This window comes from Streptomyces sp. NPDC001480 (assembly GCF_042894725.1).
GTDB lineage: Bacteria > Actinomycetota > Actinomycetes > Streptomycetales > Streptomycetaceae > Streptomyces.
In genome coordinates this window covers 57,672-114,917 of record NZ_JBIAVX010000007.1, presented here as the reverse complement: position 1 = coordinate 114,917, position 57,246 = coordinate 57,672, and the positions used below count along the sequence as shown (strand labels likewise).

The window sequence follows — 57,246 nt, the reverse complement described above, 5'->3', positions numbered from 1 at the left end:
GACACGGCCTACCGTGGCCTGGTGGACCCCGCGGGCTTCGCCTCGCGCAGCCGCAACACCCCGTACGAGGGACGCGAGCTGCCGGGCCGTGTCACCCACACGTGGCTGCGGGGCAAGGCCACGCTCGTCGACGGGAAGCTCACGTGACACCTGCAACTTGGCTCGCGGCCGGACTCGCGACCGGACTGGCGGCCGACAAGAAGTCGGCCGAGGTGACCGACTGGACCGCCCGCATCGGCTGGCTCGTCGGACTCGCCCTCTTCGTCGCGCTCGTCTACTGGCTGATGCGCGAGGGCTGGAAGTGGCGCAGCACGCTCCAGGGCGACCTCCCGGAGCTGCCCGCCCGCCCGTCTCCCACCACCACCCTCAACGGAGGCGGCAAGCCGCCGCAGCCTGGAATGCCGAGTGACCCCGGCCCGGCGAAACTGAGCATGACCGGCCGCTACCACGGCTCCACCACGGCCGGACAGTGGCTGGACCGCATCGTGGCGCACGGCCTGGGCACCCGCAGCCGGGCCGAGCTCACCCTGACGGACGCGGGCCTGGACGTCGTACGCCCCGGGGCGGCCGACTTCTTCGTCCCCGCCGCCGCGCTGCGCGAGGCCCGGCTCGACAAGGGCATCGCCGGCAAGGTCCTCACCGAGGGCGGGCTGCTGATCGTCACCTGGCAGCACGGCGACCGGCTGATCGACTCGGGGTTCCGCTCCGACCGGGCCGCCGAGCACCACGAATGGGTCACCGCCCTCAATTCCATGATCAAGACAACCAGCACGGAAGGCGCCGAACGATGACGACCTCCACCAGGGGAGCTGGCAAGACTCCCGCCGTACTCGTCCTGGAGGACGGCCGGATCTTCCGCGGCCGCGCCTACGGGGCCGTGGGGTCGACCTTCGGCGAGGCCGTGTTCTCCACCGGCATGACCGGCTACCAGGAGACCCTCACCGACCCCTCCTACCACCGCCAGGTCGTGGTGATGACCGCCCCGCACGTCGGCAACACAGGCGTCAACGACGAGGACCCCGAGTCCAAGCGCATCTGGGTGGCCGGTTACGTCGTGCGCGACCCCGCGCGCGTGCCGTCCAACTGGCGTTCCAGGCGCTCCCTGGACGAGGAGCTCGCCGCGCAGGGCGTCGTCGGCATCTCCGGCATCGACACCCGCGCCCTCACCCGCCACCTGCGCGAGCGCGGCGCCATGCGCGTCGGCATCTTCTCCGGCAACGCCCTGCCCGACGAGGGCACCATGCTCGCCGAGGTCCGCCAGGCCCCCGAGATGAAGGGCGCCGACCTCTCCGCCGAGGTAGCGACCCAGGAGGCGTACGTCGTCCCCGCGGTCGGAGAGAAGAAGTTCACCGTCGCCGCCGTCGACCTCGGCATCAAGGGCATGACCCCGCACCGTATGGCCGAGCGCGGCATCGAGGTGCACGTGCTGCCGGCGACCGCGACCGTCGAGGACGTCTACGCCGTGAACCCGGACGGCGTGTTCTTCTCCAACGGCCCCGGCGACCCGGCCACCGCCGACCGCCCGGTCTCCGTCATGCAGGGTGTCCTGGAGCGCGGCACCCCGCTGTTCGGCATCTGCTTCGGCAACCAGATCCTCGGCCGCGCCCTGGGCTTCGGCACCTACAAGCTGAAGTACGGCCACCGCGGCATCAACCAGCCCGTGCAGGACCGTACGACCGGCAAGGTCGAGGTCACCGCGCACAACCACGGCTTCGCCGTCGACGCCCCGCTCGACGAGGCGACCGTGACCCCCTACGGCCGCGTCGAGGTCTCCCACGTGTGCCTGAATGACAACGTGGTGGAGGGCCTCCAGCTCCTGGACCGCCCGGCCTTCAGCGTCCAGTACCACCCGGAAGCGGCAGCGGGCCCGCACGACGCCGCCTACCTGTTCGACCGCTTCGTATCCCTGATGGAGGGCCAGCGTGCCTAAGCGCACCGATATCCAGTCCGTCCTGGTCATCGGCTCCGGCCCGATCGTCATCGGCCAGGCCGCCGAGTTCGACTACTCCGGCACCCAGGCGTGCCGGGTCCTGAAGGCCGAAGGGTTGAGAGTCGTACTCGTCAACTCCAACCCGGCGACGATCATGACGGACCCGGAGATCGCCGACGCCACCTACGTCGAGCCGATCACCCCGGAGTTCGTCGAGAAGATCATCGCCAAGGAGCGGCCCGACGCGCTGCTGCCCACCCTCGGCGGCCAGACGGCCCTGAACACCGCGATCTCGCTGGACGAGAACGGCGTCCTGGACAAGTACGGCGTCGAGCTGATCGGCGCCAACGTCGAGGCCATCCACAAGGGCGAGGACCGCGACCAGTTCAAGGAGGTCGTGGAGGAGGTCCGCAGGAAGATCGGGCACGGTGAGTCCGCCCGGTCCGTGATCTGCCACACCATGGACGAGGTGCTCGCCGGTGTCGAGGAGCTCGGCGGCTACCCGGTCGTCGTCCGCCCCTCCTTCACCATGGGCGGCGCCGGCTCCGGCTTCGCCCACGACGAGGACGAGCTGCGCCGCATCGCCGGCCAGGGCCTCACGCTCTCCCCGACCACCGAGGTGCTCCTGGAGGAGTCCATCCTCGGCTGGAAGGAGTACGAGCTGGAGCTGATGCGCGACAAGCACGACAACGTCGTGGTCGTCTGCTCCATCGAGAACTTCGACCCGATGGGCGTGCACACCGGCGACTCGATCACCGTCGCCCCGGCGATGACGCTGACCGACCGCGAGTACCAGATCCTGCGCGACATCGGCATCGCCGTCATCCGCGAGGTCGGCGTCGACACCGGCGGCTGCAACATCCAGTTCGCGGTGAACCCCGAGGACGGCCGCGTGATCGTCATCGAGATGAACCCGCGCGTGTCCCGCTCCTCGGCCCTGGCCTCCAAGGCGACCGGCTTCCCGATCGCCAAGATCGCCGCCAAGCTCGCCGTGGGCTACACCCTCGACGAGATCCCGAACGACATCACGCAGGAGACCCCGGCCTCCTTCGAGCCCACCCTCGACTACGTGGTCGTCAAGGCCCCGCGGTTCGCCTTCGAGAAGTTCCCGCAGGCCGACTCCACGCTGACCACCACCATGAAGTCGGTCGGCGAGGCCATGGCCATCGGCCGCAACTTCACCGAGGCCTTCCAGAAGGCGCTGCGCTCGCTGGAGAAGAAGGGCAGCCAGTTCACGTTCGTCGGCGAGACCGGCGACAAGGCCGCCCTGCTCGCTCAGGCCGTGCGCCCCACCGACGGCCGCATCAACACCGTCATGCAGGCCATCCGCGCGGGCGCCACGCCCGAGGAGGTCTTCGAGTACACGAAGATCGACCCGTGGTTCGTCGACCAGCTCTTCCTGCTCAAGGAGGTCGCGGACGAGCTGGCCGAGGCGCCCGAGCTCACCGCCGACCTGCTCGCCGAGGCCAAGCGGCACGGCTTCTCCGACCAGCAGATCGGCGAGATCCGCGGGCTGCGCGAGGACGTCGTGCGCGAGGTCCGGCACGCGCTGGGCATCCGCCCGGTCTACAAGACCGTCGACACCTGCGCCGCCGAGTTCGCCGCGAAGACGCCGTACTTCTACTCCTCCTACGACGAGGAGACCGAGGTCGCGCCCCGGGAGAAGGCCGCCGTCATCATCCTGGGCTCCGGCCCGAACCGCATCGGCCAGGGCATCGAGTTCGACTACTCCTGCGTGCACGCCTCCTTCGCGCTGCACGACGCCGGGTACGAGACCGTGATGGTCAACTGCAACCCGGAGACCGTCTCCACGGACTACGACACCTCCGACCGCCTGTACTTCGAGCCGCTGACGCTCGAGGACGTGCTGGAGATCGTGCACGCCGAGCAGCAGGCCGGTCCGGTCGCGGGCGTCGTCGTGCAGTTGGGCGGCCAGACCCCGCTCGGGCTGTCGCAGGCCCTGAAGGACAACGGCGTGCCGATCGTGGGCACCTCCCCGGAGGCCATCCACGCCGCCGAGGACCGCGGCGCCTTCGGCCGGGTCCTCGCCGAGGCCGGCCTGCCCGCCCCCAAGCACGGCACGGCCACCACCTTCGAAGAGGCCAAGGCCATCGCCGACGAGATCGGCTACCCGGTCCTGGTCCGGCCCTCGTACGTGCTCGGCGGGCGCGGCATGGAGATCGTCTACGACGAGACCCGGCTGGCCACCTACATCGCCGAGTCGACCGAGATCAGCCCCTCCCGGCCGGTGCTGGTCGACCGGTTCCTCGACGACGCCATCGAGATCGACGTCGACGCCCTGTACGACGGCGAGGAGCTGTACCTCGGCGGCGTCATGGAGCACATCGAGGAGGCCGGCATCCACTCCGGCGACTCGGCGTGCGCCCTGCCCCCGATCACGCTGGGCGGCTTCGACATCAAGCGGCTGCGCGCCTCGACCGAGGCCATCGCGCGCGGGGTGGGCGTCCGCGGCCTGATCAACATCCAGTTCGCGATGGCGGGCGACATCCTCTACGTCCTGGAGGCCAACCCGCGCGCGTCCCGCACGGTCCCCTTCACCTCGAAGGCGACCGCGGTGCCGCTGGCCAAGGCCGCCGCCCGGATCTCGCTGGGCGCGACCATCGCCGAACTGCGCGAGGAGGGCCTGCTGCCGAGGCACAGCGACGGCGGCGAGCTGCCCCTGGACGCGCCGATCTCCGTCAAGGAGGCGGTCATGCCGTGGTCCCGCTTCCGCGACATCCAGGGCCGGGGCGTCGACACGGTCCTCGGCCCGGAGATGCGCTCCACCGGCGAGGTCATGGGCATCGACTCCGTCTTCGGCACCGCGTACGCCAAGTCGCAGGCCGGGGCGTACGGCCCGCTGCCCACCAAGGGCCGCGCCTTCATCTCGGTCGCCAACCGCGACAAGCGCTCGATGATCTTCCCGGCGCGCGAGCTGGTCGCCCACGGCTTCGAACTGCTCGCCACCTCCGGTACGGCCGAGGTCCTCAAGCGCAACGGCATCAACGCCACGATCGTGCGCAAGCAGTCCGAGGGCACCGGCCCGAACGGCGAGCGGACCATCGTCCAGCTCATCCACGACGGCGAGGTCGACCTCATCGTCAACACCCCGTACGGCACCGGTGGCCGCCTCGACGGCTACGAGATCCGCACGGCGGCCGTGGCCCGGTCCGTGCCCTGCCTGACGACGGTCCAGGCGCTCGCCGCGGCGGTCCAGGGCATCGACGCCCTGAACCGCGGTGACGTGGGCGTCCGTTCGCTCCAGGAACACGCGGAACATCTGACCGCGGCCCGCGACTAGCAGCCGAAGAGGGGGACACCGGGAACGGTGTCCCCCTCTTCATGAGGCCTCACGAGGACATCTGGACATGTACAAGCAATTCTTCCGTCTGGTTTTCAAACGGATGGATCCCGAGAAGGCCCACCACCTCGCCTTCCGGTGGATCCGGCTCGCCGCCCGCATCCCGGTGCTGCGCACCTTCGTCGCCGCGGCCCTCGCGCCCCGCTACAAGGAACTGCGCACCGAGGCCTTCGGGCTGCGCATGCACGGCCCCTTCGGTCTCGCCGCCGGCTTCGACAAGAACGCGGTCGCCATCGACGGCATGTCGATGCTGGGCTTCGACCACGTCGAGATCGGGACCGTCACCGGCGAGCCGCAGCCCGGCAACCCCAGGAAGCGGCTGTTCCGGCTCGTCGCGGACCGCGCGCTGATCAACCGCATGGGCTTCAACAACGACGGCTCGCTGGCCGTCGCGGCCCGCCTGGCCACGCGCGAGCCCGTCTTCAGGACGGTCGTGGGCGTGAACATCGGCAAGACCAAGGTGGTCCCCGAGGCCGAGGCGGTCGGCGACTACGTGAAGTCGGCCGAGCGACTGGCCCCGTACGCGGACTACCTGGTTGTCAACGTCTCCTCCCCGAACACGCCCGGGCTGCGCAACCTCCAGGCCACCGAGGCGCTGCGGCCGCTGCTGAGCGCCGTGCGCGAGGCCGCCGACCGGGTCGTGCCGGGACGCCGCGTGCCGCTGCTGGTGAAGATCGCGCCGGACCTCGCCGACGAGGACGTCGACGCGGTCGCCGACCTGGCCGTCGACCTCGGCCTGGACGGGATCATCGCCACGAACACCACCATCGCGCGCGAGGGGCTCGGTCTGACATCCGAACCCTCTCTGGTGAAGGAGGCCGGCGGGCTGTCGGGCGCGCCGCTGAAGGCGCGCTCCCTGGAGGTGCTGCGCCGCCTGTACGCACGCGTGGGCGACCGCATCACCCTGGTGGGCGTCGGCGGCGTCGAGAACGCCGAGGACGCCTGGCAGCGCATCCTGGCGGGCGCCACGCTGGTCCAGGGCTACAGCGCCTTCATCTACGAGGGGCCCCTCTGGGGCCGCGCCATCCACAAGGGGCTGGCGGCCCGCCTGCGCACCAGCCCGTACGCCACCCTCGCCGACGCGGTCGGCGCCGACGTGAGGAAGCCCGCATGACGTCCCACGAGCCCTTCGGCGCACGCCTGCGCCGCGCGATGGACGAGCGCGGCCCGCTGTGTGTCGGGATCGACCCGCACGCCTCCCTGCTCGCCGAGTGGGGCCTGAACGACGACGTCGCCGGGCTCGAGCGGTTCAGCCGCACGGTCGTCGAGGCGGTGGCCGGCCGGGTCGCCGTCCTGAAGCCGCAGAGTGCCTTCTTCGAGCGCTTCGGCTCGCGGGGCATCGCCGTCCTGGAGGCGACCGTGCGGGAGGCGCGCGAGGCCGGTGCCCTGGTGGTGATGGACGCCAAGCGCGGCGACATCGGCTCGACCATGGCCGGGTACGCCGAGGCGTTCCTGCACAAGGACGCCCCGCTGTTCTCGGACGCCCTGACCGTCTCGCCCTACCTCGGCTACGGCTCCCTGAGCCCGGCCGTGGCGCTGGCCCGGGAGAGCGGCACGGGCCTGTTCGTGCTGGCGCTCACCTCCAACCCCGAGGGCCACGAGGTGCAGCACGCGGTCCGCGCGGACGGACGCGACGTCGGCGCGACGGTGCTGGGCCACCTGGCGGCGGAGAACGCGGGGGAGGAGCCGCTGGGGTCCTTCGGCGCGGTCGTGGGCGCCACGCTGGGCGACCTGTCGTCGTACGACCTCGCCATCAACGGCCCGCTGCTCGCCCCCGGCGTCGGGGCCCAGGGGGCGACACCGGCCGATCTTCCCCGGGTGTTCGGACCGGCGGTGCGCAATGTCGTGCCGAACGTCAGCCGGGGTGTTCTGCGTCACGGTCCCGAGGTCGGCGCGCTGCGCGCGGCCGCGGAGCGGTTCGCGGACGAGGTCCGGGCCGCCGTGACGGGTGCCTGAGCCCGTGCCGGGTGCACACCGAGTCCCTGCCGAGTCCTCCGATGAGTGCCCCGGCGGGGGGCTCGGGGGCGACTTGAGTGTGAATACATCCTCAAATCGAGGGCATTATGTCTGAAATGTCCGGCCTGGCGGAGGCTGACCAGGACTTTTCCGCTGTTCTCGCTGACTCTGGCGCACTTGACCGCTAGTCTCCGAGCAGAGAACGGGCAAGCGTGTTGCTCGTGGCTCCCCAGGTGTGGGGCGACTAGGTTCCTCACCGGTCCGTATCCGACAGTTCGACATCCGAGGTGACGTAGGCGTGGCTCTTCCGCCCCTTACCCCTGAACAGCGCGCAGCCGCGCTCGAAAAGGCCGCCGCGGCTCGCCGGGAGCGGGCCGAGGTCAAGAATCGACTCAAGCACTCCGGCGCCTCTCTTCACGAGGTCATCAAGCAGGGCCAGGAGAACGACGTCATCGGCAAGATGAAGGTCTCCGCCCTGCTCGAGTCCCTCCCGGGCGTGGGCAAGGTCCGCGCCAAGCAGATCATGGAGCGACTCGGGATCTCCGAGAGCCGCCGCGTGCGTGGCCTCGGTTCCAACCAGATCGCCTCCCTGGAGCGCGAGTTCGGGAGCACCGGCTCCTGAGTACCGGGCAGTCCGGGACCGGCGTCCCGGGCAACCCGGGATTGCTGGAATAATCGCTGCATGGCTGCAACATTCCGGGGGACGACCCCCGAGCCCCCGGACGTACGTCCGCGGCTGACCGTGCTCTCCGGCCCCTCCGGGGTCGGCAAGAGCACGGTCGTCGCCCATATGCGCAAGGAACACCCCGAGGTCTGGCTCTCGGTGTCGGCGACCACCCGCAAGCCGCGCCCCGGCGAGAAGCACGGTGTCCACTACTTCTTCGTCACGGACGACGAGATGGACAAGCTGATCGCCAACGGCGAGCTGCTGGAGTGGGCCGAATTCGCCGGCAACCGCTACGGCACCCCCCGCCAGGCCGTGCTGGAGCACCTGGAGGACGGTGTGCCGGTCCTCCTGGAGATCGATCTCCAGGGTGCCCGGCAGGTCCGGGAGTCCATGCCCGAGGCGCAGCTGGTGTTCCTGGCTCCCCCCTCCTGGGAGGAGCTCGTGCGCAGGCTCACCGGCCGGGGCACCGAGCCGCCCGAGGTGATCGAGCGTCGCCTGGAGGCGGCCAAGGTCGAATTGGCGGCCGAGCCGGAGTTCGACGAGACCCTGGTCAACACCTCCGTCGAGGACGTGGCGCGCGAGCTGCTAGCCTTGATGGACGTTGTGTGATCGTGAAGATCACCCTCAACTGATTCTTTCCCATCCATCGGAAGGTAGAGCGTGTCCTCTTCCATCACCGCGCCCGAGGGCATCATCAACCCGCCGATCGACGAGCTCCTCGAGGCCACCGACTCGAAGTACAGCCTCGTGATCTACGCGGCCAAGCGGGCCCGCCAGATCAACGCGTACTACTCGCAGCTCGGCGAGGGCCTCCTGGAGTACGTCGGTCCGCTCGTGGACACCCACGTCCACGAGAAGCCGCTCTCCATCGCCCTGCGCGAGATCAACGCGGGTCTGCTGACCTCCGAGGCCATCGAGGGCCCGGCGCAGTAGTACCTTCACATTGCAGGTGACTTTTCCACAGGCCCGGCAGGTCGACTGCCGGGCCTGTGGTGTGTCATTGAGTCGTACGTGACTCGTACGTTTCCGAGGTCCGGGGAGAAACGGTGGACAAGCCGAAGGTCGTTCTGGGGGTCAGTGGCGGCATCGCCGCGTACAAGGCGTGCGAGCTGCTGCGCAGGCTGACCGAGTCCGGGCATGACGTCCGCGTGGTTCCCACGGCCTCCGCGCTGCACTTCGTCGGCGCAGCCACCTGGTCCGCCCTCTCCGGCAACCCCGTCTCGACCGAGGTCTGGGACGACGTCCACGAGGTGCCGCACGTCCGCATCGGCCAGCAGGCCGACCTGGTGGTCGTCGCCCCCGCCACGGCCGACATGCTCGCCAAGGCCGCCCACGGCCTCGCCGACGACCTGCTGACGAACACGTTGCTCACCGCCCGCTGTCCGGTCGTCTTCGCCCCCGCCATGCACACCGAGATGTGGGAGCACCCGGCGACCCAGGAGAACGTGGCGACGCTGCGCCGCCGGGGCGCCGTCGTCATCGAACCGGCGGTCGGCCGCCTGACCGGCGTCGACACGGGCAAGGGACGGCTGCCCGACCCGGCCGAGATGTTCGAGGTCTGCCGCCGGGTCCTCGCCCGGGGGGTGAGGGAGCCGGATCTCGCCGGCCGGCACGTCGTCGTCAGCGCCGGCGGCACCCGTGAGCCCCTCGACCCGGTCCGCTTCCTCGGCAACCGCTCCTCCGGCAAGCAGGGCTACGCCCTGGCCCGCACGGCCGCCGCGCGGGGCGCCCGGGTGACGCTGGTCGCGGCGAACACCGGTCTGCCGGACCCGGCCGGCGTGGACGTCGTCCCCGTCGGCACGGCCGTCCAGCTGCGTGAGGCGGTACTGAAGGCGGCCTCCGACGCCGATGCCGTGGTCATGGCCGCCGCCGTGGCCGATTTCCGTCCCGCGGCCTACGCGGCCGGGAAGATCAAGAAGAAGGACGACCAGGACCCCGAGCCGATCACCCTCGTGCGGAATCCGGACATCCTCGCGGAGATCTCGGCCGAACGGCCCCGGCCCGGACAGGTGGTCGTCGGCTTCGCCGCCGAGACGGACGACGTCCTCGCGAACGGCCGGAAGAAGCTGGTGCGCAAGGGCTGCGACTTCCTCGTGGTGAACGAGGTGGGGGAGCGCAAGACCTTCGGTTCCGAAGAGAACGAGGCGGTCGTGCTGGGTGCCGACGGCAGCGAGACTCCCGTGTCGCACGGGCCCAAGGAAGCCCTCGCCGAGATCGTCTGGGACCTCGTGAGCGGACGGCTGGGCTGATCGTCAAGGGCTTCGTCTCCGCCGTTCGGCGGCATCGTCAAAGATGACATTGTCGCGTGGCGCCCCTGGCCAAGGCCGCCGCGCATTGGGCAGAATGCCCGTGTCGCAGGTCACAGGGCTCCCGAGAGGCGAGACAGGTGGTCCGTCGGCAGAGTGCGACCGATAAACTGTCCTCGGACGATGCCGGGCGCAGCTCCCGCGTCGTCCGCCAATGATCAGCCAGCAGCCGCTGCAACCCCAGGGAGCGTTGTGTCCCGTCGCCTGTTCACTTCGGAGTCCGTGACCGAAGGTCACCCCGACAAGATCGCTGACCAGATCAGCGACACCATTCTCGACGCGCTTCTGCGTGAGGACCCGACCTCCCGGGTCGCCGTGGAGACGCTGATCACGACCGGTCTGGTGCACGTGGCCGGCGAGGTCACCACCAAGACCTACGCGGACATCGCGACCCTCGTCCGCAACAAGATCCTCGAGATCGGTTACGACTCCTCGAAGAAGGGCTTCGACGGCGCCTCCTGCGGCGTGTCCGTCTCGATCGGCGCGCAGTCCCCGGACATCGCGCAGGGCGTGGACACGGCCTACGAGTCCCGGGTCGAGGGCGACGACGACGAGCTCGACAAGCAGGGTGCCGGCGACCAGGGCCTCATGTTCGGCTACGCGGCCGACGAGACGCCCACCCTGATGCCGCTGCCGATCTTCCTGGCGCACCGTCTGTCGAAGCGCCTGTCGGAGGTCCGCAAGAACGGCACCATCCCCTACCTGCGCCCGGACGGCAAGACGCAGGTCACCATCGAGTACGACGGCGACAAGGCCGTCCGCCTCGACACGGTCGTCGTCTCCTCTCAGCACGCGAGCGACATCGACCTGGAGTCGCTGCTCGCGCCCGACATCCGTGAGTTCGTCGTCGAGCCCGAGCTGAAGGCGCTCCTCGACGAGGGCATCAAGCTCGACACCGAGGGCTACCGCCTGCTGGTCAACCCCACCGGCCGCTTCGAGATCGGCGGTCCGATGGGCGACGCCGGCCTGACCGGCCGCAAGATCATCATCGACACCTACGGCGGCATGGCCCGCCACGGCGGCGGTGCCTTCTCCGGCAAGGACCCGTCCAAGGTGGACCGCTCGGCGGCCTACGCGATGCGCTGGGTCGCCAAGAACGTCGTCGCCGCGGGCCTGGCCTCCCGCTGCGAGGTCCAGGTGGCCTACGCCATCGGCAAGGCCGAGCCGGTCGGTCTGTTCGTCGAGACCTTCGGCACCCACAAGGTAGAGACCGAGAAGATCGAGAAGGCGATCGACGAGGTCTTCGACCTCCGTCCGGCCGCCATCATCCGCGACCTCGACCTGCTCCGCCCGATCTACGCCCAGACCGCGGCGTACGGCCACTTCGGCCGCGAGCTCCCCGACTTCACCTGGGAGCGCACGGACCGCGTGGACGCGCTGCGCAAGGCCGTGGGCCTGTAGGTCTCGCACGGCTTCCCGCCGAGGCCCGGCTTCCCTCTGGGGGGCCGGGCCCCGGCATTTCACCGTGGTGATCACGGTCCGCGCCGGTTGTCAGTGGAGTTTGGTAAGAATGCAAGCGTGAGCAGCGAGAACGGGCAGGGGGACGGCGGGACCGAAGGGGCCCCGGCGGCGGAGCAGCTCGCGCTCATCCGGGAGGGTGTCCGGCAGGGGAAGGCGAAGGCGCCGCGCGCCAAGCCGAGGACCTGGCGGGGGGCCGCGCTGGCCAGGGAACTGCCGGTGGCACGGGTGCTGGTCGACAAGGGCGTGCTCCACCTCGACCGGTACTTCGACTACGCCGTGCCCGAGGAACTGGACGAGCAGGCGCGGCCCGGGGTGCGGGTCCGGGTGCGGTTCGGGGCCGGGCGGGGCCGGGTCCGGGAAGGGCGCCGCGAGGGCGGGGGGCTCATCGACGGGTTCCTCGTCGAGCGGCTGGCCGAGTCGGACTACTCCGGGCCGCTGGCGGCGCTGGCCCAGGTCGTCTCGCCCGAACCCGTACTGAGCGAGGAACTGCTGGGGCTCGCGCGGGCCGTCGCCGACCGGTACGCGGGCAGCCTCGCCGACGTACTCCAGCTGGCCGTGCCCCCGCGCAGCGCGCGTGCCGAGCAGCGGCCGTCACCGGCGCCGCTGCCGCCGCCCGCGGTGCCCGACGCCGGATCGTGGGCCAGGTACGAGCACGGGGCCGCCTTCGTCGAGTCGCTGGCCTCCGGGGGCGCGCCGCGCGCCGTGTGGAACGCGCTGCCCGGGCCCGGGTGGAGCGAGGAGCTGGCACGGGCGGTGGCCGCGACGCTCGCCTCGGGGCGCGGCGCACTCGTCGTCGTACCGGACGGGCGGGCCGCCGCCCGGGTCGACGCCGCGCTCACCGCACTGCTCGGCGAGGGGCGGCACGCGCTGCTCACCGCCGACGCCGGGCCCGAGAAGCGGTACGCGCAGTGGCTCGCCGTGCGGCGCGGGTCGGTGCGGGCCGTGGTCGGGACGCGGGCCGCCATGTTCGCGCCGGTCCGGGATCTCGGGCTCGTCGCCGTCTGGGACGACGGGGACGACAGCCACAGCGAGCAGCACGCCCCGCAGCCGCACACCCGTGATGTGCTGCTGCTGCGCGCCGCGCTGGACAAGTGCGGCTTTCTGCTGGGCAGTTGGAGCTGCACCGTGGAGGCGGCGCAACTCGTGGAGAGCGGCTGGGCCCGGCCCCTGGTCGCGGGGCGGGAGCAGGTGCGGCGGACCGCGCCCCTGGTGCGCACCGTCGGGGACGGAGAGCTGGGGCGCGACGAGGCCGCCCGCGCCGCCCGACTGCCGTCGCTCGCCTGGCAGGCCGCCCGGGAGGGACTGCGGCACGGGCCGGTCCTGGTGCAGGTGCCCCGGCGGGGATACGTGCCCCGCATGGCCTGTGCCCAGTGCCGGGCGCCCGCGCGCTGCCGGCACTGCTCCGGGCCGCTGGAGGCTGAGGACGCCGGGGCTCTGCGCTGCGGCTGGTGCGGACGCGAGGAGGGCGCCTGGCACTGCCCGGAGTGCGGGGGCTTCCGGCTGCGCGCCCAGGTGGTCGGGGCGCGGCGGACCGCCGAGGAACTGGGCCGGGCCTTCCCCGCCGTCCCCGTGCGGACGTCCGGCCGTGAGCACGTGCTGGACACGGTGCCGTCCGCGCCGGCGCTGGTGGTGAGCACCCCCGGAGCCGAGCCGGTCGCCGAGGGCGGCTACGCGGCGGCCCTGCTGCTGGACGGCTGGGCCATGCTCGGCCGGCCCGACCTGCGCGCGGGCGAGGACGCGCTGCGGCGCTGGATCGGGGCCTCGGCACTGGTGCGGCCGCAGGGCGAGGGCGGGACCGTGGTCGTCGTCGCCGAGCCCACGCTGCGGCCCGTGCAGGCGCTGGTGCGCTGGGATCCCGTCGGACACGCGGTGCGGGAGCTGGCCGAGCGGGCCGAGCTGGGGTTCCCGCCGGTGTCGCGGATGGCGGCGGTGACGGGGACGGCACAGGCCGTCGCGGAGTTCCTCGGCACGGTCGAACTCCCGCCGGACGCCGAGGTGCTGGGCCCCGTGCCGGTGCCGGACACGCTTCCCGGGCGGCCCCGGCGGCCGGGAGCACCGCCTCCCGGAGAGCACTGGGAGCGGGCCCTGGTCCGGGTGCCGCCGGGCAGCGGGGCCGCTCTCGCGTCCGCGCTGAAGGCGGCGCAGGCCGCGCGGATGGCGCGGGGGAGCGGGGAGGCGCCGGTTCGGGTGCGGATCGACCCGCCGGACATCGGGTGAGTCGGTCACCGGGTGAGTGAGCGGGCGGGTGCGGGCGAGGTGGGCCCGGACACACGGCCGCCCTCCCGGATGCGTGTGCCGGGAGGGCAGGGCGAGGAGGGACCGGAGCGCCGGGCGTCAGCCGTTGCGCGGTCCCGGGAAGGCCGTGGTCCTGGCCTCTTCGCGGAGCGTGGGGCTGCCCGCGGTCGGCTGGGTCGGCATCGAACGGGCCGCCGGGACCGTCGGCATCGCGGGCAGACCGGTGTTCACGTTGAGCGTGCGGGTGCCCGACGGCTCCGTCGAGCGCTCGGCGTCCGCGGCCGCCTGGGCCGCGGCTCGGCGGGCGCCGTAACGGCGGTGGACGGCCTGCTTGGTGACCCCGAGCGCGGAGCCCACCGCGTCCCAGGAGAAGCCGAGCGAGCGGTCGAAGTCCACGGCGGCCGTGACCAGGGTCTCGACACTGTCCCGGAGTTCCTGGGCGAGACGGACCGTCGGGGCGGGGGCGCGTCCGTAGACGACGAAGCCCGTGGAGGGGCCGGAGCGGCGCGGGCGGTAGACGTTGCCCAGCTGGGCGGTGAGCGTGCGCAGCGCGTCCACCTGCCGGCGGACCCGCTCGATGTCCCGCACCAGCAAGTGCAGGCTGGCCCGGGCCTGGGCGTCGTGGGTTGCGTGGTCGGCCATGAACAAGCCTCTCGAACCGGCGTTGAAAGGAATTGGGCCGCGAAAGCGGCCCGATGTGGTCAACTCTGTCTTGACCAACGCGTGTGCGCTCCGCTGGTAACGGGGTGGGGGCGTGTGGGCTTGCCTGTACGCCGTTCTCCCACCCGCGCGCCACCTGTTTCCAGTTGGCCGGGAGGCTCGGTCTCCCGTGGGGGTGCTCGCCGTCGGCGGCTTGCCGTTCGTGGTCGATGATCACGGCATAGACTTGTGCGTTGCCCGTCAATCGCCGCCCGAGAGGCCCGTTGCCACCCATGAAGCTCGTCTTCGCCGGTACCCCCGAGGTCGCCGTTCCCGCTCTGGACGCTCTCCTCGCCTCCGGGCGGCACGAGGTGGCCGCCGTCGTCACGCGCCCCGACGCGCCGGCCGGCCGGGGACGCAGGCTGGTCGCCTCTCCCGTGGCCGAACGCGCGGCGGAGGCCGGGATCGAGGTGCTCAAGCCCGGCAAGCCGCGGGACCCGGAGTTCCTGGAGCGGCTCAGGGAGATCGCGCCCGACTGCTGCCCCGTCGTCGCCTACGGCGCCCTGCTGCCCAGGGTGGCCCTCGACGTGCCCGCGCACGGCTGGGTCAACCTGCACTTCTCGCTGCTGCCGGCCTGGCGCGGGGCGGCTCCCGTGCAGCACGCCGTCATGGCGGGGGACGAGATCACCGGGGCCTCCACCTTCCTCATCGAGGAGGGGCTGGACTCGGGCCCGGTGTACGGGACGGTCACCGAGGAGATCCGGCCCACCGACACCAGCGGTGATCTGCTCACCCGGCTGGCCTTCGCGGGCGCCGGGCTGCTCGCCGCCACCATGGACGGCATCGAGGACGGCACGCTGAAGGCCGTACCGCAGCCCGCCGACGGGATCACCCTCGCCCCCAAGATCACCGTGGAGGACGCCCAGGTCGACTGGTCGGCCCCCGCGCTCCGGGTGGACCGGGTCGTGCGCGGCTGCACCCCGGCGCCCGGTGCCTGGACCGCTTTCCGTGGCGAGCGGCTCAAGCTCATCCAGGTCACGCCCGTGCAGGAGCGGACGGACCTCGCGCCGGGGCGGCTGGCGGTCGGCAAGAACAGCGTGCACGTCGGTACCGGTTCGTACGCCGTCGAGCTGCTGTGGGTGCAGGCCCAGGGCAAGAAGCCGATGCGTGCGGCGGACTGGGCCCGGGGTGTGCGCATCGCGGACGGGGAGTCGCTGGGCTGACGCGCCCGGCCCGTCTTCGCCGGTGCCGGCCGGACGTACGCTGGACACCGCACCCCATCCCACACCCGGAGCACCTTTTTCGTGAGCGACCAGCCCCGTCGGCCCCGTAAGCCCGCCAAGCCCTACCGCCGTCCCCAGAAGGACCCCGTCCGCTTCCTCGCCTTCGAGGCGCTGCGTGCCGTGGACGAGCGGGACGCGTACGCCAACCTCGTACTGCCGCCGCTGCTGCGGAAGGCGCGGGAGAAGGGCGACTTCGACGCCCGGGACGCGGCCCTGGCCACGGAGCTGGTGTACGGGACGCTGCGCCGGCAGGGCACGTACGACGCCGTCATCGCCGCCTGTGTCGACCGGCCGCTCAGGGAGGTCGACCCGCCCGTCCTCGACGTGCTCAGCCTCGGCGCGCACCAGCTGCTCGGGACGCGGATCCCGACGCACGCCGCCGTGTCCGCCTCCGTCGAGCTGGCCCGGGTCGTGCTCGGCGACGGCCGGGCGAAGTTCGTCAACGCGGTGCTGCGCAAGGTGGCGCAGGACGACCTCGACGGCTGGCTGGCGAAGATCGCGCCGCCCTACGACGAGGATCCCGAGGACCACCTCGCCGTCGTGCACTCCCACCCCCGCTGGGTCGTCTCCGCGCTGTGGGACTCGCTCGGCGGCGGCCGCGCCGGGATCGAGGAGCTGCTGGCGGCCGACAACGAGCGGCCCGAGGTCACCCTCGTCGCCCGGCCCGGGAGGGCCACGACCGAGGAGCTGCTCCGCGAGGAGGCCGCCGTGCCCGGCCGCTGGTCGCCGTACGCGGTGCGGCTCACCGAGGGCGGGGAGCCGGGTGCGGTCGAGGCGGTGCGGGAGGGCCGGGCCGGGGTGCAGGACGAGGGCAGCCAGCTCGTCGCCCTCGCGCTGGCGAACGCGCCGCTGGAGGGGCCGGACGAGAAGTGGCTCGACGGCTGCGCCGGGCCCGGCGGCAAGGCCGCGCTGCTCGGTGCGCTCGCCGCCGGACGCGGGGCGACGCTGCTCGCCTCCGAGAAGCAGCCGCACCGCGCCGGGCTGGTGGCCAGGGCGCTGGCCGGCAACCCCGGGCCGTACCAGGTGATCGCCGCCGACGGGACCCGGCCGCCGTGGCGGCCCGCCAGCTTCGACCGGGTGCTGGTGGACGTGCCGTGCACCGGTCTGGGCGCCCTGCGCCGGCGGCCCGAGGCCCGCTGGCGGCGACGCCCGGAGGATCTGGAGACCTTCGCGCCGCTCCAGCGCGCCCTGCTGCGCGGCGCGCTGGACTCGGTGCGGGTCGGCGGCGTCGTCGGCTACGCCACCTGCTCGCCGCACCTCGCCGAGACCCGGGCCGTCGTCGAGGACGTCCTCAAGCAGCACCCGGACACCGAACTCCTCGACGCCCGCCCCCTCCTGCCGGGCCTCCCGGCACTCGGCGAGGGCCCCGACGTACAACTGTGGCCCCATCTGCACGGCACGGACGCGATGTACCTGGCCCTCATCCGCCGAACCGGCTGACCGCCGTACGGGGGCGGACCGCGGGATGTGATGTCCGTGGTCCGCGCATAGCCTCGGGGTGTCCCGGCATCTGGGAGTCGCCGTGCTGCTCGACCTGCTGCTGATCGCTCTGGCGATCACGCTCGACCCCCTGCCCCTCATGGCGTTCGTCCTGCTGGTCGCGTCGGCGCGGGGGGTGTGGAAGGGACTGGTCTTCATCCTGAGCTGGCTCGCCTGCCTGGTCACGGTGCTGGCGATCGTCCTCACCCTGACCGGCGGGCAGCCCCCGCCGCCCCGGTCCCCACCCTCCGTCGCGGCTCTCGCGGCCAAGCTTCTCATCGGCGTGGTCCTCGTCCTCTACGGCGAGCACCGGCGCCGGCGGATGGTGGCCGGTCCCGCGCGGGACCGGGCGCCCGCCGCCGCGAGCCTGACGTCCGAGACGGACCGCACCGGCATGTGGTCGGCCGCGGGGCTCGCGGTGCTCCTGCAACCGTGGGGTCTGGTGGCCGCGGGGGCCACGACGGTGGTGTCGGCGGACCTGTCCCGCCTGTCGTCCTGGCTCGCCCTGTTCGCCTTCTGCGTGCTCGCCACCGCGAGCCTGCTCTCCACCGAGCTGTACGTCGTCTTCTCCCCGGCGGTCGCGAAGGCCCGTCTGCTGAGACTGCGCTCCTGGGTGGAGGACCACCAGGAGCAGGCGATCGTGCTCGGGTGCCTGGTGCTGGGCTTCTGGCTCACCGGGAAGAGCATCCACCAGCTCACCGGATGACGCGTGGCGGCCCGGCGAGTGTTCCAGGTCCGTACCGGCGCGAACAACCGTGCAAGAACATGGCAGGCTTGGGTCATGGCCGTGCAGATCAACCCCAGTATCCTGTCCGCCGACTTCGCCCGCCTCGCGGACGAGGCGAAGGCGGTCCAGGGAGCCGACTGGCTCCACGTCGACGTCATGGACAACCATTTCGTCCCGAACCTCACGCTCGGCGTGCCGGTCGTAGAGTCCCTGGCCCGTGCGACGGACACGCCGCTGGACTGCCATCTGATGATCGCGGACGCGGATCGCTGGGCGCCGCAGTACGTGGAAGCGGGTGCCTCGTCCGTCACCTTCCACGTCGAGGCGGCCGCCGCGCCCGTCCGGCTCGCCCGCGAGATCCGGGCCAAGGGCGCCCGTGCCTCCATGGCGCTCAAGCCCGCGACGCCCATCGAGCCGTACGAGGACCTGCTGCCCGAGCTCGACATGCTGCTGATCATGACGGTTGAGCCGGGATTCGGCGGGCAGGCGTTCCTGGACATCATGCTTCCCAAGATCCGCCGCACCCGCGAGCTGATCGACAAGCACGGGCTCGAGCTGTGGTTGCAGGTCGACGGGGGCGTCTCGACGTCGACGATCGAGCGGTGCGCGGACGCCGGAGCGGACGTCTTCGTCGCCGGTTCGGCCGTCTACGGGGCGAAGGACCCGGCAGAAGCGGTACGTGCACTACGCACCCAGGCGGAGGCGGCGACCGCCAAGGCGTCCTGGGCCTGCGACCACTAGGCGGCTCTTGGGCCACAGCTACGTGAACGGCCCCCATCAGGGCAGATCAAGCGCGCCGAATCTGCAAGGATGAACGGCGAATCCAGAGTGTGAACAGCAGTGAGGAGATCGCCGTGTCGGGTATGTCGGCGGGCCGGTCAGCCATGCGGATGGGACCCGCTGAGCTGGTGCAGGCGGCGGCCATGGCCCGCCGCTTCTACCTCGAGGGCAAGTCCAAGATCCAGATCGCGGAGGAGTTCGGCGTCAGCCGCTTCAAAGTGGCCCGGGTACTTGAGACTGCCCTCGAAAGGGACCTCGTACGCATCGAGATCCGAGTCCCGGCCGAACTGGACGCCGAGCGCTCGGACGCGCTCCGCGCCCGCTACGGCCTCAGGCACGCCGTCGTGGTCGAGTCCCCGGCCGAGGCCGAGGAGACCCCCGACCCCGAGAACCTGGGGGAGGTCGCCGCCGACCTGCTCGGCGAGCTCGTCAACGAGGGGGACGTGCTGGGACTGGCCTGGGGCCGTTCCACCATCCACATGGCGGCGGCGCTCGACCGGCTGCCACCTTGCACGGTGGTCCAGCTGACGGGCGTGTACGACGCGGGGACCGCCGAACGCGGCTCGGTCGAGGCGGTCCGCCGTGCCGCCCAGGTCTCCGGAGGCGACGCGCACCCCATCTACGCGCCGATGCTGCTGCCGGACGCGGCCACCGCGGCGGCGCTGCGCCACCAGACCGGGATCGCCCGCGCCTTCGAGTACTTCGACAAGGTCACGGTCGCCTGCGTCTCCATCGGTTCCTGGGAGCCGGGCATCTCGACGGTCCACGACATGCTCAGCGACGAGGAGCGGGCGCACTACGCCTCGCTCGGTGTCGCCGCCGAGATGTCCGCGCACCTCTTCGACGCCGACGGCCGCCGGGTCGGCCGGGACCTCGGGGAGCGGTGCATCACGGTCAAGGCCGACCAGCTCCGCCGCATCCCCGAGGTCGTGGCGATCGCGGGCGGGCAGCGCAAGGCGGCGGCGATCGACGCGGTGCTGCGCTCGGGGCTCGTCACCAGCCTGGTGACGGACACCTCCGCGGCGGACTACCTGATGACCGCGGGCCCGACGCCGAAGTCCGCCCTGAACCGGTCGGACCCCGACGGCTCCTGACGGCCGCGATCACTACGACAGGGGCGGTGCCGCGATGACGGAACGCGTGGTCACACTCGACCTCGCCGGGGTCACGGACAAAGCGGGCCTGATGGACCGCTGCGTCCGCGCCCTGGACCTGCCCGACTGGTTCGGCCGCAACTGGGACGCGCTCGCCGACAGCCTCTCCGACCACACGGTCTGGCCCGGGGACGCCGGCGAGCGCGGCCTGCTGATCGTCGTACGCGACTGGCAGACGTACGCCCGGGCCCGCCCCGAGGAGTGGAAGATCGTCCAGGCCCTCTTCACCGAGGCCGCGGACCGGACCCCGGCGCTCGCCGTGGCACTGACCCTTGGAGGTTCCTCCTAGAGGCCTCTGACCAGCCTGGACGTTCTGTCGGGGGATGAGACGGCGGACGCCATGGGAGAATGAAGTACGTGCTCTTTCCCCCTGGCTGACCTGTCCGGGGGCCGCCTCCGAACGACTGGGATGTGCAGCACGTGCGTTTCCTCAATGACATCCGGCCCGCGTACGACCTGACGTACGACGACGTGTTCATGGTGCCGAGCCGCTCCGCGGTGGGATCCCGTCAGGGCGTGGACCTCAGCGCCCCGGACGGCACGGGCACCACCATTCCGCTCGTCGTCGCCAACATGACCGCCATCGCCGGCCGTCGCATGGCGGAGACCGTGGCCCGCCGCGGCGGTCTGGTGGTCGTCCCGCAGGACATCCCGATCGAGGTCGTCGCCGACGTCATCTCCTGGGTGAAGAGCCGGCACCTGGTCCTCGACACCCCGATCGTGCTGGCCCCGCACCAGACCGTCGCCGACGCGCTGTCCCTGCTGCCCAAGCGGGCGCACAACGCGGGCGTCGTCGTCGACGACGAGCACCGGCCCATCGGTGTCGTCACCGACCGGGACCTGACCGGCGTGGACCGCTTCACCCAGCTCGAAGTGGTCATGTCCAAGGACCTGCTGCTGCTCGACGCCGACATCGACCCCACCGAGGCCTTCAACCGGCTCGACGGGGCCAACCGGCGCTACGCCCCGGCCGTCGACAAGGACGGCAGGCTGGCCGGCATCCTCACCCGCAAGGGCGCCCTGCGCGCGACCCTGTACACCCCCGCGACCGACGCGCGGGGCAGGCTGCGCGTCGCCGCCGCCGTCGGCATCAACGGCGACGTGGCGGGCAAGGCCAAGCAGCTGCTGGACGCGGGCGTGGACACGCTCGTCATCGACACCGCACACGGCCACCAGGAATCGATGATCAGCGCGATCAAGCTGGTCCGCGCCCTCGACCCGCAGGTGCCGATCGTGGCCGGCAACATCGTGGCCGCCGAGGGTGTGCGCGACCTCGTCGAGGCGGGCGCCGACATCGTCAAGGTCGGCGTCGGCCCCGGCGCCATGTGCACCACCCGCATGATGACCGGTGTGGGCCGGCCGCAGTTCTCCGCCGTCCTGGAGTGCGCGGCGGAGGCGAAGAAGTACGGCAAGCACGTCTGGGCCGACGGCGGCGTCCGGCACCCGCGGGACGTGGCGATGGCCCTCGCGGCCGGCGCGTCGAACGTGATGATCGGCTCGTGGTTCGCGGGGACCTACGAGTCGCCGGGCGACCTCCAGCACGACGCGAACGGCCGCCCGTACAAGGAGTCGTTCGGCATGGCCTCCGCGCGCGCGGTGCGCAACCGCACCTCCGAGGAGTCGGCGTACGACCGCGCCCGCAAGGCGCTGTTCGAGGAGGGCATCTCGACCTCCCGCATGTTCCTCGACCCGGCCCGCCCGGGCGTCGAGGACCTGATCGACTCGATCATCGCGGGCGTCCGCTCCTCCTGCACCTACGCCGGCGCCGCCTCCCTGGAGGAGTTCGCCGAGAAGGCCGTCGTCGGCATCCAGAGCGCCGCGGGCTACGCCGAAGGCAAGCCGCTGCACAACAGCTGGAGCTGACCGACCTCCTCCCGTACGACCGCTCGCGGCAGCCGTGCAACGGTCGGCAGCCCGCGCGCAACGAATGGGCACCCCGTTGCGATGAACGCAATGATCTTGCGGGGATGCGCAAGGTCGCTGCATTACGCCCGTGAAGGGTCGGCTCATAGGGTGCTCACCTGTACGTGGTGTGGCGGGGACCCCGCTCGTCGGGTCCCTGCCCCCGCAGGGATGCCGCCGGTCCCCGCCGCCCTGACCGGCAGCGATAAAGGAGCCCACGCGTGCTCGACCAAGGCGCACCCCCGCACGACAGCAGAGCCACCGCCCCCGCGTCCCCGGGCTTCGCCGCGCGTCTGATGCGTCGCAAACCCGTGGAACGCCTGGTCGCGGAGGGTGGACAGGGCGAGGGGGGCACCCTCAGGCGCTCCCTCGGACTGTGGCAGCTGACCATGATCAGCATCGGTGCCACGCTCGGCACCGGCATCTTCGTCGTCCTCGGCCAGGCCGTCCCCAAGGCCGGTCCGGCCGTCACGCTGTCCTTCGTGATCGCCGGCCTCACGGCACTCTTCTCGGCCCTGTCCTACGCCGAGCTGGCCGGCACCATCCCGGTCTCCGGCTCCTCGTACTCGTACGCATACGCAACGATGGGCGAGCTGATCGCCTGGGTCTGCGGCTGGTGCCTGGTCCTGGAGTACGGCGTGTCGGTCGCCGCCGTGGCCGTCGGCTGGGGCGAGTACCTCAACGAGCTGCTCGACGGCACCATAGGCGTCACCATCCCGGACGCCCTGTCGGCCCCGCCCGGCGACGGGGGCGTCTTCAACCTGCCCGCGCTGATCGTCGTACTCCTCGCCATGGCGTTCCTGCTCGGCGGCGCCAAGGAGTCCGCACGCGCCAACACCGTCATGGTGTGCGTGAAGATCGCCGCGCTGGTGCTGTTCTGCGCCATCGGCGTCCAGGGCTTCCGCTCGGGCAACTACGAGAACTTCATGCCGCTGGGCATGACCGGCGTGAGCGCGGCCGGAGCGACACTGTTCTTCTCGTACATCGGCTTCGACGCCGCCTCCACCGCCGGCGAGGAGGCGAAGGACGCGCAGCGCGACCTGCCGCGCGCCATCATGCTGTCGCTGGCCATCGTGACCGCGCTGTACGTCTTGGTGGCGGCCGTCGCCGTCGGCGCCAAGCCCTGGCGGCGGTTCAACGACTCCGAGGCCGCGCTCGCCCAGATCATGCGCGAGGTGACCGGGCAGACCTTCTGGGGCACCCTGCTCGCCGCCTGCGCGGTCATCGCCATCGCGAGCGTCGTGCTGACCGTGCTGTACGGCCAGACCCGCATCCTCTTCGCGATGTCCCGCGACGGCCTCGTGCCCAAGGTCTTCGCCAGGGTCCACCCGAAGACCGGCGCGCCCCGCGCCAACACGGTGATCGTCTCCCTGTTCTGCGGCGTCCTGGCCGCCGCCATCCCGCTGGGCCAGCTCGCCGACGCCACCAGCATCGGCACGCTGTTCGCCTTCGCGCTGGTCAACATCGCCGTCGTGGTGCTGCGCCGGACCCGTCCGCAGATGCCCCGCACCTTCCGGGTGCCGCTCTCGCCGGTGCTGCCGATGGTGGGCCTGGCCCTCTGCGTGTGGATGATGGGCAGCCTGTCGGCCGTCACCTGGGTGGTGTTCGGTGTCTGGATGGTGGTGGGGCTCGTGTTCTACTTCGGGTACGGCTACCGCCGCTCCCGGCTCGCCACACCCGCATCATCCGAGAAGTGATCGACCCACTGTGCTGAATCAGCTCGACGAACGCATCGTGCACGCCCTCGCCGAGGACGCCCGCCGCTCCTACGCGGACATCGGGCAGATGGTCGGCCTGTCCGCGCCCGCCGTGAAGCGGCGCGTGGACCGGCTGCGCGCCACCGGAGCCATCACCGGCTTCACCGTCCGGGTGGACCCGGCGGCGCTCGGCTGGGAGACGGAAGGGTTCATCGAGATCTACTGCCGGCGCAACACCTCGCCGGAGACGATCCAGCGGGGCCTGGAGCGCTACCAGGAGGTCGTGGCCGCGTCCACCGTCACCGGAGACGCGGACGCGATCGTCCAGGTCTTCGCCGCCGACATGCGCCACTTCGAGCGGGTGCTGGAGCGGATCGCGGGCGAGCCGTTCGTGGAACGGACCAAGTCGGTACTGGTGCTGTCGCCGCTGCTGAGACGCTTCTCGTCGGGGTCACCGACCTGATCGCCGACAGCAGGCGCCGCGTCCCGACCGCGTGCCCGGCGGCTGACCAGGGGTTACCGCAGGTCACCCTTGCGGGCCCCCGGAAGATCCCCTAGGTTGTGCCGGACTTTCTACCGACTGGTAACACCGGCAGGTAACCATGCGCTGGCCCCTGGGCCGTCCCTCCACCGTCCGCGCCCGGATCGTGTCGCTCGCGCTCGCGCCGGTCCTCGCGCTGATGACCCTGTGGAGCTTCGCCATGGTGTCGGTCACGGGTGACCTGCGCGCCCTGATCCGGCTCCAGGGGGTGTACGAGGATTTCGGCACCCCCGTCGACACGGCCGTCGGCCAGATCCAGATCGAGCGGCGACTGTCGGCCGCGTACCTGGGCGCCGCCCGCGACCCGGCCGCCGCCGGCGATCTCCTGGCCCAGCAGCGCCGCACCGACCGCGCGGTGGACGCCATGCGCGAGGCGATCCGGAACGGCGACCGGGACCGGCTCACCGACCGGCAGCGTCAGGTCCTCGACGCGATGGCGCACGCCACCGACGGGCTGGAGAGGCTGCGCGAGCGGGTGCTGTCCCGCTCGGTCACCTGGGACCGGGCCGTCGCCGAGTACGACGCCCTCGTGGAGCCCGGCTCCGACGTCCAGTCCACCCTCACCGCGCTCCAGGCCGGCCGGCTGGCCAGGGAGGCGCAGGTCGTCATCGAGCTGGTGCGGGTGCGGGAGTTCGTCTCGCGCGAGGACGCCCTGGTCGCCGGGGCCCGCGCGGCCGGAACCCTGACCGACCGGCAGTACGACACGCTCACGGCGACGATCGAGGACCGGCGCGTCTTCGAGCGGACGTACGTGCCGGACCTGCCGTCCGACTCGCGGGCACTGTTCGAGGAGTTCGAGCGCGGCGATCTGCACCAGGACCTGGTACGCGGCGAGGACGCGCTGCTGCGGGCCGATGCGGCGCACGCCGGGAAGGCGGTCGCCGCCGGTACCTGGCGGACCACCACCGACCGGGCGGTCAAGCGGTACATGCTCCTGTGCACCCGCGCGGCCGAGAACTCCGCCGCGCGTGGCCGGGCCTTCGCCTACGGGGAGCTGGCCAGGGCGGCGGTGGTGGGACTCGTCGGTCTGGCCGCCGTGGGACTGTCGCTGTGGTTCGCGGTGCGCGGGGCCCGGCGCGTCTCACGCCGGCTGGAGACGCTGCGTGACGCCGCCGATCTGCTGACCACCCGGCAACTGCCCGACGTGATGCGGCGGCTGAGCGCGGGCGAGGAGGTCGACGCGGTGACGGAGGCGCCGCCGCTGGCCGCCGACGAGGTAGGGGCCGACGAGATCGGCCAGGTCGGCCGGTCCTTCAACACCGCGCGCCTGGCGGCCGTCGAGGCCGCCGTCGAGCAGGCCGCCCTGCGGCGCGGGCTGTCCGCGGTGCTGCTCAACATCGCGCGCCGCAGCCAGGCGCTCGTGCACCGGCAGCTGAAACTCGTCGACACGCTGGAGCGGCGCACCGAGGACCCCGACATCCTGCGCGAGCTGTTCCGCATCGACCACCTCACCACCCGTATGCGCCGGCACGCGGAGAGCCTGATCATCCTCTCCGGAGCGGCTCCCGGCCGCCGGTGGCGCCGGCCCGTGCCCGTCGCGGACGTCGTGTCGTCGGCGGTGGGCGAGATCGAGGACTACACGCGGGTCGTGGTCCCGCCGATGCCCGACACCGGCGTGGCGGCGGACGCAGTCGCTGATGTCGTCCATCTCCTGGCCGAGCTCCTGGAGAACGCCACGGTGTTCTCCCCGCCGCACACCCTGGTGACGATGCGCACCGGCCGGGCGCGGGGCGGCTTCGTCCTGGAGATCGACGACCGGGGCCTCGGCCTCGACCCGGACCGGCGCGACGAGGCCCACCGCACCCTCACCGACCCCGACGCCTTCGACCCGACCCGGCACGACCGGCTCGGCCTGTACGTCGTGGGACGCCTCGCGGGCCGGCACGGCATCGAGGTCACGCTGCGGGACTCGCCGTACGGCGGGACGACGGCCATGGTCTGGTTGCCGCCGGGGGTGCTGGCCGCAGCGGAACCGGGCGCGGCACCAGCAGTGGAACCAGTAGCGGAGGCGGAGGGACGGAGGCCGGCCGCGAGCCCGGACGGACCGACGGCCCCCGGCGGCCCCACCCCGCACGCTCCCACCCCGCACGCTCCCCACCCCGGTATCCCGACCCCGAGCGCTCCCGCCCTCCCCACCCGCGTCCGCCAGGCCTCCCTGGCCGCCGCCCTGCGTGAGGACGCCCCGCCCCGTGAGGCCCCCTCGCCGCGGGAGGCCGACGCCGAAGAGATGCGGGCCGTGTTCGGCGCCTTCCAGCGCGGCCTGGACCGGGGCCGCAGAGGACTGCCCGTGACCACCGACCCCGACGAAGGGACGCATGCCGACGATGCCCGGTGACCAGCAGAACCCCGAGTCTCCCGGCCCGGCCCCCGGTCAGGCGCCCGGCACGGACCTCGGCTGGCTGCTCGACGACCTCGTGGCCCGGACCGAGCACGTGCGCCAGGCCGTGCTGCTCACCGCCGACGGGCTGCCGCTGAGCTGTTCGGAGGGCATGCGCCGACGGGACGTCGAGCACCTCGCCGCCGTCTGCTCCGGCTTCCACGGCCTGGCCCGTTCGGCGGGGGACCGGTTCGCGGCGGGTGAGGTACGGCAGACCATGGTGATGCTGGACGACGCCTACCTCTTCATCACCCCCGCGGGGCACGGCAGCCGGCTGGCCGTGCTCAGCGAGGCGCAGAGCGACGTCGGACAGCTCGCCCACGAGATGGCGCTGCTGGTCCGCCGCCTCGGCCGCCACCTGGACGCCGCGGCACGGTCGGCCCCCTGACCCGCGGTGACCGACGAGCACTGGTACGAGGACGAGACCGGGTCGATGGTGCGCCCCTACACCGTGACCCGGGGCCGCACCCGGCCCTCGGACCGGCATGCCATCGACCTGATGTCCCAGGTCACCGCCGTGCCCGCGGACGTCGCGCAGCCAGCCGTCGACCATGCCCGCACCGCCCTGCTCGACCTGGTGCGCCGCGGCCCGCGCCCGGTCGTCGAACTGGCCGCGGACGCCGACCTGCCCCTGACCGTCGTCCGCGTGCTCCTCGGCGACCTGGCCGAGGCGGGACTGGTCCGCATCGACGAGCCGCGCCGCCTCTCCCCGACGGGCCCGGCCGCCGATCCCGCACTGCTCCGGGAGATCGTCGAGCGGCTCCGGGAGCTGTAGCCCCGCGGGGGCCGTCGCCACACGCAACGAATCGCCGCCCGACCCCTGGTGCGCGCAACGAACCGCTCACCGGCGCGCAACGGCTTCTTCTTGTCCGGCCGAGCCCGGCGACCGTACCGTCTAACTGACCCCAGGACCCCCTCCGCCCCGGTGAGGACCACGCATGCGCACCGCCCTGCTCCAGAGCTCCGGCCGCCCCGGCTTCCCCGCCGAGAACCTCAAGGTCCTCGACGCCGCCGCGGGCCGTGCCGCCGCCGCGGGTGCCGCGCTGCTGACCGCGCCGGAGATGTTCCTCACCGGGTACGCGATCGGCGACGACATCGCCCGCCTCGCCGAGCCCGCCGACGGAGACTCCGCCCGCGCGATCGGCGAGATCGCCACCCGGAACGGTCTGGCGATCGCCTACGGCTACCCCGAACGGGACGGCGACACGGTCTACAACTCCGCCCAGCTGATCTCCGCCGACGGCACCCGCCTCGCGAACTACCGCAAGACGCACCTCTTCGGCTGTGCCGAGCGCGACCACTTCACCCCGGGCGAGAAGTCGCTCGTCCAGGCCCGGCTGGGCGGTCTGACCGTCGGCATCATGATCTGCTACGACGTCGAGTTCCCGGAGAACGCGCGCGCCCACGCCCTGGCCGGCACCGACCTGCTCGTGGTGCCGACGGCGAACATGCACCCGTTCCAGTTCGTCGCCGAGGCCATGGTGCCGGTGCGTGCCTGGGAGAACCAGATGTACGTGGCGTACGTGAACCGGGTCGGTCACGAGGGCGAGTTCGAGTTCTTCGGGCTCTCCGCCCTCGCCGGCCCCGACGGCATCGCCCGCACCCGCGCCGGCCGCGGCGAGGAGCTGGTGGTCGCCGACGTCGACCCCGCCTTCCTGGCCGCCTCCCGTGAGGCGAACCCGTACCTGAAGGACCGGCGCCCCGGCCTGTACGGGTCCCTTGTCTGAACCCCCGAGCCCTTCCCCGAGTCACCCCCCCCCCGCGCAAGGAGTCCGTACCCCATGACGTCCACGGTGCCCAACGCCGTCGAGCACGCAGACGAGCAGCAGCCGCCGATCACCATGTTCGGTCCGGACTTCCCCTACGCCTACGACGACTTCCTCGCCCACCCGGCGGGCCTCGGCCAGATCCCGGCGACCGAGCACGGCGCCGAGGTGGCGGTCATCGGCGGCGGCCTGTCCGGCATCGTCGCCGCCTACGAGCTGATGAAGATGGGCCTCAAGCCCGTCGTCTACGAGGCCGACCAGCTCGGCGGCCGGCTGCGGACGGTCGGGTTCGAGGGCTGCGACCCGTCGCTGACCGCCGAGATGGGCGCGATGCGCTTCCCGCCGTCCTCCACCGCCCTCCAGCACTACATCGACCTGGTGGGCCTGGAGACCCGGCCCTTCCCCAACCCCCTCGCGGAGACGACGCCTTCGACCGTCGTCGACCTCAAGGGCGAGTCGCACTACGCCGAGACGATCGACGACCTGCCGCAGGTCTACCGCGACGTCGCCGACGCCTGGAACAAGTGCCTGGAGGAGGGCGCCGACTTCTCCGACATGAACCGCGCCCTGCGCGAGCGGGACGTGCCGCGCATCCGCGAGATCTGGGCGAAGCTCGTCGAGAAGCTGGACAACCAGACCTTCTACGGCTTCCTCTGCGACTCCGAGGCCTTCAAGTCCTTCCGCCACCGCGAGATCTTCGGCCAGGTCGGCTTCGGCACCGGCGGCTGGGACACCGACTTCCCCAACTCCATCCTGGAGATCCTGCGGGTCGTCTACACCGAGGCCGACGACCACCACCGCGGCATCGTCGGCGGCTCCCAGCAGCTGCCGCTGCGGCTGTGGCGGCGCGAGCCGGAGAAGATCGTCCACTGGCCGTACGGCACCTCGCTGGCGTCCCTGCACGTGGACGGCGAGCCCCGCCCGGCCGTGACCCGGCTGCACCGCACCGCGGGCAACCAGATCACGGTGACGGACGCGAACGGTGACATCCGCACGTACAAGGCGGCGGTCTTCACCGCCCAGTCCTGGATGCTGCTGTCGAAGATCGCCTGCGACGACTCGCTCTTCCCGATCGACCACTGGACGGCGATCGAGCGCACGCACTACATGGAGTCCAGCAAGCTCTTCGTCCCGGTCGACCGGCCGTTCTGGCTCGACAAGGACGAGGTCACGGGCCGGGACGTCATGTCGATGACGCTCACCGACCGCATGACCCGTGGCACCTACCTCCTCGACGACGGCCCGGACAAGCCCGCCGTCATCTGCCTCTCCTACACGTGGTGCGACGACAGCCTCAAGTGGCTGCCGCTGTCCGCGAACGAGCGGATGGAGGTCATGCTGAAGTCGCTCGGCGAGATCTACCCGAAGGTCGACATCCGGAAGCACATCATCGGCAACCCGGTGACCGTCTCCTGGGAGAACGAGCCCTACTTCATGGGCGCGTTCAAGGCCAACCTGCCGGGCCACTACCGCTACCAGCGGCGCCTGTTCACCCACTTCATGCAGGACCGGCTGCCCGAGGACAAGCGGGGCATCTTCCTCGCCGGCGACGACATCTCCTGGACGGCCGGCTGGGCCGAGGGCGCCATCCAGACCGCGCTGAACGCGGTGTGGGGCGTCATGCACCACCTCGGCGGTGCCACCGACCCGGGCAACCCCGGTCCCGGTGACGTCTACGACGACATCGCCCCGGTCGAACTCCCGGAGGACTGACCGGCGTTCACACCCCGGCCGCGCGCGCCTTCGCGTAGACCTCCGCGGCGAGGTCCTTGAGCTCCTCGGCGTCCCGTGCGCCGTGCTGGAGGTCGATGAAGATCTCGTCGAGACCGACCTCGGCGTGCGCGGCCAGGTCCTCCACGATCTGGTCGACGCTGCCCTGGAACGGCCGCCGGTCCGCGCCGCCGTAACCCTGCGCCCGGTAGTCCGCGTTGGTGCGCAGCACCGTCCGGATCGGTTCGGTGCGCCCGCGTTCGGCGGCCAGTTCCTTCAGGTCGCGCCACTGTGCCGCGAGGGTGTCGGCGCCCATGCCCGCCGGCATCCAGCCGTCGGCGTGGTCGACGAGGCGGCGCTTGGCCTTCCCCGTGCCGGCCGCCAGCAGGATCGGGATGGGCCGGACCGGCTTGGGACCGACCACGGCCGGGGCGATCTTCGTGACCCGCCCGTCGTACGACACCGGGTCCGGGCCCCAGACCGCGCGGCACACCTCGATCAGCTCGTCCAGGACCTGCCCGCGCTCCTCGAAGGGCCGTACCGACGCGGCCGCGTACTCGTCGAACGACCAGCCGGTGCCGAGGCCCGCCACCACCCGGCCGCCGCTCGCCGCGTCCAGGGTGGCGAGGGCCTTGGCGAGCTGGAACGGCACGTGCAGCGGGGCGACCAGCACGCTGGTGCCCAGCCGCGCCCGCTCGGTCGCCGCGGCGGCGAGGGTGAGGGTGACCAGCGGCTCGGCGACACCGCGGTAGCCGTCCGGCCAGGGGAGGCCCTCGATGCCGTACAGGCCCTGCGTGGCGGGGTCGGGGACGAGAAGCCGCTCGTACACCCACAGGCTCTCGTAGCCGATCCGCTCGGCGGTGCGCGCCACGTCGGGCACATCCCGGCCGAGGTCGTACTGCTTGTTCTGGGGAAGGGCGAGTCCGAGCCGCGTCGCCATGCCGTGCGCTCCTTTGCAGAAGGTCGGTTGGTGTCGAACGTACAGCGTTCACACAGGAGTTGAGGGGACGAAGCCCTCGGGTGGCCGGATCAGTCCGGTAGCGGCGTGAGCAGCATGCGGCCCGCGAAGCCGACGGCCGCGTCCAGGCGGTCGGTGAACTCCTCGGCCAGGTCCTCGAACCGGCGCAGCGCCCACAGCGCCCGCGCCGCCGACCAGGTGGCGTCCCGGGCGCGCTCCAGGCTCCAGGAGCCCAGCAGATGGGTGAGCGGGTCGGCGATCTGGAGCAGGTCGGGGCCCGGCATCAGATCCTCGCGGATGCGCTCCTCCAGCGCCACGAGGAGGTCGCCCACGCGGTCGAACTCGTCCTCGAGATCGGCCGGTTCGCAGCGGAGGGCACGACAGGTGTCCACGACGGCCAGCGCCAGGTCGTGCCCGATGTGCGCGTTGATGCCCGCGAGGGCGAACTGGAGCGGTCGTACGCCGGGGTGGCGGCGGAGCTGGAACAGCGGCCGCCAGCAGGCCGGCGGGCGGCGGTCGTCCGCGGCCGCGTCGACCGCGGCGAGATACCGCTCGGCGAACCGCACGTCCAGCGCGGTCGCGGCCCGCGCGTCCGCGAACGCCCCGGCGTACAGGCGTCGTTCGACCTCGCCGGTGACGGCCAGGTAGACGCGGTTGAACACCGCGATCCCGTCGCGCGCGGGCAGCGTGTCGTCCAGGGCGCGCATGCGGGAGACGACGGTCTCGACGGAGGGGGTGAGGTGTTTCAACTGCGCCATGGAGGAAGCGTCCCAGCCCCGGACCGACGGGGGAGCCGACGGGCCCGGAGCTTCCCCGGAACGGGGGAACGCGGACGCCTCCGGGTGAGGCGGGACCAGCACCCTGCCAGGCTCCCGCGCCCCGCGCCGCGATGGCGGCGGCGGACTGGGCTCCGTGGTCACCGTGGGCACGGTGACGAGGATGAGCGCGGCACTCACCGACGGGCACAGCACCATCGGCGTCTGGCGGGCTCTTGAGGACGGGCACCGCGCCGCCGATGCCGGACCGGGCGTTGACGCGGGCTCCGAGCCGGCCGGAGCGGTCCGTCGGCGCGCTCGTCAGTCCCGCGCCGACGCCGTCGCCCGCAGGCCGGCTCGGTGGCTGTGCCCCGGCGGTCGTCGAGACGCGCGTCGGGCGCGGCGAAGCCTTCCCGGGCGGTCGCCTCCCCGCGTGCGGCAAATAGACCGACGCCGCCCGCAAAGCCCAGGCCCCGCCTCGTCACGCCCCCGGTCGGGTGTGGGGCGCCGTTTCCTCGTCGTAGGAGGACGTGCCCTCGTCCAGCAGTGGCTCCTGTGGCTTGAGGTGGGCGGGGGCGAAGGCGCGCAGGGTGTGGTAGCCGGTGATGGTGACCAGCGTGCCGAGGGCGATGCCGCTGAGCGAGAAGGTGTCGGTGAACTTCATCGTCACGTTGCCGACGCCGATGATGATGCCCGCGGCGGCCGGGACGAGGTTGAGCGGATTGCGCAGGTCGACCCCGGCGTTGGTCCAGATCTGGGCGCCGAGCAGGCCGATCATGCCGTACAGGATGACGGTGATGCCGCCGAGCACACCGCCCGGGACGGCGGCGACGACCGCGCCGAACTTCGGGCAGACGCCGAAGAGCACCGCGAAGCCCGCGGCGGCCCAGTACGCGGCCGTCGAGTAGACCCGGGTCGCGGCCATCACGCCGATGTTCTCGGAGTACGTGGTGTTGGGCGGGCCGCCCACGGCGGTGGACAGCATCGAGGCGACGCCGTCGGCGGAGATCGCCGTGCCCAGCTTGTCGTCCAGCCGGTGGCCGGTCATCTCCCCGACCGCCTTGACGTGCCCGGCGTTCTCCGCGACCAGGGCGATGACGACCGGCAGGGCGACGAGGATGGCCGACCACTGGAAGGCCGGGCCGTGGAACGAGGGCAGCCCGATCCAGTCGGCCTTGCCGACGCCGGAGAGGTCGAGGCGCCAGTGGTCGGTGACCTTGCCGCTCGCGTCCACCGAGTGGATCTTGCCGAAGATCCGGTCGTCGGCCCAGGACAGGCCGTATCCGAAGACCAGGCCCAGGAAGATCGCGACCCGGGACCAGAAGCCGCGCAGACCGACGACGGCCAGGCCGGTGAAGAGCATGACCAGCAGGGCGGTCCACTGGTCCTGCGGCCAGTAGGTGGAGGCGGTCACCGGGGCGAGGTTGAAGCCGATCAGCATGACGACCGCGCCGGTGACGATCGGCGGCATCGTGGCGTGGATGATCCGCGCCCCGAAGCGCTGCACAGCCAGCCCCGCCAGGAACAGCACCGCGCCGACGACGAAGACCGCGCCGGTCACGGTCGCGCTCGTGCCCCCCTGCGCCCGGATCACCGCGGCCACGCCCACGAAGGACAGCGAGCATCCGAGGTAGCTCGGCACCCGGCCGCGCGTGGCGAGCAGGAAGATCACGGTCGCCACGCCGGACATCATGATCGCCAGGTTGGGGTCGAGGCCCATCAGAACGGGGGCGACGAAGGACGCCCCGAACATCGCGACCACATGCTGGGCGCCGAGGCCCACCGTGCGCGGCCAGGACAGCCGTTCGTCGGGGCGTACGACCGCTCCGGGCCCGGGTGTGCGCCCGTCCCCGTGCAGCTTCCAGCGGACGCCGAGGTCCATGGTGAGGCTTCGCTTTCCTAGTACGTGAAGTCGGTCCGGACCATTGTCACGGGTAGCTGGCGGTTCTACGCTCGCACGGTCCCACTCATGAACTGCGTTCACATTTCTGATTGGAGTGCCTTGATGAGTGGAAGATCCGGATCCCGCGCGGCTGTGCTCCTGGCGGCCGCGGCGACCTTCGCCGCCGTGCTCGTGCCCGTGGCCCACGCCGCACCCGAGGCGCCCCGGACGGTGGTCCTCGACGGCACGCGCCTCCAGCAGACCCGCGCCCGCCTGGAGCATGGCGACCCGCGGCTCGGGCGCGCGCTCGAGTCCCTGACCGCCCGCGCCGACGCCTGGCTCGGCCAGGGGCCCTGGACGGTCGTCGACAAACCGAAGCCGGCGCCCGGCGGCGACGTCCACGACTACCTGAGCCAGGCCCCGTACTGGTGGCCCACCACGGCCCCCACCGCCGACAACCCCTGGGGCTGCCCCTACGTCCAGCGCGACGGGCAGCGGAACCCGGAGGTCGACAGCGGCACGGACCGGCAGGACGTCGAGAAGGTCTTCGACTCCACGTACGACCTCTCCCTCGCCTGGTACTACACCGGCAGGCGGAGCTACGCCGAGAAGGCCGGGCAGATCCTGCGCACCTGGTTCCTCGACCCGGCCACGCGGATGAACCCGAACCTGAACCACGCCCAGTTCATCCCGTGCAAGTACGACGGCCGGGCCATCGGCATCATCGACTTCTCGCAGTCCTACACCAGCGTCCTCGACGCGCAGGCGATCCTCGCCACGGGCGCCCCCGGCTGGAGTGCGAAGGACCGCAGCGCGATGGGGAAATGGAACTCCGACTTCCGTGACTGGCTGAAGAACAGCGACTTCGGCGCGCAGGAGGGGGCCGCCGCCAACAATCACGGCACCTTCTACGACATGCAGCTCGCCGCCCTCGCCTGCGCGACCGGAGACAAGGCCCTGGCGCGCCGGACCGTCCTCGACGCGCGCGCCAGGCGGATCGACCCGCAGATCGCCGCCGACGGCAGCCAGCCGCAGGAGCTCGCGCGCACCCGGAGCTGGCACTACTCGACCTTCGACCTGGTCGCGTACACCCGGCTCGCGGCCATCGGACGTCACCTCGGCGTGAATCTGTGGACCTACCGGGGCCCCGAGGGGCAGAGCCTGTTCAAGGCGGTCGACTACCTCCTCCCCGCCGCCACCGGGGCCGCCGCCTGGGCACACCCCGAACTCGAGTTCCACCGCTACGCGGCGAGTGACGTCGTGCACGCCGCCGCCGACGCGGGGGACAAGGCGGCCCGGAAGGCCGTCCCCCAGCTCCAGACCCCGCCCGGCGGGGACCTCTGGGCGCTGCGGCCCGCCGCCGAGCAACTGGACTCGATAGCGGGCTGACCCACCCCGGAAGGGGCTACTGAGCGCTCGCTTAGGATGGGGGTCCAAGTGTCCCCAGGGGTCCGGCCTTCCGCCCCGCCCCGTCCAGCCACGCTCAGGAGCCCCACCCGTGACCGCCGAAGCCCCGCCCGTCCCCGCCCTGTCGTACGGCCGGCTGATCCACGTCACCGTCCACTTCGACGACCTGGACGCGCTCGGGCTGCTGCACAACGCCCGGTACCCGCTGCTGGCCGAGCGCGCCTGGACCGAGCTGTGGCAGGCCCACGGCGTCCGCTTCGACGGGGACTGGGCGGCCGCCGGGGACGCCTGCAACGCCGTCAAGGAACTGAGGATCACCTACGAGGCGCCGGTGACCAGCCCGGGCACCTACGCCGTCCACCTCTGGCTGGAACGGCTCGGCACCACCGGGCTGACCTACGGCTTCCGCTTCTGCTCGGCCGACGGGACGGTCACCTACGCGCACGGCACCCGGGTCCTGGTCCGGCTGGACGCGGCCACGCTGCGCCCCACCGCCTGGACCGACGGATTCAGGGCTGTCGGTCGGGAACTGCTGCGACCCGCGGACTGACCGCCGAGGAGGTCCGCCGGCCGCCGCCCAGGACCCCCGCGAAGACGGCGAGGCCGCAGGCCAGTGCCGTCACCAGGCAGAACGACACCACCAGGCTGGTCGCCTGCGCCACCCCGCCGATCAGGCTGGGCGCGATCAGGCCCGAGGTGTACGTGATGGTCGCCACGCCCGCGATCGCCTGACTGGGGTTCGGGCCGCTGTGGCCGGCCGCGGCGAAGCACAGCGGGACGACGACCGCGATGCCGAGCCCCATCAGCGCGAACCCGGTCATCGCCACCGCCGGATGCCGCGCTATGACGATCAGCATTCCGCCGAGCACGGCGAGGACGCCACCGGCGCGGACCGTGCGGACCGCCCCGAAGCGGTTCACCACAGAGTCCCCGGCGATCCGGGCCACCGCCATGGTCAGCATGAACCCGGTCGTCGAGGCAGCCGCCAGACCGGCCGAGCTGTCCAGCCGGTCGCGCAGGAAGACCGCCGACCAGTCGAGGCTCGCGCCCTCCGCGAACACCGCGCAGAAGCCCACCGCGCCGATCAGCAGCGCCGACCTGGGCGGCAGCGCGAACCGCGGCGGGGGCTCCTCGTCCTCGGCGGGCTGTACGTCCAGCACCCAGCCGCACGCCAGCACGCCGAGCAGCGTGAGCGTGGCCGAAGCGAGCGCGAAGTGCAGGCGGGCGTCCGAGCCGAGGTGCGCCGCAAGAGTGCCGGCCGCCGAGCCGATCAGGGCGCCCGCGCTCCACATGCCGTGCAGCCCCGACATGATCGACTTGTCCAGCCGGTGCTCCACCTCGACACCGAGGGCGTTCATCGCGACATCGGCCGTGCCGGCGGTCGCTCCGTAGACGAACATCGCCAGGCACAGCGTGTACAGGTTGGGGGCGAGGGACGGCAGTACCAGGGCCAGCGTCCACAGGGCGATCAGGCCGCGCAGCGCCGTACGGCTGCCGAAGCGGTGGCTGATCCGGCCGGCCAGCGGCATCGCGCAGGAGGCGCCGAACGCCGTGAAGGCCAGCGCGAACCCGAGCTGCCCCGTGCCCAGCGAGGTGTGGTCCTGGATCCAGGGCACGCGGGTCGCGAAGGAACCGGTGACGGCGCCGTGCACGGCGAAGACGGCCGCCACGGCGTACCGGGCGCGCCTGACCGTTCGCCGGTCCTCCTGCTCGGTGACAGCGCTGGTCACGTGACTCATCTTCCGGTCCCTCCCTGGTCGGGCGCACCCCGCCATTGCACCGGCGTAAACTATCAGGGTCCCTGCCTGATAGATAGCGGCTTTCCACGCCATCCGGTCCCGCGGATCTGGGAGGATTCCGGTCATGCCCGCATCACCGAGCACCGCCCGGGAGATCAACGACCGGCTCGCCCTGCGGCTGCTTCAGCAGGAAGGCCCGCTGACGGCGGGGCAGTTGAAGCAGCTGACCGGACTGTCCCGGCCGACGGTCGCCGACCTCGTCGAACGTCTCGCGGCCTCCGGTCTGATCACCGTGGTCGGGGAGTCGGGTGAACAGCGCCGGGGCCCCAACGCCCGGCTGTACGGCATCGTCGCCGACCGGGCCCACCTGGCGGCGCTCGACGTCCGCACCGAGAGCGTCTCCGTACTGGTGTCCGACCTGCTCGGCCGGGTGCTCGCCGAGGCCTCCGTGCCGATCTGCGCGGACACCGGGGCCGGAGCGGCCGAAGAGCAGGCGGTGGCGCTGGTGGAGCGGGCGGTGAAGGAGGCCCAGGCCGACCGGCTGCACACCGTCGGCATCGGCGCGCCCGGTCTGATCGACCCCGGTACGGGTGAACTGCGGAAGTCGGCGGGCCTGCCCGGCTGGCACCGCAGCCTGGTCGCCGCACTCCAGGAGCGCTTCCCGGAGGCCCGCGTCAGCGTCGAGAACGAGACCAACCTCGCCGCCCTGGCCGAGCAGCAGGAGGGCGCCGCCCGGGACCGGGACACCTTCGTCCTGCTCTGGCTCGGCCACAGCCCCGGCGCGGCCGTCGTCCTCGACGGCACCCTCCGCCGGGGCGCCTCCGGCGGCACGGGCGAGATCGGCTTCATGCCGGTCCCGGGCTCGGCCGTGCTGCCCTCGGCGACCGACTGCTCGGGCGGCTTCCACTCCCTGGTCGGGGCGGCGGCCGTCGCTCAACTGGCGGCGGACCACGGGTTGTCGGTAACCGGCGAGGACGAGGCCGACGCGGCCCGCGCGGTGCGGGAGGCGGCGGCCGTCGGCCGTGACGGGCCGGTGGCGCCCGGCGCCTTCCTCGACGCCCTCGCCGGCCGTATCGCCCTCGGCATTGCCTCCGTGGTCGCCATCCTGGACCCGGGGTGCGTGGTCCTCGGCGGCGAGGTCGGCCAGGCCGGGGGTGAGGCGCTGGCCGCGCGTGTGGCGGAACACATCAGCCGGATGTCACCCCTGCCCACCGAGGTACGCGCGAGCGGCCTGGGCGGCACGGCGGTACTCCGCGGCGCCCTGCTGACGGCCCGGGAACGCGCCCAGGACGACCTGTTCGCACCACCGGGGCGGTAACCCACCGGGCCGAGCCCGCCCACCTGCCACCGCGCACCGCCACCGACGTGCGCCCTAACCCGCCGAGCCGCTCCCGAACCGCCGCCCCATGTACTCCTCGAACGTGCCCTTGCCCACCGCCCGCTCCGGTGTGAGGTGGCCGCCCTCGCGGAGGGCGTGGAAGGTCCTGCCGGGGACGGGGATGTTCACGCTGGGGCGGCGCCGGCCCGTCGCCTTCAGGTAGGCGCGGGCCAGCGACTGGAAGGAGCGCACTTCGGGGCCGCCCATGTCGGGCACCCGCCCCGCGGGTGCCCCGGCCGCCAACTCGGCCAGGCGCGCGGCGACTTCCGCCACCTCGATCGGCTGGTCGCAGACCCCGGAGGGGAGAAGCAGCACGGGCGGCTTGGCCAGCGCCTCGAGCATCTGGACCACCAGGTCGTGGAACTGTGTCGTCCGCAGCACGGTCCAGCCCAGACCCGACTCCTCGACCAGCCGTTCGACGGCGAGCTTCGCCTTGTAGTAGCCGAGCGGCACCCGGTCGACGCCCACGATGGAGATGTAGACCAGATGGCGCGCCCCTGCCGAGCGGGCCGCCGCGATCAGGTTCGCCGCCGCCCGCTCGTCACCCCCGCGCGGCGTGCTCGCGCAGTGCACGACGGTGTCGGCGCCCGCCACGGCCGCGTCCAGTCCCGGACCGCCCTCGCGCAGGTCGACGGCGTACGGCTCGGCGTGGCGGCTGAGCACCCGCACCTCGTGCCCGTCCGCCCGCAGCCGCTCCGTGACGAGCCGGCCGAGGGTGCCGGTACCGCCGGTCACCAGGATCGTGGTCATGCTGTCTTCCGTCCCTCCGGACACCGGACGCCCCCGGACGGGGCGCCCCTCACCAGCTCAGACCACGCGGCCCCCGTACGATGTGACAGCCCTCGGCGGCTTTCTTCACGAGCTTTGCGAGCGCGCCAGCTGACGCCGCACGAAGCCCAGCTTGTCCGGGTTCAGAACGGACCGCGCCTGCGTGATGAGTCCGTCGTGGAACTCGAAGGAGACCGTGCCGATCAGCAGGTCGCCCGCCCAGACGGCCAGCGCGCTGTCGCCGTTGACCTCGGCCACCGTGAGCTCGACGCCCGCGAGGGACCGCCGGGCGATGCCGGCCAGGAAGCGGAGGACCTTCTCCCGTCCCTCGATCGGCCGCAGGGCGGCCCTGACCTTGCCGCCCCCGTCGCTCCACCAGGTCACATCGGTCGCGAGCAGTTTCTCCAGCCCGGCCAGATCACCGTCGCGGGCCGCGGCGACGAACGAGGAGAGGAGTTCCTCCCGGCGCTCGGGCGAGGGCTGGAAGCGGCCCTCCGGCACGGCCACCCGGTGCGCCGCCCGCCGGTAGAGCTGGCGGCAGTTGGCCTCGCTCAGGTCCAGCACGCCGGCGATCTCCCGGTGTCCGTACCCGAACGCCTCCCGCAGCACGTACACCGCCCGCTCGGTCGGCGTCAGCCGCTCCAGCAGGATCATCAGCGCCATCGACAGGTCGTCCCGCCGCTCCGCGGACTCCAGCGGGCCCGGCGTGCCGTCGCAGGTGGCCACCGGCTCCGGCAGCCACGGGCCGACGTACTGCTCGCGCCGGGCCCGGGCCGAAGTGAGCCGGGTGAGGCAGAGGTTGGTGACGACCTTGGCCAGCCAGGCAGCGGGGTGCTCGATGTCCGCGCGGTCGGCACGGCTGTAGCGCAGATAGGCGTCCTGGACGGTGTCCTCGGCCTCCTCGGCAGAGCCGAGCATCCGGTAGGCCAGGCCGAACAGTCGCGGGCGGTGGGCTTCGAACACGTCGGTGAACGATGCGGTCATGCGCTCACCCTGCCAGAGCGCGACCCGGCGGCGGGCAAGGGCCGTCGTCACCACCGCCGGGCCCGACCGCACCCTAAAAGGACTAGACCAGAGCGTCAATAGTATGGACCAAGTGGCGGACCGAGAGTGAGTCCGTATGGCCTGTGAGCCACTCCACATCGATCACTCGCATGGGTGACGGCCGGGCGTGGCAAACTGGCCCTGTACCAGAAGCAGCGCACTCCGGGGTCGGTGAAAGTCCGAACCGGCGGTTACAGTCCGCGACCCGGTCGCTTCCAGCGGCCGGTTGACCAGGTGAAATTCCTGGACCGACGGTTAAAGTCCGGATGGGAGGCAGTGCGCGGCGGGCGGGCATGCACGTGTGCGCGCCGCCGTCTGGACTCGTCCGACCAGGGCGGGTCCCGTCCGGCGTAGGCGTTCCCGGTGTGTTCGACCGTTCATCTGTCGTCATCGACAGCCCCGGAGTCCGTGCCCGAATGAGGCAGGAGGACCCGGGAAGTGTTCACCGGAATCGTCGAAGAGCTGGGTGAGGTCACCGCCGTCGAGAACCTCGGCGACGCCTCCCGCTTCCGGCTGCGCGGCCCCGTCGTCACCGAGGGTGCGAAGCACGGCGACTCCATCGCCGTGAACGGAGTATGTCTCACGGTCGTCGACCACGAGGGCGACGAGTTCACCGCCGACGTCATGGCCGAGACCCTCGACCGGTCCAGCCTCGGCGCCCTTTCCGCCGGTTCCCGGGTGAACCTGGAGCGCCCCACCGCGGTCGGCGCCCGCCTCGGCGGCCACATCGTGCAGGGACACGTCGACGGCACCGGGCAGGTCCTGGAGCGCAAGCCCTCCGACAACTGGGAGATCATCAAGATCTCGCTCCCCGCGGACCTTTCGCGCTACGTCGTGGAGAAGGGCTCCATCACCGTCGACGGCATCAGCCTCACCGTCGTCGACGCCGGCCCCGACTACTTCACCGTCAGTCTCATCCCCACCACCCTCGCCCTGACCACGCTCGGCCTCAAGCAGCCCGGCGACCCGGTCAACCTCGAGGTCGACATCGTCGCCAAGTACGTGGAGCGGCTGCTGGCGGCGGGTCAGGGGGCCGCGAAGTGAACGGCCTGAACTCCGAGGCGTTCACCCTCCTCGGCCAGCACATCCTCTGGTCGGACATGATCGGCAACATCCTCGGCCTGATCACCCTGGCCCTCGGCTGGCGACGCTCGCTGTGGACCTGGCCGGTCCAGTTCCTGTCCGGGCTAGTCCTCTTCGGAGCCTTCTTCGGCCACCTGACGGGCAGCGCCGGCAAGCAGGCCGTCGTCATGGTGGTCGCCCTGTACGGCTGGTGGCAGTGGAACCGCGACAGGGGCCGGGCCGAGGACGGCGGCGACGGCCACATCACCCCGCGCTTCGCCACCTGGACCGAGCGCGCCGCCATGCTCGGCGCCGCCGCCGTCGGCACCATCGCCGTCGCCCTGCTCTTCAAGGCCTACCCGTCCCTGTCCTGGGACCCCTGGCCGGACGCCTACATCTTCGTCGGCACCATCGTCGCCATGTACGCCCAGGCGCGCGCCATGGTCGAGTTCTGGATCGCCTGGCTCCTCGTCGACCTCGTCGGCGTCCCCCTGAACTTCGCCAACGGCTACGCCTTCTCCGGCTTCGTCTACGTCATCTACGGCGCGCTCGTCCTGTGGGGCATGCGCGACTGGTGGCTGCGCTCCCGCCAGGGCTCGCGGCCCGCTCTGGAAGGAGCACCCGCATGACCGCGGCACCGATCCTGTACAGCACCGACGGCTTCGAGGACTTCGCGCTCGACCCCGTCGAACAGGCCATCGCCGACATCGCGGCCGGGCGTCCGGTCGTGGTCGTCGACGACGAGGACCGGGAGAACGAGGGCGACCTCGTCATCGCCGCCGAGAAGGCGACGCCCGAGATCGTCGCCTTCATGATGAGCGAGTGCCGCGGACTGATCTGCGCCCCCATGGAGGGCGAGGAGCTGGACCGGTTGCGGCTGCCCCAGATGGTTGAGGACAACACCGAGTCCATGAAGACGGCGTTCACCGTCTCCGTGGACGCCTCCGCCGCGCACGGCGTGACCACCGGCATCTCCGCCTCCGACCGGGCGACCACACTCCAGTTGCTGGCGAGCGGCGACGCGGAGCCCACCGACTTCGTCCGTCCCGGCCACGTCTTCCCGCTGCGCGCCAAGCCCGGCGGCGTGCTGGTCCGCGACGGCCACACCGAGGCCGCCGTCGACCTCGCCCGGCTCGCGGGGCTCCGCCCGGCCGGCGCCATCGTCGAGATCGCCGGCGAGGACGGCCGTATGCTCCGGCTGCCCGAGCTGATCCCGTTCGCCCGCAAGCACGGTCTGACGATCATCTCCATCGAGGACCTGATCACCTACCGCCGCACCTCCGAGCCCACCGTCCGGCGCGAGGCCGAGACCCGGCTGCCCACCGCCCACGGCACCTTCACCGCGTACGGCTACCGCTCCACCGTCGACGGCGTCGAGCACGTCGCCCTGGTCCACGGCGACCTCGGCGACGGCGAGGACGTCCTGGTCCGGATCCACTCCGAATGCCTCACCGGCGACGTGTTCGGCTCCCTGCGCTGCGACTGCGGCCCCCAGCTGGACACCTCGCTCGAACGGATCCAGGCCGAGGGCCGGGGAGTCGTGGTCTACCTGCGCGGACACGAGGGCCGCGGCATCGGGCTGCTGTCCAAGCTGCGGGCGTACGAGCTCCAGGAGCAGGGGCACGACACCCTCGACGCCAACCTCGAACTCGGCCTGCCCGCCGACGCCCGCGACTACGGCGCCGGCGCGCAGATCCTGACGGACCTCGGCGTGCGCAGCCTGCGCCTGATGACCAACAACCCCGAGAAGACCGAGGCGCTGCTGCGCCACGGCCTCAACGTCACCGGCCGCGAGCCGATGCCCGTACAGGCGGGCGAACACAACCTCCGCTACCTGCGCACCAAGCGGGACCGGATGGGACACGACCTGCCCTGGCTGGACACGCCCGCCGTGCCGGCCTCCTGCGGCAACCAGTAAGAGAAAGCACTTAGGAGAGACGTGAGCGGCAAGGGTGCACCGGAACTGTCCGTACGCAACGCGAGCGACCTCAGGGTCGCGGTCGTCGCGGCGCAGTGGCACGACAAGGTGATGGACGGTCTGGTCGACGGCGCCCTGCGCGCCCTGCGTGAGCTGGGGATCGACGAGCCCACGCTGATCCGGGTCCCCGGCAGCTTCGAGCTCCCGGTGGCCGCGAAGGTCCTGGCCGGACGCGGCTACGACGCGGTCGTCGCCCTCGGTGTCGTCATCCGTGGCGGCACCCCCCACTTCGACTATGTGTGCCAGGGCGTCACCCAGGGCCTCACCCAGGTCTCCATCGAGACCGGCGTCCCCGTCGGCTTCGGCGTGCTGACCTGCGACACCGAGGAGCAGGCCCTGGACCGGGCCGGTCTGGAAGGGTCGAACGAGGACAAGGGACACGAGGCCGTGACCGCCGCGGTGGCGACCGCGGTCACGCTTCGCTCAGTATCTGAACCGTGGCACTAGGTCGTGCGGCACACCGCGTAGAGTGGGCGCCACCATGTCCAAGAAGACGTTCGAGGAGCTCTTCACCGAGCTCCAGCACAAGGCCGCCAACGGCGACCCCGCCACCTCCCGCACCGCAGAGCTGGTCGACAAGGGCGTCCATGCCATCGGCAAGAAGGTCGTCGAGGAGGCCGCCGAGGTCTGGATGGCCGCCGAGTACGAGGGCAAGGAGGCGGCCGCCGAGGAGATCTCGCAGCTGCTCTACCACGTCCAGGTGATGATGGTCGCCCGCGGGATCTCCCTGGACGACGTCTACGCCCACCTCTGACCCGTACCCGCACACATTTCAGAACTACAACGAGCAAAGGAAGCCGACCTCATGCTGCGCATCGCCGTCCCCAACAAGGGTTCACTGTCCGGCCCTGCGGCGGAGATGCTGCATGAGGCCGGCTACCAGCAGCGCCGCGAGTCCAAGGAACTGCGCATCGTCGACCCGGAGAACGAGGTCGAGTTCTTCTACCTCCGCCCCCGCGACATCGCGATCTACGTCTCCTCCGGCCGCCTCGACATCGGCATCACCGGCCGCGACCTGCTGATCGACTCCGGCGCCAACGCCGAGGAGATCCTCCCGCTCGGCTTCGCCCGCTCCACCTTCCGCTTCGCCGCCAAGCCGGGCACCGCGAACGGCATCGAGGACCTGACGGGCAGGACGGTCGCCACCTCCTACGAGGGCATCGTCGCCAAGCACCTCGCGGACAGCGGCGTCGACGCCTCCGTCGTCCACCTCGACGGTGCCGTGGAGACCGCGATCGAACTCGGCGTGGCCGAGGTCATCGCGGACGTCGTCGAGACGGGCACCAGCCTGCGCAACGCGGGCCTCGAGGTCTTCGGCGAGCCGATCATGAAGTCCGAGGCGATCGTCATCCGCCGGGCCGGCGCCGACGCCGAAGAGCCCAAGGTGCAGCAGTTCCTGCGCCGCCTCCAGGGCGTCCTGGTGGCCCGGACCTACGTGATGATGGACTACGACTGCCGCGTCGAGCAGCTCGAGAAGGCCGTCGCGCTCACGCCGGGCCTGGAGTCCCCGACCGTCTCCCCGCTGCACAACGAGGGCTGGGTCGCCGTCCGCGCCATGGTCCCGGCCAAGGAGGCCCAGCGGATCATGGACGACCTGTACGAGATCGGCGCCCGGGCCATCCTGACCACCGCGATCCACGCCTGCCGCCTCTGACCGGCGGGCGAGGCAAGCAGGGGTAACAAGCAGGGGATAAGCAGAGATGTCCGACCTTCCCGACCTTCCCGTCACCTTCCGGCCGGGTCACACCCGCGTGATCCTGCTCACCGCGGGATTGGCGATCTTCGTGGTGATCTCGGGGATCGCGATGCTGCTGGAGCACCTCGGTCCGGGGGAGCGGCTCAGCTTCTTCCTCACCGGCGCGCTCATCTTCGGCGTGCTGGCCCAGCTCGCCCGGGTGAAGGTCGTCGCCGACGACACCGGCGTCACCGTGGTCAACATCGCGAGCAAACGGCGCCTGGACTGGGCGGAAATCGTTCAGGTCAACCTCCGTCCGGGCGATCCCTGGGTGTTCCTCAACCTCAGCGACGGCACCAGCCTGCCCGCACTCGGCATTCAGCCGGGCATCGCCAAGCAGCGCGCCATCGCCGACGCGCGCACCCTCCGGGCGCTCGCCGAGGCCCGCTCGACGGCCCACGTCACGGAAGATCAGGGCTGACTCGGCGAGCCCGACCCTGCCGTATCGGCCCGTGTCTTGATTAATCTGGTGACGGAGGCGTTTTTCGCTGCGCCTCCACCCCTGCGTGCCGCCCGGCGCACAGGGGTTCCTGCTACCCGAGGAGTGACTCCCTCCGGCGATGGACGGATCGTCCTGTAGTACCTGCGCCGCCCCCTCCCGACATACCGGGGAGGCGGCGGCATCATGACCACCCCCCTGCTGCTCCTCGGAGCGGCGTTCCTGCTGATTCTCGCCAACGGGTTCTTCGTCGCGGCCGAGTTCGGTCTGGTGACGGTCGAGCGGCCCGAGGCCGAGAAGGCAGCCGCCGACGGCGACAAGCGCGCCCGTACGGTCGTCGAGTCGCTCAAGGAGCTGTCCTTCCAGCTCTCCGGCACCCAGCTCGGCATCACCATCACCTCCCTCGTCGTCGGCATGCTCGCCGAACCGGCCCTGGCCCGGCTGCTGCACGGCCCGTTCGCGGCGGCCGGCATCCCCCGGGGCGCCGTCTCCGGTGTCGCCGTGGTCGTCGGCATGCTGCTCGCCTCGGCGATCCAGATGGTGATCGGCGAACTCGTGCCCAAGAACTGGGCGGTGTCCAAGCCGTTGCAGGTCGCACGGTTCGTGGCCGGCCCGCAACACCGCTTCGCCCGCCTGTTCCGCCCGGTGATCGCCGCGCTCAACACGGTCGCCAACCGGCTCGTACGGGCCCTGGGTGTCGAGCCCGCCGAGGAGCTGGCCTCCGCCCGCACCCCCGGCGAACTCGTCTCCCTCGCCCGCCACTCCGCGCAGGCCGGCGCCCTGGAGCAGGACACCGCCGATCTGTTCGTCCGCACCCTGTCGCTGGGCGAGCTGACCGCGCAGCACGTCATGACCCCGCGCGTGAAGGTCAGCGCCCTCCAGTCCTCGGCCACCGCCGAGGACGTGGTCAACCTCACCCGCGCCACTGGCCTGTCCCGCTTCCCCGTCTACCGGGAGAAGATCGACGAGATCGTCGGCATGGCCCACCTCAAGGACGCGCTGGCCGTCCCCGTGCACGACCGGCTGCGCACCCCCGTCGGCGGCATCGCCCGCCGGGCCCTGCTCGTCCCCGAGACGCTGCCCGTCCAGCCCCTGCTGGCCCGGCTGCGCAGCGAGCAGCCCATCGCGGTCGTCGTCGACGAGTACGGCGGCACCGCGGGCGTCGTGACCCTGGAGGACATCGTCGAGGAACTGGTCGGCGAGGTCCGCGACGAGCATGACGGCCAGTTGGTGCCGCAGCTCGCCGCCGCCCCGCCCGAGGACGGCAAACCCGCCTGGGACGTCGACGGCAGCTGCCGCGTGGACATCCTCCAGCGCATAGGCCTCGACGTGCCCGAGGGGCCGTACGAGACCGTCGCGGGCCTGGTCGCCGACCTGCTCGGCCGCATCCCGGCCCCCGGCGACAAGGCGGAACTGCCCGGCTGGCGGCTCTCCGTGCGCCGGGTCGGCCACTACCGCGCCGAGCGGGTCCGCCTGGTGCGCACGGCCCCCGCGGTGAACGCCATGGAGGCCGTCCGATGAGCGTCCTGCAACTGGTCTTCGCCGGGCTGCTCGTGCTCGCCAACGGTTTCTTCGTCGGCGCCGAGTTCGCCCTCGTCTCCGTCCGCCGCAGCCAGATCGAGCCGCTCGGCACCGCCCGGGCCCGGCAGGTGCTGTACGGCCTGGAGCGGCTGCCGCAGATGATGGCCGCCGCGCAGTTCGGCATCACCGTCTGCTCGCTGACCCTGGGCGCGGTCGCCGAACCGACGGTGGCGCACCTGCTGGAGCCGGTGTTCGAGTGGATCCACCTGCCGGAGGGGATGATCCACCCGCTCGGGTACGTCATCGCCCTGGCCGCCGTCGTCTTCTTCCACCTCGTCGTCGGCGAGATGGTCCCGAAGAACCTCGCGATGGCCGCCCCGGAGAAGGCCGCGCTGTGGCTCAGCCCCGGCCTGGTCGCCTTCGCCCGCCTGTGCCGGCCCATCACGGTGGCCCTCGGCGCCTGCGCCCAGGGCATCCTGCGGCTCTTCCGGGTCGAGCCCAAGGACGAGGTCGAGGCCGTCGTCACCAGCGAGCAGCTCAACCGCCTGCTGGAGGACTCCGGCCAGGCCGGCCTCCTCGACCCCGAGGAGCAGGAGCGCCTGGAGGACGCGCTGGAACTGGGCTCGCGCCCGGTCACCGACGTGCTCCTGGGGCGCGAGTCGCTGGTGACGGTGACTCCTTCGGTCACTCCCGGACAGATCGTGGAGCTGACCGCGCGCACCGGGTACTCCCGCTTCCCGGTCGCGGCGGGGACCGGCGCCTTCATGGGCTACCTGCACGTGAAGGACGTACTCGACCTGGAGGAGTCGGACCGGGCCGTGCCGCAGCACATCTGGCACCCGATGACGACCCTGCGGGCCGAGCTGCCGCTCGACGACGCGCTCACGGTGATGCGGCGCGCGGCCACCCACCTGGCCCAGGTCGCGGACGGCTCCGGCAAGGTGCTCGGCCTGGTCACGCTGGAGGACGTGCTGGAGCTGCTGGTCGGCGAGGTACGCGACCCGGCCCACCGGCAAGCCCCACGGCCCAGGGTGACCGAGCCGAGGGTGAACGGGGAGCCGGAGGAGGCGCTGGCCGGCTGAACACGTGCGTAGCCTGCGGGCAGGCGTGCCTCCCCCCAGTGCCTCAAGGGAGCCTCAAGGGCCTGGGGGGACCCCCGGGCGGCACGGGTGGGCGCAGCGGCAGCGTGCGGCACCTACATGGCCGACGGATCCTGCGGCCCCCGCCCCGACAGCACCTCTCCGTACGCCTGCATCAAATCGGGAAGCCGCAACGTGGCCAGGTCGTCCCGGGTCAGCAACCCCGGATACACCGACAACCGAAGATCCCGGTACGCACAGCTCTTCTCGTACAGCGTCCGCAGGAACCGCCCGTTCCCCAGTTCGTCGATCCAGCCCTGCTCGACGACGTGCCCGGCGATCGACCGCAGCTCGTCCAGCGCCTCCTCGTCCCACACGTCGCCGTTCTCCGTGGCGAGCACCTCGCCGATCGAGGTGAGTTCGAGGGGCCGGTAGGAGGGGAAGTCCACGCGGGTGGTGAAGCGGGAGGACAACCCGGGGTTGGCGGCCAGCAGCCGGTCCATGCCCTCCGGATAGCCGGCCAGGATCACCACCAGGTGGTCGCGGTTGTCCTCGGCCCGCTTGAGCAGCACCTGAAGGGCCTCGTCGCCGTACGCGTCGCCCTTGCCGTATCCCGAGTTGGACAGCGAGTACGCCTCGTCGACGAACAGCACCCCGCCGATCGCGGAGTCGATCAGCTCGTTGGCCTTCACCGCTGTCTGGCCCAGGTACTCCCCGACCAGGTCGGCCCGCTGCGCCTCCACGAGGTGGTCGCCGCCGAGCAGGCCGAGGGCGTAGAAGACCCGGCCGAGGATGCGGGCGACGGTGGTCTTGCCGGTGCCCGAGGGGCCGGAGAAGACGAAGTGCCGTTTCGGCGGCTGGACCGGCAGCCCCTGCCCAGCCCGCAGCCGGGCCATGTTCAGCTGCGCCGACAACGCCTTGACCTGGCGCTTCACGGGCTCCAGTCCCACCATGCGCTCCAGCTCGGTGAGCGCCTCCTCCAGCAGCACGGGGTCGGTGGGCCCGGCGGGCAGCGGCGAGGACGGCATGACGGTCTTGGCGCGTACCGCCGGATCGGTCACCGACGGCATCGCACCGGCCGGCGGCAGGTCGGCGTCCGTCAGCCGCAGGTCGCGGCCCTCGGTCCCGAAGAGCGGGTCGAGCACGTCGGGGCCGTCGACGGTGTCCTGGCCGACTCCGGTGAGGGTGATCGCCGCGAGGTCGACCGCGTCGTCGTACCCGTCGCCCTCGGCGATGGCGGCGAGCCGGGCGGCGGTGTCCATGAAGGCCGGGTCCACGCGGTGCACCGCCCGGTACAGGGGGAGTGCGGCGGCGCTGCGGCCGGTGCCCTCGTGCGCCCGGGCCAGCCAGTACCTGAGCTCCTTGCGCTGCGGCTGTTCGCTGCGGCAGCGCATGAGCGCCGCCGACAGCAGCGGCTCGGCCTGTCCGTACATCTCCAGACGGACCCGGGCCATACCGCCGAACAGACCCGCCTCGATGCCGAGCAGGGGGTCGTCGAGCAGCGGGTCGGTGTGCCGGACCAGCTGTTCCCAGTCCTTGACCAGGTAGGCGCGGCAGGCGTGCAGGAAGCGGACCTGCGGGTCGGTGTCCACCGGCGGCAGCCCGGCGAGGGCCCGGTCCAGCTCCGGGACGTGGCGGCCGTCCAGCCAGTGCGAGGCGTGCGCGAGCAGCAGGTCGCGCGGGCTCTCGAGCACCGGCTGCACCCACCAGCCCAGCCAGTACCAGGAGTTGAGGGTGCGGCGGTGCCGGGCGCGCTGCTCCCCGAAGCGGTCCCGGTGCCGGTACATCCTGAGCAGGGCGGTCGTCGTGTCGACGCGCAGCGCGTGCAGCCCGAGCCAGCCGTCGGCCATCCCGGGATCCATCCGCACCGCGGTGCGGAACTCCTCCTCCGCCTGCGGATAGGCCCCCATGGTGTAGGCGTCCACACCTCGCAGCCAGGCGAGGTCGGCCGGGGCCTCGGGGCCCCGCGTGCCGAAGTCCATCACGTCCCCCACAAACCGTGCCCCCGTAGGTTCACCACCGGACCCTCGCCCGGCGGCAGCCTTGGTCGAACCGCTGTACCGCGGACCGGAGTTGCAGGTGCGCGAAGCAGCAGTTCGATGGTCGCACCGAGGGCATCGTACCCGCGTGGCGTCCCCCCGCCGAAGGGTGCGGCACGAGCCGTTCGTCGAGGTGGGAGCAGACGGGGCGCACACGAAATGGTGACCCTGGGTGAGCGAACGGCGGCGCATGGCGCCCGGAGAACCGGCCGCGGGCAGAACGAAGCCCCCGATCACGGGGGAACAACCGGGGGCTTCGCGTAGGTGGGCGGCTCCGAATGGCCGCACATTGAGAACGTAAGACCTGTACGGCCCCCCGGTCAAGCCGAGTTGAGGCAGTCGAACAAGTTCCCAGAGGAGGGCCTTCACAACTTCAGCACACCGCGGACGGTCCATCACCCTGGGTGACATCTTGGTCCGGTCCAGGAGACACGCCGGGCCCCGGCAGCACCTCGTACCCCTCCGGTGACTGCCGTACCAGCAGATCGGCGTACGGCCGCGAGGGGTCGGCGGCGAAGTGCGCCCGTTCCGCCGCGACCCATCCGGCCCAGAAGTCCCGCTGCTCCGCCCCGTCCCGCAGTCGCCCTCTGGTCCAGGAGTCCTCACGAGGCAGTTCCATCCACAACAGCCGTGCGAGGTGCGGACGCAGGGCGCGGCGGCCGGCGCCGACCCCTTCGACGAGGAGCACGGGCGCGGGTGGCAGCGCGCGGGGCGGACCGAAGCGCCGGGCCCGCCAGTCGTACGGCGTGTAGCGCGCGGTCTCGCCACGGCCGAGCGGCTCGATCACCTGGGCGAGCAGGCGCCCGGTCCAGTCGAAGAGTTCCTCGTGGGTGGCGATGTCGTCCAGGTGCAGTACCGGCGCCCCGCCCAGCGCGGCGGCCAGTCGTCCGGCGAACGTGGACTTGCCGGAACCGGCGTGCCCGTCGACGCCGACGATACGGACCGGCCCGCAGGAGGGAGGCAGCGCGCGCAGCCGGGAGGCGAGGTCGTGAATGGCGATTCCTGAGGTGTGGTGCGGTGTGGGGGGTTTTCCGGAAACATTCTAGTAGCGGCCCATAGTTGCCGTGCCGATGGCGCGTAAAAAGGTCGCACCTTGAACCATCGGCTGGCAGCCAGTCAATCTCCGCGATTAATACCCAATCCGCTGACCGATATGTCGAATTCGGCGTTCCGGCTGCGCCCGCCGCTGAGTAAGGTGCCTCCTGCGCAACTGCGATGCGTCGTACGGGGACGGACAGGGGTAGATGGCCGCGGAGTTATTCGAGGGGCAGTATGTGTGGCATCCGGCGGCCGACGACCGCGTGCTCGCGAGCGTATGCGTCGACGTGCGCGCCGGACGTTATCGCAGCGCCCACGAAGCCCTGGCCGAGACGGGCGCGGACTTCGGTCTGCGGGCCCACCGCTCCCTCGTCCTGGCCTCCGAGGCCGCCGGCACCGACCTGGTGGAGCGCTGGCTGGCCGAGGAGCCGACACCCGAAGCCGCACTGATGTGGGCGCGGGTGGCCGTGCAGCGGGCGCTCAGGGCCGCCGACGCCCGGGACGAGCGGGCCGAGGCCCTGGAGCGGATCGCGCTGACCGCCTGCGACCGGGCCACCGCCCTGGCCCCGGCCGACCCCACACCCTGGGTCGCCAAGCTGGCCATGACCCGGCTGCACCGGCTGCGTGACCCCGCGCCGCACGGGCTGCTCACCGCCCCGCCCGGCCCCTGGCGGCTGTTCGCGCACGTGCTGTCCCTCGACCCGTGGCACCGCGAGGCCCACCACCGCTTCCTGTCCTTCTTCTTCACGCGCCACGGCGGCTCGGTCAACGCCGCCTGGGACGTGGCCGCCTTCCTCAGCCAGCGGGCGCCCGCGGACTCCCCGCTGCGGCTGCTGCCCCTGGTCGCCCTGGTGGAGAGCTACAACCCGACCCAGTTGCTCGCCGACCGCGTGTGGGAGCAGCCCCAGTGGCGCTCCACGGCCCTCGCGATCTACCACAACTGGCTGCCCACGGTGGCCGGTTACCGCCACACCCCGGTGCTCGACCTGGCCTACCTCGCACACGCGCTGGTCATGGCTCAGCGCGAGTTCGAGGCCCGGGCGGTCTTCGCGGCGATGGGCCCCTTCGCCTCCCGCATGCCCTGGAGCGCCTTCGGTGACCCCGAGGAGCAGCTCTCCCGGGCCCGGCGTGCCTGCGGCCTGCCGGTGCCGGGGCCCGCCTGACCGTCCGACTTCCTGCTCGTCCCCTACCCAGAGAAAGGTCGATCTGTGTCAGAACGGATATCGACTCCACGGGCGACAGCCCGCGGGGGAGAGGACCCGGTCGCGCTCGACGACGACGCGACCCTGCACGCGATGGGTTATCCGCGGAAACTCACCCGCCGTTTCCAGGCGTTCGACAATTTCGCGATCTCTTTCACCATCATCAATATCATCTCGGGTATTTTCTCGTCCTTCGGCTATGGAATGGGTGCGGGCGGTCCCCGCATTCTGGTGTTCGGCTGGATCGGCGTCTCGGTAATGGTGCTCTTCATCGGCGCGGCCATGGCCGAGGTGGCCTCGGCCTATCCGACGAGCGGGGCGCTGTATTTCTCCGCCGGTAAACTCGCCAAACGCCACAAGGGCGCCTGGTCCTGGTTCACGGGCTGGCTGAACTTCGTGGGACAGATCGGTGGCACCGCCGCCACGGGCTATGCGGCGGCGACCTTCATCCAGGCCTTCGTCGCCCTCCAGTGGGACTCCTACGAGCCCACCGTCCACCAGACGGTCCTGATCACGGCCGTGATCATCGTGCTCCAGGGGCTGGCCAACACCTACACCGTCCAACTGGTCGCCGTCCTCAACCGGATTTCGGTGTGGTGGCTGCTGATCGGACTCGTGGTGATCGTGACCACACTGATCGTGATGCCGGACCACCACCAGTCGGCGTCCTTCGTGACGCATTTCGTGAACAACACCGGCTTCACCAACGGCCTTTACGGCGGGATGCTCGGGCTGCTGGTGACCAGTTGGACCTTCACCGGCTTCGACGGCAGCTTCCACATGTCCGAGGAAACCGTCCAGGCGACGGTGAACGCGCCCAAGGGGATCACCCGTTCGATCGGGTATTCGGCGATCACCGGGCTGATCCTGATGTTGGCATTGGTCTACAGCATCGGCAACTACGCCAAGGTGGCGAGTTCGTCCGCGCCGCCCGTCCAGATCCTCATCGACGGTCTCGGCATGGGCTGGGCCAAGGCGCTGCTGCTGATCGTGATCGGCTCGATGCTGTTCTGCGGCCTCGCCAACCTCACCAGCAACACCCGGCAGATCTTCGCCTTCTCCCGGGACGGCGCCATGCCCGGCTCCCGCTGGTGGCACTCGGTCTCGCCGCGCACCCGTACCCCGGTCAAGGCGGTGTGGCTGGCGGTGGGCTGCTCGCTCGTGCTGGTGCTGCCCGGCTGGTGGTCGCACACGGCGTTCACGGCGATCGTCAGCGTCAACGTCGTCGGGCTGTTCCTCGCCTACGCCGTGCCCATCTTCCTTCGGCTGCGGCTCGGCGACGAGTTCCAGCCCGGGCCCTGGCATCTGGGCCGGTGGGGCCGCCCGATCGGCTGGCTGGCCGTGGTCTGGATCCTGCTCAGCAGCGTGCTGTTCATGCTGCCGCAGGCCTCCCCGATCACCGCCGACTCCTTCAACTACGCGCCGATCGCGCTGGCCGTCGTCCTGCTGGTGGCCACGGTGTGGTGGTTCGCCACCGCCCGCCGCCGCTTCCAGGGCCCGGTCAGCTACGGCCGCCCGGACGAGGTCGCCGCGATGGACCTCGTCTGACCCCCGCACCACCGGCCTCGGCGCACGCACCTCACAGGCGTACGCCGGGGCCGTCCCCGTACCGCGCCGACCGCCAGTGGCGGAGACCAATATTCATGGGCGTGGCGCGGGCCGAAGTGCTGGCAGGGGCATGCCGCCTGCTTCATAGTTGGCGCACAGCCGTGCATCGGACCGCCCGAAACCAGCTGCCTGGGGGTGTTGCGCCCATGAGCACAGCCGAACAGCCGTCCCGCAGAACCGTCCTGGCCGCCGCGGTCGCCGCCGCGGTGGTCTCCGGAACCGGCCCCGCGGCCGCCGCGCCGGGGGAGGACGTCGTGGACTCCGGCCACATCCGGGGCGACCGCACCCCGGCCCGCCCCGTCGACTACCACGCCTGGACCTCGTACTCCGACTGGCGCGGCGGCGCGCCGGACGGCACCCGCGCCGTACCGGGCCGCCGCCCCGGGCTCGTGATCGGCACCCCCGCCGGCAGTACCGACTACACGGACCCGCACACCGGCACGACGGCCGCCTGGGAGTACGCCACCTGGACCTCGCCGGTGCACCGGCTCTCCGTCCCCGCCACCGAGACGATCGCCTCCTGGAACGCCCACACCCCGGTCGGCACCTGGCTCCAGGTCGAACTGGAGGGCACGTACTCCGACGGCACCGCCACCCCCTGGTACGTGATGGGCCGCTGGGCGGCCGGCGACCAGGACATCAAGCGGACCTCGGTGGACGACCAGACCGACGGCAGGAGCACGATCTGGACCGACACCTTCGCCATCGACGACGCCACCACCGGCCTGCGCCTGGTGGCCTACCGGCTGCGGCTGACCCTCTACCGCAAGCCCGGCACCGACCTCACCCCCGTCGTCCGCCGGCTCGGTGCGATGGGCTCCGACATCCCCGACCGCTTCACCGTCCCGGCCTCCACGCCGGGCCTCGCCCGGGAACTGATCGTCCCGCGCTACTCGCAGGAGATCCACAAGGGCCAGTACCCGGAGTACGACAACGGCGGCGAGGCCTGGTGCAGCCCGACCTCCTCGCAGATGATCATCGAGTACTGGGGCGGCCGGCTCACCCCCGAGCAGCTGTCCTGGGTGGACCCGTCCTACGCCGACCCGCAGGTGTGCCACGCGGCCCGTTCCACCTACGACTACCAGTACGCCGGCTGCGGCAACTGGCCCTTCAACGCCGCCTACGCGGCCACCTTCCGCGGCCTCCAGGGCGTGGTCACCCGGCTCGGTTCGCTCACCGACCTCGAAACGCTGATCGCGGCCGGCATCCCGGCCATAACGTCCCAGTCCTTCCTCAAGACCGAGCTGACAGGCGCGGGTTACGGCACCGCGGGCCACCTGATGACCGTGACCGGCTTCACCGCCGAGGGGGACGTGATCGCGGGCGACCCGGCCTCGCCCGGCGACGCGGCGGTACGGCGTGTGTACCTGCGGCGGGAGTTCGAGAACATCTGGCTCAGGACCAAGCGGTACAACGCGAGCGGCAAGGTCGTCTCCGGCACGGGCGGTGTCTGCTACCTGTACTTCCCGTACCGTCCGACCCACCGCCAGCGCAGGGCGCTCGCGGAGGTGGGGGTGCGCTGAGCGGCGGGCTGTGACCAACGTCTCCGCCACGAAAGCCGTCATAGGTGGCAAGGTGGACAGAACGGTGGGGGGGAGTCCACCCGGCACGACAGACCTCAGCGAGACACCATGACCGCACACACAGCCACCGCCGCCCGTTCCCGGACCCGTACGGGCGGTCCGCAGGACGACGGCCCCAAGATCCTCGAGCACGTCATGGGCTGGGTCCTGGTCGCGGTGATCGCCATGCTCGTGACCCGACTCGGCCTGCTGTGACCCGAAGCCCCGGTGGCCGCCGTGGCCCGAAGTCCCGGCGGGTGAAGGGCTGTTCGTCGAGGCGCGAGATGTTGTTCTGACATACTGCCGATGTCCCGCAGCCCGCCCGAGACCAGGGTCCGAATTGAATATGAGGCAACAGGGTGCCGTCGTCCGCCCCCGGACGCGCGGTACCGAGCGTTCCGCGGCTCGTCGTGCCGAACTCATCGCCATCGGGCGGAAGTTGTTCGCCGACACGTCCTACGACGCGCTGTCCATGGACGACATCGCCCGGCAGGCGCATGTCGCCAAGGGCTTGATCTACTACTACTTCCGGTCCAAGCGGGGCTACTACCTGGCGATCATCCAGGACTCCGTCGCCGGCCTGGTCACCCACGCCGCGAGCGGCCTCGACATCCCGGCCGTGGACCGCGTCCACCGCACCATCGACAGCTATCTGCGCTACGCCGAGCACCACCAGGCCGCCTACCGCACCATCGTCAGCGGCGGAGTCGGCTTCGACACCGAGGTGCACGCCATCCGGGACGGCGTGCGCGAGGCGATCGTGACCACCATCGCCGAGGGGGCGTACGGCCGCAGCGACATCGCGCCGCTGGCCCGCATGGGCCTGCTCGCCTGGGTGTGCAGCGTCGAGGGCGCCACCCTGGACTGGATCGACCGCCCCGGCCTGTCCCGCGAGACCATGCGCACGCTCCTGGTGAAGACCCTGGGCGGCGCCCTGCGCGCCATCGAGGAAATGGACCCCGCCTACCCGGCCCCCGCACCGGCCCGCCGCGACGCCTGACGCCCATGAGGACGGACCACGGGGACGGGATCACCGCCCCCTGGTTCGAGCCAATTTCGCCGGACCGGGAACTCTGGGGTGGCTTCTTGAAGTGAGCGGTCGTTAACTGGTGACGAGAGGTCGCTGATCGGGCATACTCACAGCGCACAGCCGCTGGTCAGCGGCTTCCGAGACCCGGGAGCGCGCGCATCGGCCGGACCTGACACACCAGGCGGCGCCGCCCCACCCAAGGCGCACGTCCGCCGATGCGCCCGACAGGGAGGAGAGCGTCGCCATGCCCGACCGCGCCCCGCAGCCGGTGGACCGGCAACTGCCCACGGACGAGGCCCGGGACCTGATCTCGCTCGTCCGCGACATCGCGCAGCGCGAGATCGCGCCGAAGGCGGCCGAGGAGGAGGACGCCGGACGCTTCCCGCGCGAGGCATTCACCCTGTTGTCGCAATCGGGCCTGCTGGGTCTGCCGTACGACTCCGAGTACGGCGGCGGTGACCAGCCGTACGAGGTCTACCTCCAGGTCCTGGAGGAGCTCGCGTCGGCCCGCCTCACCGTGGGACTCGGCATCAGCGTGCACACCCTGGCCTCCTACGCCCTCGCCGCCCATGGCACCAAGCAGCAGCAGGTCGAGCACCTGCCCGCGATGCTCGGCGGCGGGCTGCTCGGCGCGTACTGCCTCTCCGAGCCCTCGTCGGGCTCGGACGCGGCCTCGCTGCGGACGAAGGCGGTCCGGGACGGCGACGAGTGGGTGATCACCGGCACCAAGGCGTGGATCACGCACGGCGGCATCGCCGACTTCTACACGGTCATGGCCCGCACCGGCGAGGAGGGCCCCCGCGGGATCACCGCGTTCCTGGTGCCCGGCGACGCGGAGGGCCTGAGCGCCGCGGCGCCCGAGAAGAAGATGGGCATGAAGGGCTCGCCCACCGCCCAGGTCCACTTCGACGGCGTCAGGGTCTCCGACGAGCGCCGCATCGGCGAGGAGGGCCAGGGCTTCGCCATCGCCCTGTCCGCGCTCGACTCCGGCCGGCTGGGCATCGCGGCCTGCGCGATCGGTGTCGCCCAGGCGGCGCTGGACGAGGCGGTC

At 71.8% G+C, this 57,246-nt stretch carries 53 protein-coding genes and 1 riboswitch (2 of these 54 running past the window's edge); of the genes, 44 read left to right on the top strand and 9 right to left on the bottom strand.

Going from position 1 to position 57,246, the window contains the following annotated elements; genetic code table 11:
- The 12 genes from ACFY01_RS18635 to ACFY01_RS18580 all read left to right on the top strand — a co-directional run.
- On the top strand, positions 1-147 hold the final stretch of the coding sequence (locus ACFY01_RS18635; protein WP_390736801.1) for a dihydroorotase. The gene continues 1,140 nt to the left of window position 1, outside the view; 147 of the gene's 1,287 nt are visible here — the last part of the coding sequence; its start codon lies off the left edge, out of view; it ends in the stop codon at positions 145-147.
- Positions 144-791, top strand: coding sequence for a hypothetical protein (locus ACFY01_RS18630; protein ID WP_390736800.1), 648 nt, complete (start codon positions 144-146; stop codon positions 789-791). The genes ACFY01_RS18635 and ACFY01_RS18630 overlap by 4 nt, the downstream gene beginning before the upstream one ends.
- Positions 788-1,930, top strand: coding sequence for a glutamine-hydrolyzing carbamoyl-phosphate synthase small subunit (carA, locus tag ACFY01_RS18625; RefSeq protein ID WP_390736799.1), 1,143 nt, complete (start codon positions 788-790; stop codon positions 1,928-1,930). Before ACFY01_RS18630 ends, carA begins: the two co-directional genes overlap by 4 nt.
- Positions 1,923-5,231, top strand: coding sequence for a carbamoyl-phosphate synthase large subunit (gene carB, locus ACFY01_RS18620; RefSeq protein WP_390736798.1), 3,309 nt, complete (start codon positions 1,923-1,925; stop codon positions 5,229-5,231). Before carA ends, carB begins: the two co-directional genes overlap by 8 nt.
- A gap of 67 nt (positions 5,232-5,298) precedes the next feature.
- Entirely contained in the window at positions 5,299-6,405 is a 1,107-nt protein-coding gene (locus tag ACFY01_RS18615) for a quinone-dependent dihydroorotate dehydrogenase (RefSeq protein WP_390736797.1), read from the top strand.
- The gene (pyrF, locus tag ACFY01_RS18610; protein WP_390736796.1) at positions 6,402-7,247 is read left to right on the top strand and encodes an orotidine-5'-phosphate decarboxylase; all 846 of its coding nucleotides are present in this window, start codon (positions 6,402-6,404) and stop codon (positions 7,245-7,247) included. The genes ACFY01_RS18615 and pyrF overlap by 4 nt, the downstream gene beginning before the upstream one ends.
- A gap of 298 nt (positions 7,248-7,545) precedes the next feature.
- On the top strand, positions 7,546-7,869 hold the full coding sequence (locus ACFY01_RS18605; RefSeq protein ID WP_003977346.1) for an integration host factor: 324 nt from the start codon (positions 7,546-7,548) through the stop codon (positions 7,867-7,869).
- A 60-nt stretch (positions 7,870-7,929) separates the two neighbouring features.
- Positions 7,930-8,523, top strand: a complete 594-nt coding sequence (gene gmk / locus ACFY01_RS18600) for a guanylate kinase (RefSeq protein WP_132853580.1) — start codon at positions 7,930-7,932, stop codon at positions 8,521-8,523.
- Between the two features lie 51 nt (positions 8,524-8,574).
- Complete coding sequence (gene rpoZ, locus ACFY01_RS18595) at positions 8,575-8,847, top strand: DNA-directed RNA polymerase subunit omega (protein ID WP_005319902.1); 273 nt, start codon at positions 8,575-8,577, stop codon at positions 8,845-8,847.
- A 113-nt stretch (positions 8,848-8,960) separates the two neighbouring features.
- Positions 8,961-10,163 (top strand): bifunctional phosphopantothenoylcysteine decarboxylase/phosphopantothenate--cysteine ligase CoaBC, encoded by a 1,203-nt coding sequence (gene coaBC, locus ACFY01_RS18590; protein WP_390736795.1) that lies wholly within the window; start codon positions 8,961-8,963, stop codon positions 10,161-10,163.
- A 249-nt stretch (positions 10,164-10,412) separates the two neighbouring features.
- A complete protein-coding gene (gene metK, locus ACFY01_RS18585) occupies positions 10,413-11,621 on the top strand; it encodes a methionine adenosyltransferase (RefSeq protein WP_390736794.1) in 1,209 nt (402 codons plus the stop codon).
- A gap of 117 nt (positions 11,622-11,738) precedes the next feature.
- Entirely contained in the window at positions 11,739-13,898 is a 2,160-nt protein-coding gene (locus tag ACFY01_RS18580) for a primosomal protein N' (protein ID WP_390736793.1), read from the top strand.
- A gap of 117 nt (positions 13,899-14,015) precedes the next feature.
- Here the strand turns inward: ACFY01_RS18580 and ACFY01_RS18575 are convergent, their stop codons facing one another.
- Positions 14,016-14,558, bottom strand: coding sequence for a hypothetical protein (locus ACFY01_RS18575; RefSeq protein WP_390736792.1), 543 nt, complete (start codon positions 14,556-14,558; stop codon positions 14,016-14,018).
- 290 nt (positions 14,559-14,848) lie between these two features.
- On the opposite strand from ACFY01_RS18575, the gene fmt reads away from it, so the two are divergent.
- From fmt to ACFY01_RS18505, 14 genes are all read left to right on the top strand, one after another.
- Entirely contained in the window at positions 14,849-15,778 is a 930-nt protein-coding gene (gene fmt / locus ACFY01_RS18570) for a methionyl-tRNA formyltransferase (RefSeq protein WP_390736791.1), read from the top strand.
- 81 nt (positions 15,779-15,859) lie between these two features.
- Entirely contained in the window at positions 15,860-17,278 is a 1,419-nt protein-coding gene (locus ACFY01_RS18565; RefSeq protein ID WP_390736790.1) for an RsmB/NOP family class I SAM-dependent RNA methyltransferase, read from the top strand.
- Positions 17,279-17,360: 82 nt separating this feature from the next.
- On the top strand, positions 17,361-18,023 hold the full coding sequence (locus ACFY01_RS18560) for a GAP family protein (RefSeq protein ID WP_390737100.1): 663 nt from the start codon (positions 17,361-17,363) through the stop codon (positions 18,021-18,023).
- Between the two features lie 75 nt (positions 18,024-18,098).
- A complete protein-coding gene (gene rpe, locus ACFY01_RS18555; protein ID WP_390736789.1) occupies positions 18,099-18,785 on the top strand; it encodes a ribulose-phosphate 3-epimerase in 687 nt (228 codons plus the stop codon).
- An 89-nt stretch (positions 18,786-18,874) separates the two neighbouring features.
- A complete protein-coding gene (locus ACFY01_RS18550; protein WP_390736788.1) occupies positions 18,875-19,918 on the top strand; it encodes a sugar-binding transcriptional regulator in 1,044 nt (347 codons plus the stop codon).
- Between the two features lie 34 nt (positions 19,919-19,952).
- Entirely contained in the window at positions 19,953-20,267 is a 315-nt protein-coding gene (locus tag ACFY01_RS18545; protein ID WP_390736787.1) for a barstar family protein, read from the top strand.
- Positions 20,268-20,398: 131 nt separating this feature from the next.
- Entirely contained in the window at positions 20,399-21,841 is a 1,443-nt protein-coding gene (locus tag ACFY01_RS18540; protein WP_390736786.1) for a GuaB1 family IMP dehydrogenase-related protein, read from the top strand.
- A 260-nt stretch (positions 21,842-22,101) separates the two neighbouring features.
- Positions 22,102-23,577 carry an amino acid permease gene (locus ACFY01_RS18535; RefSeq protein WP_390736785.1) on the top strand — a complete coding sequence of 492 codons (1,476 nt, stop codon included), beginning with the start codon at positions 22,102-22,104 and terminating at the stop codon, positions 23,575-23,577.
- Positions 23,578-23,587: 10 nt separating this feature from the next.
- Positions 23,588-24,040 (top strand): Lrp/AsnC family transcriptional regulator, encoded by a 453-nt coding sequence (locus ACFY01_RS18530; protein ID WP_390736784.1) that lies wholly within the window; start codon positions 23,588-23,590, stop codon positions 24,038-24,040.
- A gap of 139 nt (positions 24,041-24,179) precedes the next feature.
- The gene (locus ACFY01_RS18525) at positions 24,180-26,453 is read left to right on the top strand and encodes a nitrate- and nitrite sensing domain-containing protein (protein ID WP_390736783.1); all 2,274 of its coding nucleotides are present in this window, start codon (positions 24,180-24,182) and stop codon (positions 26,451-26,453) included.
- The gene (locus ACFY01_RS18520) at positions 26,443-26,883 is read left to right on the top strand and encodes a roadblock/LC7 domain-containing protein (protein WP_390737099.1); all 441 of its coding nucleotides are present in this window, start codon (positions 26,443-26,445) and stop codon (positions 26,881-26,883) included. The genes ACFY01_RS18525 and ACFY01_RS18520 overlap by 11 nt, the downstream gene beginning before the upstream one ends.
- A 6-nt stretch (positions 26,884-26,889) precedes the next feature.
- Positions 26,890-27,270, top strand: a complete 381-nt coding sequence (locus ACFY01_RS18515) for a DUF742 domain-containing protein (protein WP_390736782.1) — start codon at positions 26,890-26,892, stop codon at positions 27,268-27,270.
- Between the two features lie 163 nt (positions 27,271-27,433).
- The gene (locus ACFY01_RS18510; protein WP_390736781.1) at positions 27,434-28,222 is read left to right on the top strand and encodes a carbon-nitrogen hydrolase family protein; all 789 of its coding nucleotides are present in this window, start codon (positions 27,434-27,436) and stop codon (positions 28,220-28,222) included.
- A gap of 54 nt (positions 28,223-28,276) precedes the next feature.
- Positions 28,277-29,974: a flavin monoamine oxidase family protein gene (locus tag ACFY01_RS18505; protein ID WP_390736780.1), complete on the top strand. Its 1,698-nt coding sequence runs from the start codon at positions 28,277-28,279 to the stop codon at positions 29,972-29,974.
- Between the two features lie 7 nt (positions 29,975-29,981).
- Here the strand turns inward: ACFY01_RS18505 and ACFY01_RS18500 are convergent, their stop codons facing one another.
- The 3 genes from ACFY01_RS18500 to ACFY01_RS18490 all read right to left on the bottom strand — a co-directional run bounded on the left by ACFY01_RS18500 (position 29,982) and on the right by ACFY01_RS18490 (position 33,566).
- Positions 29,982-30,911 carry an LLM class F420-dependent oxidoreductase gene (locus ACFY01_RS18500; RefSeq protein WP_390736779.1) on the bottom strand — a complete coding sequence of 310 codons (930 nt, stop codon included), beginning with the start codon at positions 30,909-30,911 and terminating at the stop codon, positions 29,982-29,984.
- A gap of 89 nt (positions 30,912-31,000) precedes the next feature.
- Entirely contained in the window at positions 31,001-31,687 is a 687-nt protein-coding gene (locus ACFY01_RS18495; protein ID WP_390736778.1) for a DUF5995 family protein, read from the bottom strand.
- A 478-nt stretch (positions 31,688-32,165) separates the two neighbouring features.
- A complete protein-coding gene (locus tag ACFY01_RS18490) occupies positions 32,166-33,566 on the bottom strand; it encodes a uracil-xanthine permease family protein (RefSeq protein WP_390736777.1) in 1,401 nt (466 codons plus the stop codon).
- A 123-nt stretch (positions 33,567-33,689) separates the two neighbouring features.
- On the opposite strand from ACFY01_RS18490, the gene ACFY01_RS18485 reads away from it, so the two are divergent.
- Positions 33,690-34,955: an alginate lyase family protein gene (locus ACFY01_RS18485; RefSeq protein WP_390736776.1), complete on the top strand. Its 1,266-nt coding sequence runs from the start codon at positions 33,690-33,692 to the stop codon at positions 34,953-34,955.
- 109 nt (positions 34,956-35,064) lie between these two features.
- Entirely contained in the window at positions 35,065-35,523 is a 459-nt protein-coding gene (locus ACFY01_RS18480; RefSeq protein ID WP_390736775.1) for an acyl-CoA thioesterase, read from the top strand.
- Here the strand turns inward: ACFY01_RS18480 and ACFY01_RS18475 are convergent.
- A complete protein-coding gene (locus ACFY01_RS18475; protein WP_390736774.1) occupies positions 35,483-36,712 on the bottom strand; it encodes an MFS transporter in 1,230 nt (409 codons plus the stop codon). The genes ACFY01_RS18480 and ACFY01_RS18475 overlap by 41 nt on opposite strands.
- Positions 36,713-36,836: 124 nt before the next feature.
- Between ACFY01_RS18475 and ACFY01_RS18470 the strand changes: the two genes are divergently transcribed.
- A complete protein-coding gene (locus tag ACFY01_RS18470) occupies positions 36,837-38,030 on the top strand; it encodes an ROK family transcriptional regulator (protein ID WP_390736773.1) in 1,194 nt (397 codons plus the stop codon).
- 54 nt (positions 38,031-38,084) lie between these two features.
- Here the strand turns inward: ACFY01_RS18470 and ACFY01_RS18465 are convergent, their stop codons facing one another.
- Positions 38,085-38,840: an SDR family oxidoreductase gene (locus ACFY01_RS18465; RefSeq protein ID WP_390736772.1), complete on the bottom strand. Its 756-nt coding sequence runs from the start codon at positions 38,838-38,840 to the stop codon at positions 38,085-38,087.
- Positions 38,841-38,945: 105 nt separating this feature from the next.
- On the bottom strand, positions 38,946-39,842 hold the full coding sequence (locus ACFY01_RS18460; protein ID WP_390736771.1) for an RNA polymerase sigma-70 factor: 897 nt from the start codon (positions 39,840-39,842) through the stop codon (positions 38,946-38,948).
- A 213-nt stretch (positions 39,843-40,055) separates the two neighbouring features.
- A riboswitch (FMN riboswitch) is annotated at positions 40,056-40,186 on the top strand.
- Between the two features lie 154 nt (positions 40,187-40,340).
- Here ACFY01_RS18460 and ACFY01_RS18455 point away from each other — a divergent pair.
- The 9 genes from ACFY01_RS18455 to ACFY01_RS18415 all read left to right on the top strand — a co-directional run bounded on the left by ACFY01_RS18455 (position 40,341) and on the right by ACFY01_RS18415 (position 47,719).
- On the top strand, positions 40,341-40,946 hold the full coding sequence (locus ACFY01_RS18455) for a riboflavin synthase (RefSeq protein WP_390736770.1): 606 nt from the start codon (positions 40,341-40,343) through the stop codon (positions 40,944-40,946).
- Positions 40,943-41,593, top strand: a complete 651-nt coding sequence (locus ACFY01_RS18450; protein WP_390736769.1) for a nicotinamide riboside transporter PnuC — start codon at positions 40,943-40,945, stop codon at positions 41,591-41,593. The genes ACFY01_RS18455 and ACFY01_RS18450 overlap by 4 nt, the downstream gene beginning before the upstream one ends.
- Entirely contained in the window at positions 41,590-42,882 is a 1,293-nt protein-coding gene (locus ACFY01_RS18445) for a bifunctional 3,4-dihydroxy-2-butanone-4-phosphate synthase/GTP cyclohydrolase II (RefSeq protein WP_390736768.1), read from the top strand. The genes ACFY01_RS18450 and ACFY01_RS18445 overlap by 4 nt, the downstream gene beginning before the upstream one ends.
- 21 nt (positions 42,883-42,903) lie before the next feature.
- Positions 42,904-43,389, top strand: coding sequence for a 6,7-dimethyl-8-ribityllumazine synthase (gene ribH / locus ACFY01_RS18440; RefSeq protein WP_390736767.1), 486 nt, complete (start codon positions 42,904-42,906; stop codon positions 43,387-43,389).
- Positions 43,390-43,423: 34 nt separating this feature from the next.
- Positions 43,424-43,696, top strand: a complete 273-nt coding sequence (locus tag ACFY01_RS18435) for a phosphoribosyl-ATP diphosphatase (RefSeq protein WP_030951748.1) — start codon at positions 43,424-43,426, stop codon at positions 43,694-43,696.
- 51 nt (positions 43,697-43,747) lie between these two features.
- The gene (gene hisG, locus ACFY01_RS18430) at positions 43,748-44,596 is read left to right on the top strand and encodes an ATP phosphoribosyltransferase (RefSeq protein ID WP_390736766.1); all 849 of its coding nucleotides are present in this window, start codon (positions 43,748-43,750) and stop codon (positions 44,594-44,596) included.
- 46 nt (positions 44,597-44,642) lie between these two features.
- Positions 44,643-45,098 (top strand): PH domain-containing protein, encoded by a 456-nt coding sequence (locus tag ACFY01_RS18425; RefSeq protein ID WP_390736765.1) that lies wholly within the window; start codon positions 44,643-44,645, stop codon positions 45,096-45,098.
- Positions 45,099-45,302: 204 nt separating this feature from the next.
- On the top strand, positions 45,303-46,637 hold the full coding sequence (locus ACFY01_RS18420) for a hemolysin family protein (RefSeq protein WP_390736764.1): 1,335 nt from the start codon (positions 45,303-45,305) through the stop codon (positions 46,635-46,637).
- Positions 46,634-47,719 carry a hemolysin family protein gene (locus ACFY01_RS18415; protein WP_390736763.1) on the top strand — a complete coding sequence of 362 codons (1,086 nt, stop codon included), beginning with the start codon at positions 46,634-46,636 and terminating at the stop codon, positions 47,717-47,719. Before ACFY01_RS18420 ends, ACFY01_RS18415 begins: the two co-directional genes overlap by 4 nt.
- A gap of 113 nt (positions 47,720-47,832) precedes the next feature.
- On the opposite strand, the gene ACFY01_RS18410 is transcribed toward ACFY01_RS18415, so the two are convergent.
- Together ACFY01_RS18410 and ACFY01_RS18405 are read right to left on the bottom strand one after the other, a co-directional pair.
- Entirely contained in the window at positions 47,833-49,698 is a 1,866-nt protein-coding gene (locus tag ACFY01_RS18410; protein WP_390736762.1) for an AAA family ATPase, read from the bottom strand.
- Between the two features lie 430 nt (positions 49,699-50,128).
- Positions 50,129-50,749, bottom strand: coding sequence for a uridine kinase (locus tag ACFY01_RS18405; RefSeq protein WP_390737098.1), 621 nt, complete (start codon positions 50,747-50,749; stop codon positions 50,129-50,131).
- 250 nt (positions 50,750-50,999) lie between these two features.
- On the opposite strand from ACFY01_RS18405, the gene ACFY01_RS18400 reads away from it, so the two are divergent.
- The 6 genes from ACFY01_RS18400 to ACFY01_RS18375 form a co-directional block, all read left to right on the top strand.
- Positions 51,000-51,956 carry a hypothetical protein gene (locus ACFY01_RS18400; protein ID WP_390736761.1) on the top strand — a complete coding sequence of 319 codons (957 nt, stop codon included), beginning with the start codon at positions 51,000-51,002 and terminating at the stop codon, positions 51,954-51,956.
- Between the two features lie 45 nt (positions 51,957-52,001).
- Positions 52,002-53,543 (top strand): amino acid permease, encoded by a 1,542-nt coding sequence (locus ACFY01_RS18395; protein ID WP_390736760.1) that lies wholly within the window; start codon positions 52,002-52,004, stop codon positions 53,541-53,543.
- 206 nt (positions 53,544-53,749) lie between these two features.
- On the top strand, positions 53,750-55,126 hold the full coding sequence (locus ACFY01_RS18390; protein ID WP_390736759.1) for a peptidase C39 family protein: 1,377 nt from the start codon (positions 53,750-53,752) through the stop codon (positions 55,124-55,126).
- A 108-nt stretch (positions 55,127-55,234) separates the two neighbouring features.
- Positions 55,235-55,381, top strand: a complete 147-nt coding sequence (locus tag ACFY01_RS18385; protein ID WP_390736758.1) for an SCO1431 family membrane protein — start codon at positions 55,235-55,237, stop codon at positions 55,379-55,381.
- A gap of 130 nt (positions 55,382-55,511) precedes the next feature.
- Positions 55,512-56,165 carry a TetR/AcrR family transcriptional regulator gene (locus ACFY01_RS18380; protein ID WP_390736757.1) on the top strand — a complete coding sequence of 218 codons (654 nt, stop codon included), beginning with the start codon at positions 55,512-55,514 and terminating at the stop codon, positions 56,163-56,165.
- Positions 56,166-56,439: 274 nt separating this feature from the next.
- Positions 56,440-57,246, top strand: the 5' portion of a protein-coding gene (locus ACFY01_RS18375; protein ID WP_390736756.1) for an acyl-CoA dehydrogenase family protein. 366 nt of this gene lie beyond the right edge of the window; the window shows 807 of its 1,173 coding nt (coding positions 1-807); it begins with the start codon at positions 56,440-56,442; its stop codon lies off the right edge, out of view.

Excerpts from the sequence above, each read along its gene's own strand:
- ACFY01_RS18420 (WP_390736764.1), top strand. The coding sequence starts at position 45,303 with ATGACCACCCCCCTGCTGCTCCTCGGAGCGGCGTTCCTGCTGATTCTC.
- ACFY01_RS18505 (WP_390736780.1), top strand. The coding sequence starts at position 28,277 with ATGACGTCCACGGTGCCCAACGCCGTCGAGCACGCAGACGAGCAGCAG.
- ACFY01_RS18510 (WP_390736781.1), top strand. The coding sequence starts at position 27,434 with ATGCGCACCGCCCTGCTCCAGAGCTCCGGCCGCCCCGGCTTCCCCGCC.
- pyrF (WP_390736796.1), top strand. The coding sequence starts at position 6,402 with ATGACGTCCCACGAGCCCTTCGGCGCACGCCTGCGCCGCGCGATGGAC.
- ACFY01_RS18470 (WP_390736773.1), top strand. The coding sequence starts at position 36,837 with ATGCCCGCATCACCGAGCACCGCCCGGGAGATCAACGACCGGCTCGCC.
- ACFY01_RS18545 (WP_390736787.1), top strand. The coding sequence starts at position 19,953 with ATGACGGAACGCGTGGTCACACTCGACCTCGCCGGGGTCACGGACAAA.
- ACFY01_RS18525 (WP_390736783.1), top strand. The coding sequence starts at position 24,180 with ATGCGCTGGCCCCTGGGCCGTCCCTCCACCGTCCGCGCCCGGATCGTG.
- ACFY01_RS18425 (WP_390736765.1), top strand. The coding sequence starts at position 44,643 with ATGTCCGACCTTCCCGACCTTCCCGTCACCTTCCGGCCGGGTCACACC.
- ACFY01_RS18415 (WP_390736763.1), top strand. The coding sequence starts at position 46,634 with ATGAGCGTCCTGCAACTGGTCTTCGCCGGGCTGCTCGTGCTCGCCAAC.
- rpe (WP_390736789.1), top strand. The coding sequence starts at position 18,099 with ATGGCCGTGCAGATCAACCCCAGTATCCTGTCCGCCGACTTCGCCCGC.
- ACFY01_RS18385 (WP_390736758.1), top strand. The coding sequence starts at position 55,235 with ATGACCGCACACACAGCCACCGCCGCCCGTTCCCGGACCCGTACGGGC.
- ACFY01_RS18520 (WP_390737099.1), top strand. The coding sequence starts at position 26,443 with ATGCCCGGTGACCAGCAGAACCCCGAGTCTCCCGGCCCGGCCCCCGGT.
- ACFY01_RS18485 (WP_390736776.1), top strand. The coding sequence starts at position 33,690 with ATGAGTGGAAGATCCGGATCCCGCGCGGCTGTGCTCCTGGCGGCCGCG.
- ACFY01_RS18475 (WP_390736774.1), bottom strand. The coding sequence starts at position 36,712 with ATGAGTCACGTGACCAGCGCTGTCACCGAGCAGGAGGACCGGCGAACG.
- gmk (WP_132853580.1), top strand. The coding sequence starts at position 7,930 with ATGGCTGCAACATTCCGGGGGACGACCCCCGAGCCCCCGGACGTACGT.
- ACFY01_RS18390 (WP_390736759.1), top strand. The coding sequence starts at position 53,750 with ATGAGCACAGCCGAACAGCCGTCCCGCAGAACCGTCCTGGCCGCCGCG.
- hisG (WP_390736766.1), top strand. The coding sequence starts at position 43,748 with ATGCTGCGCATCGCCGTCCCCAACAAGGGTTCACTGTCCGGCCCTGCG.
- ACFY01_RS18445 (WP_390736768.1), top strand. The coding sequence starts at position 41,590 with ATGACCGCGGCACCGATCCTGTACAGCACCGACGGCTTCGAGGACTTC.
- ACFY01_RS18435 (WP_030951748.1), top strand. The coding sequence starts at position 43,424 with ATGTCCAAGAAGACGTTCGAGGAGCTCTTCACCGAGCTCCAGCACAAG.
- ACFY01_RS18615 (WP_390736797.1), top strand. The coding sequence starts at position 5,299 with ATGTACAAGCAATTCTTCCGTCTGGTTTTCAAACGGATGGATCCCGAG.
- ACFY01_RS18490 (WP_390736777.1), bottom strand. The coding sequence starts at position 33,566 with ATGGACCTCGGCGTCCGCTGGAAGCTGCACGGGGACGGGCGCACACCC.
- carA (WP_390736799.1), top strand. The coding sequence starts at position 788 with ATGACGACCTCCACCAGGGGAGCTGGCAAGACTCCCGCCGTACTCGTC.
- ACFY01_RS18465 (WP_390736772.1), bottom strand. The coding sequence starts at position 38,840 with ATGACCACGATCCTGGTGACCGGCGGTACCGGCACCCTCGGCCGGCTC.
- ACFY01_RS18460 (WP_390736771.1), bottom strand. The coding sequence starts at position 39,842 with ATGACCGCATCGTTCACCGACGTGTTCGAAGCCCACCGCCCGCGACTG.
- ACFY01_RS18575 (WP_390736792.1), bottom strand. The coding sequence starts at position 14,558 with ATGGCCGACCACGCAACCCACGACGCCCAGGCCCGGGCCAGCCTGCAC.
- fmt (WP_390736791.1), top strand. The coding sequence starts at position 14,849 with ATGAAGCTCGTCTTCGCCGGTACCCCCGAGGTCGCCGTTCCCGCTCTG.
- ACFY01_RS18380 (WP_390736757.1), top strand. The coding sequence starts at position 55,512 with ATGAGGCAACAGGGTGCCGTCGTCCGCCCCCGGACGCGCGGTACCGAG.
- ACFY01_RS18495 (WP_390736778.1), bottom strand. The coding sequence starts at position 31,687 with ATGGCGCAGTTGAAACACCTCACCCCCTCCGTCGAGACCGTCGTCTCC.
- ACFY01_RS18500 (WP_390736779.1), bottom strand. The coding sequence starts at position 30,911 with ATGGCGACGCGGCTCGGACTCGCCCTTCCCCAGAACAAGCAGTACGAC.
- ACFY01_RS18400 (WP_390736761.1), top strand. The coding sequence starts at position 51,000 with ATGGCCGCGGAGTTATTCGAGGGGCAGTATGTGTGGCATCCGGCGGCC.
- ACFY01_RS18410 (WP_390736762.1), bottom strand. The coding sequence starts at position 49,698 with ATGGACTTCGGCACGCGGGGCCCCGAGGCCCCGGCCGACCTCGCCTGG.